Annotated in this window: 51 protein-coding genes and 1 pseudogene (1 of these 52 running past the window's edge); 21 read left to right on the top strand and 31 right to left on the bottom strand. The window is 58.2% G+C overall.

Annotation, left to right across the window (positions count from 1 at the left end):
- Nucleotides 1–256 (bottom strand): annotated as a pseudogene (metR, locus tag GBC55_RS11890) (transcriptional regulator MetR); the annotation flags it as partial.
- 120 nt (nt 257–376) lie between these two features.
- On the opposite strand from metR, the gene metE reads away from it, so the two are divergent.
- From metE to GBC55_RS11875, 3 genes are all read left to right on the top strand, one after another.
- Nucleotides 377–2,689 carry a 5-methyltetrahydropteroyltriglutamate--homocysteine S-methyltransferase gene (metE, locus tag GBC55_RS11885; RefSeq protein ID WP_162439392.1) on the top strand — a complete coding sequence of 771 codons (2,313 nt, stop codon included), beginning with the start codon at nt 377–379 and terminating at the stop codon, nt 2,687–2,689.
- A 392-nt stretch (nt 2,690–3,081) separates the two neighbouring features.
- Nucleotides 3,082–4,101, top strand: a complete 1,020-nt coding sequence (locus GBC55_RS11880) for an alpha/beta hydrolase (RefSeq protein ID WP_162439393.1) — start codon at nt 3,082–3,084, stop codon at nt 4,099–4,101.
- 83 nt (nt 4,102–4,184) lie between these two features.
- Nucleotides 4,185–4,850 carry a DsbA family oxidoreductase gene (locus tag GBC55_RS11875; RefSeq protein WP_162439394.1) on the top strand — a complete coding sequence of 222 codons (666 nt, stop codon included), beginning with the start codon at nt 4,185–4,187 and terminating at the stop codon, nt 4,848–4,850.
- Nucleotides 4,851–5,059: 209 nt separating this feature from the next.
- Here the strand turns inward: GBC55_RS11875 and GBC55_RS11870 are convergent, their stop codons facing one another.
- The 11 genes from GBC55_RS11870 to GBC55_RS11820 all read right to left on the bottom strand — a co-directional run bounded on the left by GBC55_RS11870 (nt 5,060) and on the right by GBC55_RS11820 (nt 17,597).
- Nucleotides 5,060–5,389 carry a GlpM family protein gene (locus tag GBC55_RS11870; protein WP_178114321.1) on the bottom strand — a complete coding sequence of 110 codons (330 nt, stop codon included), beginning with the start codon at nt 5,387–5,389 and terminating at the stop codon, nt 5,060–5,062.
- A gap of 8 nt (nt 5,390–5,397) precedes the next feature.
- Entirely contained in the window at nt 5,398–6,726 is a 1,329-nt protein-coding gene (locus GBC55_RS11865) for a sigma-54 dependent transcriptional regulator (protein ID WP_162439396.1), read from the bottom strand.
- Nucleotides 6,723–8,624, bottom strand: a complete 1,902-nt coding sequence (locus GBC55_RS11860; RefSeq protein ID WP_162439397.1) for a sensor histidine kinase — start codon at nt 8,622–8,624, stop codon at nt 6,723–6,725. The genes GBC55_RS11865 and GBC55_RS11860 overlap by 4 nt, the downstream gene beginning before the upstream one ends.
- Before the next feature lie 152 nt (nt 8,625–8,776).
- Nucleotides 8,777–9,511, bottom strand: coding sequence for an amino acid ABC transporter ATP-binding protein (locus GBC55_RS11855; RefSeq protein ID WP_162439398.1), 735 nt, complete (start codon nt 9,509–9,511; stop codon nt 8,777–8,779).
- Entirely contained in the window at nt 9,508–10,179 is a 672-nt protein-coding gene (locus GBC55_RS11850) for an ABC transporter permease subunit (RefSeq protein ID WP_162439399.1), read from the bottom strand. The genes GBC55_RS11855 and GBC55_RS11850 overlap by 4 nt, the downstream gene beginning before the upstream one ends.
- Complete coding sequence (locus GBC55_RS11845) at nt 10,179–10,925, bottom strand: amino acid ABC transporter permease (RefSeq protein ID WP_162439400.1); 747 nt, start codon at nt 10,923–10,925, stop codon at nt 10,179–10,181. Before GBC55_RS11845 ends, GBC55_RS11850 begins: the two co-directional genes overlap by 1 nt.
- A 191-nt stretch (nt 10,926–11,116) precedes the next feature.
- A complete protein-coding gene (locus GBC55_RS11840) occupies nt 11,117–12,031 on the bottom strand; it encodes a glutamate/aspartate ABC transporter substrate-binding protein (protein WP_162439401.1) in 915 nt (304 codons plus the stop codon).
- A gap of 451 nt (nt 12,032–12,482) precedes the next feature.
- Nucleotides 12,483–14,021 carry a glycerol-3-phosphate dehydrogenase gene (gene glpD, locus GBC55_RS11835; RefSeq protein ID WP_162439402.1) on the bottom strand — a complete coding sequence of 513 codons (1,539 nt, stop codon included), beginning with the start codon at nt 14,019–14,021 and terminating at the stop codon, nt 12,483–12,485.
- 292 nt (nt 14,022–14,313) lie between these two features.
- Complete coding sequence (locus GBC55_RS11830) at nt 14,314–15,069, bottom strand: DeoR/GlpR family transcriptional regulator (RefSeq protein ID WP_162439403.1); 756 nt, start codon at nt 15,067–15,069, stop codon at nt 14,314–14,316.
- 95 nt (nt 15,070–15,164) lie between these two features.
- A complete protein-coding gene (glpK, locus tag GBC55_RS11825; protein WP_162439404.1) occupies nt 15,165–16,670 on the bottom strand; it encodes a glycerol kinase GlpK in 1,506 nt (501 codons plus the stop codon).
- A gap of 75 nt (nt 16,671–16,745) precedes the next feature.
- Entirely contained in the window at nt 16,746–17,597 is an 852-nt protein-coding gene (locus tag GBC55_RS11820) for an MIP/aquaporin family protein (protein ID WP_162439405.1), read from the bottom strand.
- 296 nt (nt 17,598–17,893) lie between these two features.
- On the opposite strand from GBC55_RS11820, the gene ybaK reads away from it, so the two are divergent.
- Nucleotides 17,894–18,364 carry a Cys-tRNA(Pro) deacylase gene (ybaK, locus tag GBC55_RS11815; protein ID WP_162439406.1) on the top strand — a complete coding sequence of 157 codons (471 nt, stop codon included), beginning with the start codon at nt 17,894–17,896 and terminating at the stop codon, nt 18,362–18,364.
- Nucleotides 18,365–18,498: 134 nt separating this feature from the next.
- Here ybaK and GBC55_RS11810 read toward each other — a convergent pair whose 3' ends face one another.
- A complete protein-coding gene (locus GBC55_RS11810; protein ID WP_162439407.1) occupies nt 18,499–19,608 on the bottom strand; it encodes an ABC transporter ATP-binding protein in 1,110 nt (369 codons plus the stop codon).
- Complete coding sequence (argF, locus tag GBC55_RS11805) at nt 19,605–20,525, bottom strand: ornithine carbamoyltransferase (protein ID WP_162439408.1); 921 nt, start codon at nt 20,523–20,525, stop codon at nt 19,605–19,607. The genes GBC55_RS11810 and argF overlap by 4 nt, the downstream gene beginning before the upstream one ends.
- 409 nt (nt 20,526–20,934) lie before the next feature.
- Between argF and GBC55_RS11800 the strand changes: the two genes are divergently transcribed.
- The 3 genes from GBC55_RS11800 to grxD all read left to right on the top strand — a co-directional run bounded on the left by GBC55_RS11800 (nt 20,935) and on the right by grxD (nt 23,933).
- Nucleotides 20,935–21,225 carry a hypothetical protein gene (locus tag GBC55_RS11800; protein ID WP_162439409.1) on the top strand — a complete coding sequence of 97 codons (291 nt, stop codon included), beginning with the start codon at nt 20,935–20,937 and terminating at the stop codon, nt 21,223–21,225.
- 160 nt (nt 21,226–21,385) lie between these two features.
- Nucleotides 21,386–23,494 carry a molybdopterin oxidoreductase family protein gene (locus tag GBC55_RS11795; RefSeq protein WP_162439410.1) on the top strand — a complete coding sequence of 703 codons (2,109 nt, stop codon included), beginning with the start codon at nt 21,386–21,388 and terminating at the stop codon, nt 23,492–23,494.
- 97 nt (nt 23,495–23,591) lie between these two features.
- Nucleotides 23,592–23,933 carry a Grx4 family monothiol glutaredoxin gene (grxD, locus tag GBC55_RS11790; RefSeq protein WP_162439411.1) on the top strand — a complete coding sequence of 114 codons (342 nt, stop codon included), beginning with the start codon at nt 23,592–23,594 and terminating at the stop codon, nt 23,931–23,933.
- Nucleotides 23,934–24,220: 287 nt separating this feature from the next.
- Here the strand turns inward: grxD and bfr are convergent, their stop codons facing one another.
- Together bfr and GBC55_RS11780 are read right to left on the bottom strand one after the other, a co-directional pair.
- Nucleotides 24,221–24,694, bottom strand: a complete 474-nt coding sequence (gene bfr, locus GBC55_RS11785; protein ID WP_017340571.1) for a bacterioferritin — start codon at nt 24,692–24,694, stop codon at nt 24,221–24,223.
- A gap of 199 nt (nt 24,695–24,893) precedes the next feature.
- Nucleotides 24,894–25,112: a bacterioferritin-associated ferredoxin gene (locus GBC55_RS11780; RefSeq protein WP_008057530.1), complete on the bottom strand. Its 219-nt coding sequence runs from the start codon at nt 25,110–25,112 to the stop codon at nt 24,894–24,896.
- A gap of 302 nt (nt 25,113–25,414) precedes the next feature.
- Here GBC55_RS11780 and GBC55_RS11775 point away from each other — a divergent pair, with 302 nt between their 5' ends.
- Complete coding sequence (locus GBC55_RS11775; protein ID WP_064679479.1) at nt 25,415–26,017, top strand: peroxiredoxin; 603 nt, start codon at nt 25,415–25,417, stop codon at nt 26,015–26,017.
- Between the two features lie 73 nt (nt 26,018–26,090).
- Here the strand turns inward: GBC55_RS11775 and rnt are convergent, their stop codons facing one another.
- Nucleotides 26,091–26,768 (bottom strand): ribonuclease T, encoded by a 678-nt coding sequence (gene rnt / locus GBC55_RS11770; protein ID WP_162439412.1) that lies wholly within the window; start codon nt 26,766–26,768, stop codon nt 26,091–26,093.
- Nucleotides 26,765–27,811 (bottom strand): dihydroorotase, encoded by a 1,047-nt coding sequence (pyrC, locus tag GBC55_RS11765; RefSeq protein ID WP_162439413.1) that lies wholly within the window; start codon nt 27,809–27,811, stop codon nt 26,765–26,767. Before pyrC ends, rnt begins: the two co-directional genes overlap by 4 nt.
- Before the next feature lie 159 nt (nt 27,812–27,970).
- On the opposite strand from pyrC, the gene GBC55_RS11760 reads away from it, so the two are divergent.
- Both GBC55_RS11760 and GBC55_RS11755 read left to right on the top strand, forming a co-directional pair.
- On the top strand, nt 27,971–28,891 hold the full coding sequence (locus tag GBC55_RS11760; protein WP_162439414.1) for an OmpA family protein: 921 nt from the start codon (nt 27,971–27,973) through the stop codon (nt 28,889–28,891).
- 129 nt (nt 28,892–29,020) lie between these two features.
- Complete coding sequence (locus tag GBC55_RS11755) at nt 29,021–30,238, top strand: argininosuccinate synthase (protein WP_008155574.1); 1,218 nt, start codon at nt 29,021–29,023, stop codon at nt 30,236–30,238.
- 153 nt (nt 30,239–30,391) lie between these two features.
- On the opposite strand, the gene GBC55_RS11750 is transcribed toward GBC55_RS11755, so the two are convergent.
- The gene (locus GBC55_RS11750) at nt 30,392–31,012 is read right to left on the bottom strand and encodes a hypothetical protein (RefSeq protein WP_162439415.1); all 621 of its coding nucleotides are present in this window, start codon (nt 31,010–31,012) and stop codon (nt 30,392–30,394) included.
- 478 nt (nt 31,013–31,490) lie between these two features.
- Here GBC55_RS11750 and GBC55_RS11745 point away from each other — a divergent pair, with 478 nt between their 5' ends.
- On the top strand, nt 31,491–32,117 hold the full coding sequence (locus GBC55_RS11745; RefSeq protein ID WP_162439416.1) for a response regulator transcription factor: 627 nt from the start codon (nt 31,491–31,493) through the stop codon (nt 32,115–32,117).
- Nucleotides 32,118–32,183: 66 nt separating this feature from the next.
- Here GBC55_RS11745 and GBC55_RS11740 read toward each other — a convergent pair whose 3' ends face one another.
- From GBC55_RS11740 to metG, 8 genes are all read right to left on the bottom strand, one after another.
- Nucleotides 32,184–32,363 carry a hypothetical protein gene (locus GBC55_RS11740; RefSeq protein ID WP_162439417.1) on the bottom strand — a complete coding sequence of 60 codons (180 nt, stop codon included), beginning with the start codon at nt 32,361–32,363 and terminating at the stop codon, nt 32,184–32,186.
- Nucleotides 32,364–32,469: 106 nt separating this feature from the next.
- On the bottom strand, nt 32,470–33,108 hold the full coding sequence (gene nth, locus GBC55_RS11735) for an endonuclease III (RefSeq protein WP_162439418.1): 639 nt from the start codon (nt 33,106–33,108) through the stop codon (nt 32,470–32,472).
- Nucleotides 33,109–33,133: 25 nt separating this feature from the next.
- Nucleotides 33,134–33,643 carry an Rnf-Nqr domain containing protein gene (locus GBC55_RS11730; RefSeq protein WP_162439419.1) on the bottom strand — a complete coding sequence of 170 codons (510 nt, stop codon included), beginning with the start codon at nt 33,641–33,643 and terminating at the stop codon, nt 33,134–33,136.
- The gene (locus GBC55_RS11725; protein ID WP_162439420.1) at nt 33,636–34,247 is read right to left on the bottom strand and encodes an RnfABCDGE type electron transport complex subunit G; all 612 of its coding nucleotides are present in this window, start codon (nt 34,245–34,247) and stop codon (nt 33,636–33,638) included. The genes GBC55_RS11730 and GBC55_RS11725 overlap by 8 nt, the downstream gene beginning before the upstream one ends.
- Entirely contained in the window at nt 34,244–35,236 is a 993-nt protein-coding gene (locus tag GBC55_RS11720) for an RnfABCDGE type electron transport complex subunit D (protein WP_162439421.1), read from the bottom strand. Before GBC55_RS11720 ends, GBC55_RS11725 begins: the two co-directional genes overlap by 4 nt.
- Complete coding sequence (gene rsxB / locus GBC55_RS11715) at nt 35,223–36,233, bottom strand: electron transport complex subunit RsxB (protein ID WP_162439422.1); 1,011 nt, start codon at nt 36,231–36,233, stop codon at nt 35,223–35,225. Before rsxB ends, GBC55_RS11720 begins: the two co-directional genes overlap by 14 nt.
- On the bottom strand, nt 36,230–36,799 hold the full coding sequence (locus GBC55_RS11710; RefSeq protein WP_162439423.1) for an Rnf-Nqr domain containing protein: 570 nt from the start codon (nt 36,797–36,799) through the stop codon (nt 36,230–36,232). Before GBC55_RS11710 ends, rsxB begins: the two co-directional genes overlap by 4 nt.
- 119 nt (nt 36,800–36,918) lie before the next feature.
- The gene (gene metG / locus GBC55_RS11705; protein WP_162439424.1) at nt 36,919–38,970 is read right to left on the bottom strand and encodes a methionine--tRNA ligase; all 2,052 of its coding nucleotides are present in this window, start codon (nt 38,968–38,970) and stop codon (nt 36,919–36,921) included.
- Nucleotides 38,971–39,300: 330 nt separating this feature from the next.
- Between metG and apbC the strand changes: the two genes are divergently transcribed.
- Nucleotides 39,301–40,395 carry an iron-sulfur cluster carrier protein ApbC gene (apbC, locus tag GBC55_RS11700; RefSeq protein ID WP_162439425.1) on the top strand — a complete coding sequence of 365 codons (1,095 nt, stop codon included), beginning with the start codon at nt 39,301–39,303 and terminating at the stop codon, nt 40,393–40,395.
- Nucleotides 40,396–40,552: 157 nt separating this feature from the next.
- On the opposite strand, the gene GBC55_RS11695 is transcribed toward apbC, so the two are convergent.
- Nucleotides 40,553–41,311: an SDR family oxidoreductase gene (locus GBC55_RS11695; protein ID WP_162439426.1), complete on the bottom strand. Its 759-nt coding sequence runs from the start codon at nt 41,309–41,311 to the stop codon at nt 40,553–40,555.
- Nucleotides 41,312–41,475: 164 nt separating this feature from the next.
- Here GBC55_RS11695 and GBC55_RS11690 point away from each other — a divergent pair, with 164 nt between their 5' ends.
- The 4 genes from GBC55_RS11690 to groL all read left to right on the top strand — a co-directional run bounded on the left by GBC55_RS11690 (nt 41,476) and on the right by groL (nt 44,983).
- Nucleotides 41,476–42,207: a HugZ family protein gene (locus GBC55_RS11690; RefSeq protein WP_162439427.1), complete on the top strand. Its 732-nt coding sequence runs from the start codon at nt 41,476–41,478 to the stop codon at nt 42,205–42,207.
- 66 nt (nt 42,208–42,273) lie between these two features.
- The gene (locus GBC55_RS11685) at nt 42,274–42,750 is read left to right on the top strand and encodes an FxsA family protein (RefSeq protein ID WP_162439428.1); all 477 of its coding nucleotides are present in this window, start codon (nt 42,274–42,276) and stop codon (nt 42,748–42,750) included.
- A 246-nt stretch (nt 42,751–42,996) separates the two neighbouring features.
- Complete coding sequence (locus GBC55_RS11680; protein ID WP_054045166.1) at nt 42,997–43,290, top strand: co-chaperone GroES; 294 nt, start codon at nt 42,997–42,999, stop codon at nt 43,288–43,290.
- 49 nt (nt 43,291–43,339) lie between these two features.
- A complete protein-coding gene (gene groL / locus GBC55_RS11675; protein ID WP_162439429.1) occupies nt 43,340–44,983 on the top strand; it encodes a chaperonin GroEL in 1,644 nt (547 codons plus the stop codon).
- Nucleotides 44,984–45,168: 185 nt separating this feature from the next.
- Here groL and GBC55_RS11670 read toward each other — a convergent pair whose 3' ends face one another.
- The gene (locus GBC55_RS11670; RefSeq protein WP_162439430.1) at nt 45,169–45,912 is read right to left on the bottom strand and encodes a phosphatase PAP2 family protein; all 744 of its coding nucleotides are present in this window, start codon (nt 45,910–45,912) and stop codon (nt 45,169–45,171) included.
- A gap of 230 nt (nt 45,913–46,142) precedes the next feature.
- On the opposite strand from GBC55_RS11670, the gene colR reads away from it, so the two are divergent.
- From colR to GBC55_RS11645, 5 genes are all read left to right on the top strand, one after another.
- A complete protein-coding gene (gene colR, locus GBC55_RS11665; RefSeq protein ID WP_162439431.1) occupies nt 46,143–46,826 on the top strand; it encodes a two-component system response regulator ColR in 684 nt (227 codons plus the stop codon).
- Entirely contained in the window at nt 46,816–48,099 is a 1,284-nt protein-coding gene (locus GBC55_RS11660; RefSeq protein ID WP_162439432.1) for a HAMP domain-containing sensor histidine kinase, read from the top strand. The genes colR and GBC55_RS11660 overlap by 11 nt, the downstream gene beginning before the upstream one ends.
- A 158-nt stretch (nt 48,100–48,257) precedes the next feature.
- Nucleotides 48,258–48,926 (top strand): class I SAM-dependent methyltransferase, encoded by a 669-nt coding sequence (locus GBC55_RS11655; RefSeq protein WP_162439433.1) that lies wholly within the window; start codon nt 48,258–48,260, stop codon nt 48,924–48,926.
- Nucleotides 48,927–48,930: 4 nt separating this feature from the next.
- Complete coding sequence (locus tag GBC55_RS11650) at nt 48,931–49,644, top strand: lipopolysaccharide kinase InaA family protein (protein WP_162439434.1); 714 nt, start codon at nt 48,931–48,933, stop codon at nt 49,642–49,644.
- A 2-nt stretch (nt 49,645–49,646) separates the two neighbouring features.
- Nucleotides 49,647–49,874, top strand: coding sequence for a hypothetical protein (locus GBC55_RS11645; RefSeq protein ID WP_162439435.1), 228 nt, complete (start codon nt 49,647–49,649; stop codon nt 49,872–49,874).
- 218 nt (nt 49,875–50,092) lie between these two features.
- Here GBC55_RS11645 and GBC55_RS11640 read toward each other — a convergent pair whose 3' ends face one another.
- On the bottom strand, nt 50,093–53,131 hold the full coding sequence (locus GBC55_RS11640) for a multidrug efflux RND transporter permease subunit (RefSeq protein ID WP_162439436.1): 3,039 nt from the start codon (nt 53,129–53,131) through the stop codon (nt 50,093–50,095).
- A 13-nt stretch (nt 53,132–53,144) separates the two neighbouring features.
- A protein-coding gene (locus tag GBC55_RS11635) for an efflux RND transporter periplasmic adaptor subunit (protein ID WP_162439437.1) crosses the window boundary here: on the bottom strand, nt 53,145–54,134 show its 3' portion. 159 nt of this gene lie beyond the right edge of the window; the window shows 990 of its 1,149 coding nt (coding positions 160–1,149); the start codon falls outside the window, past its right edge; its stop codon occupies nt 53,145–53,147.

The raw sequence follows: 54,134 nt of genomic DNA, 5'->3' as shown, positions 1-54,134 counted from the left end.
GCCGCGCGATGTCGCGCTCGGCGCCACGCAACAGCGGCAGGGTGGCGTCGGCCAGTTGCAGCAGGCGTAAACCGGCGCTGGTAAAGCGCACCGGTTTGGTCTTGCGCACGAACAACGGCATGCCCATGCGCTCTTCCAGTTCCTTGAACTGGTGGGAGAGGGCGGACTGCGTCAGGTGCAGGCGATCGGCTGCGTCTACCAGGCTATCGGCTTCGCGCAAGGCATGCAGGGTCTTCAGGTGACGGATTTCAAGCACCGGGGGCTCCATGAGGAAAACTTGTGATCAACACGAAAAGGTTGAGTTTGTCTCATGTTGGGTTGGGTGTCGACAATAGCGCCATGTTTTACAGCATCTTTTAAAGAGAGAATTTTCATCATGGCCCTGGCACACACACTTGGTTTCCCTCGCATCGGCGCTGATCGCGAACTGAAAAAAGCCCTGGAGTCTTACTGGAAGGGCGACCTCGATCAGGACGCGTTGAAGCGCGTTGGTCAACAACTGCGCGCCAGCCATTGGCAATTGCAGAAAGACGCCGGCATCGACCTGCTGCCGGTCGGCGACTTCGCCTGGTACGACCAGGTGTTGACCCATTCCCTGACCTTCGGGGTGATCCCGGAGCGTTTCGACAGCGCCAGGGATGCCAACGGCCTGCCGACTCTCGACACCTTGTTCGCCATGGCCCGTGGCGCCACGGCGAGCGGCTGCGGCGGTGAACACACCAAGGCGCAATACGCCCAGGAACTGACCAAGTGGTTCGACACCAACTACCACTACCTGGTCCCGGAGTTCAGCGCGGACCAGGCATTCAAGCTGAGCTGGGAGCAGCTGTTCGATGAAGTCGACGAAGCCCGCGCCCTCGGCCACAACGTCAAACCGGTGATCATCGGCCCACTGACCTACCTGTGGCTGGGTAAAGCCAAAGGCAACGACTTCGACAAACTCGACCTGCTGGAACGCCTGCTGCCGGTCTACAACGAAATCCTTGTTCGCCTCGCCGAACAAGGGGTGGAGTGGGTGCAGATCGACGAACCGATCCTGACCCTCGATCTGCCCCAGGACTGGAAAAACGCGTTCGAACGCGCTTATCACATCCTTCAGTATTCGCCGCTGAAAAAACTCGTGGCCACCTACTTCAGCGGCCTGCAAGACAACCTCGGTCTGGCGGTCGGCCTGCCAGTACAAGGCTTGCACATCGATGCCGTGCGTGCCCCCGATCAACTGCTGCACGTGCTCGACCGCTTGCCGACCTACAAGATTCTTTCGGTGGGTCTGGTCAATGGGCGCAACGTCTGGCGCTGTGAGCTGGAACCGGTGCTGGCACAACTGCAGTTTGCCCAGGAACGTTTCGGCGACAACCTGTGGGTCAGCAGTTCCTGCTCGTTGCTGCACAGCCCGGTGGACCTGGACCGCGAAGACAAACTCGATCCGGAACTGAAAAGCTGGCTGGCCTTTGCGGTGCAGAAGTGTGGCGAAATCGCTGTGCTGCGCGATGCGCTCAACGATCCGCAATCGCCGAAAGTGCGGGCTGCATTGGCCGAGAGTCGCGCTATTCAAACGAGCCGCGCCGAGTCGCCGCGCATCCATAAATCCGATGTTCAGGCGCGTATCGACGCGATCGGTGCAGCGGATAGCCAACGTCATTCGCCGTTCGCAAAGCGCATCGAACAGCAGCGTGCGCGTCTGAAATTGCCGGCGTTTCCGACCACCACCATCGGCTCGTTCCCGCAGACCGGCTCGATCCGCCTGGCGCGTCAGGCGTTCAAGCAGGGCAAGCTGTCGGCCAACGATTACACTGACGCCATGCACAGCGAGATTCGCCACGCTGTGCAGGTTCAGGAACAGCTTGGCCTGGATGTGCTGGTGCACGGTGAAGCCGAGCGCAATGACATGGTCGAGTACTTCGCAGAGCAGCTCGATGGTTATCTGTTCACACGCTTCGGCTGGGTGCAGAGCTACGGTTCGCGCTGCGTGAAACCGGCGATCATCTACGGTGACCTGAGCCGTCCGAACGCCATAACGGTGGACTGGATCACTTATGCCCAGAGCCTGACCGACAAGGTCATGAAAGGCATGCTCACCGGTCCCGTGACCATGCTGATGTGGTCGTTCCCCCGCGAGGATGTTTCGCGCAAAGTCCAGGCGCAACAGCTGGCCCTGGCCCTGCGCGACGAAGTGGTAGATCTGGAAGCTGCCGGCATCAAGATCGTGCAAATCGACGAAGCCGCATTCCGTGAAGGCCTGCCTCTGCGCCGCGCACAGTGGCAGGAATACCTGGACTGGGCGGTGGAAGCATTCCGCCTGACCGCCTCGGGTGTCCGTGACGAAACCCAGATCCACACCCACATGTGCTACAGCGAATTCAACGACGTGATCGAGTCCATTGCGGCCATGGACGCCGATGTGATCACCGTCGAAACGTCGCGCTCGGACATGGAATTGCTGGAGGCGTTCGAGGCGTTCGACTACCCGAACGACATCGGTCCGGGCGTCTACGACATTCACTCGCCACGGGTGCCGGACACGGCCGAGATGGTCAAGTTGATGAGTAAAGCGGTGAAGCGCATTCCAGCCGAGCGGTTGTGGGTGAATCCGGATTGCGGGCTGAAAACACGGGCGTGGCCGGAGACCGAGGCCGCGCTGGTGAACATGGTGGCGGCGGCTCGGCAGTTGCGCAGTCAGCTGGCTTAACATTTAGCGGCGCCTGCTCTGACCCCATCGCGGGCAAGCCCGCTCCCACAATGTGTTATGTCGTTCGCGAAGGCTGTGTACGACAGGGATCCTGTGGGAGCGGCGGTTCGACGATTCGACTTGCCCGCGATAGCGGATGCACATTCAACATTGATGTCGCCTGACACGCCGCCATCGCGAGCAGGCTCGCTCCCACGTTGGAAATGCGTTTATGCCTGAACATTGCGTAGGAGCTGGCTTGCTCCGGGCGGCGATCTGACGAAAGGGGTCGCACGTCTTTAACATGACCGCTCGGCACTCTTCATCAAACTGTCACGCAACTGTGGCAGCGCGCTTGAACAAACTTCATCAGACTCGCGCTCTACTGGGGTTCTGCGTTTCGGTGTTTTTTCATGCGTTTATTTCTTCTACTGGCCGCGTTGTTGTTCGGCCTGCCGTCGATGGCGGCTTCACGTTGCGATGTCAATGTTCCGACTGAACGGGCCGATCTGGCGCAGGTGAGCCTGGCGTACCAGAGCATTGGTCGTGCATCGGACCCCGCGCTGTTGCTGGTGATGGGGCTCGGCGGACAGCTCATTCACTGGCCAGACGAGGTGGTCGTCGCGCTGTGTCAGCAGGGTTTTCGGGTGATTCGTTATGACAATCGCGATGTCGGTCTCTCGACCTGGCGGCAACCCCCTGTCGACGCCAACCTGACCTTCGAAGTGCTGCGCTACAAACTGGGGTTGCCAGTGTCGGCGCCCTACACCCTGACCGACATGGCCGACGATGCGTTCGGGTTGATGGACGCCTTGCACGTCGAGCAGTTCCACGTGCTCGGCGCGAGCATGGGCGGCATGATTGCCCAGCACATGGCGGCGATGGCGCCGCAGCGAGTCGAGAGCCTGACTTTGATCATGACCAGTTCCGGTGCCGAAGGGCTGCCGGCGCCGAGTGCAGCATTGGTGCAATTGCTTGCGCGTCGTGGTGCGCCGAATCGCGAAGCCGCTCTGGAACAACAGGCAGATCTGCTCGCGGCGCTGGGCAGTCCGACGGTGAGTGATGATCGGCAGGCATTGTTGCATCAGGCGGCACAGTCCTATGACCGGGCATTCAACCCAGAAGGCGTGAAGCGCCAGATCATGGCCATCCTTGCGGAACCGAGCCGGGTAGCGCTGCTCAATCAGCTTCGTGTGCCGACCCTGGTGGTGCATGGGACGGCTGATCCCTTGCTGCCGGTGATGCACGGCGTGCACCTGGCGGCGCATATTCGCGGCAGTCAGCTGAAGCTGATTCCGGGGCTGGCTCATCGATTCCAGGAGGCGTTCAAAGCGCCGCTACTGGCGGCGGTGCTGCCGTATTTGCAGGCTCATCGCGAAGACACTTCGCATTGGGCGCAGATTGATCCGTTGCCGGCTCCCAATCTCCTGTAATTCACAGTAGATCTGCTGCGCGTCAGGGTTCGTCGGGTGTATCGTTTGACCTTTGCGGCGCATTCCAGTTTGCGAGGTGAGTGATGAGTACCCCACTGAAAATCGATTTCGTCAGCGACGTGTCCTGCCCCTGGTGCGTGGTGGGCTTGTACGGCTTGACTCGCGCTCTGGATTTGCTGGGCGATGAGGTGCAGGCCGAGATTCGTTTCCAGCCGTTCGAGCTTAACCCGAAGATGGGGCCTGAAGGGCAGAACATTACCGAGCACATCACCGAGAAATACGGATCGACGCCTGAGCAATCCCAGAAGAATCGCGAAATGATCCGGGCTCGTGGTGCCGAGCTCGGGTTTGCCTTCCGCACGGACGGTAATAGCCGCATCTACAACACCTTCGATGCTCATCGTTTGCTGTATTGGGCGGGGCTCGAGGGCGCGCAGTTCAATTTGAAGGAGGCGCTGTTCAGGGCGTATTTCACCGAAGGCGGCAATCCGTCTGATCCTCAGCAGTTGGTCCGGATCGCCGAAAGTGTCGGACTGGATCGCAAGCGCGCCGAGGCCATATTGGCGTCGGATGAGTTCGCCAAAGAGGTTCGCGAAGAGGAGCAGCTGTGGCTGTCACGGGGCGTCAGTTCGGTGCCGACCGTGGTGTTCAACGGGCAGTACGCGGTCAGCGGCGGGCAGCCGGTTGAGACGTTTGTCGGGGCGATCCGGCAGATCATGAGCGAGTCGAAGGGTGGGACGGTGAGCTGATTCGCTGACTACTTCTGTGGCGAGGGAGTTTACTCCCGCTGGGCTGCGCAGCAGCCCCCCATCACAGTCACCCCGCTACTTCTGATGCACCGGGCATGCAGGTTTTGCGGCTGCTTCGCAGCCGAGCGGGAGTAAACTCCCTCGCCACAGGAGAGTAAGGCAGTTCAACCAGAGGGGAATTCCCTCACCACCAATCCAAAGAGATGTGATCAGCCGTGGACGCGCACCCACACGCTGACCAGCACCGTAGCCGCCATCAACCACGCCACTGCCGCAACGGCCAGCGAAGCTTCCAGCCGCATCTTGTCGACCATCACATACAACGTTGCCAGGTAGATGAAGTACGGAATGATCGACCACATGCCAAACACGATGGTGGTCTTCAGGTCATCCAGCGAACGGCCCTTGCCGACGATGTAGTGCGCGATCAGTGCAAAGGTCGGAAACAGCGGCACCAATCCTGCGATGTAATAGTTTTTGGTTTTAGCCAGCGCAGCAAGAATGATCACCACCGCTGCACCCAGAGTTGCTTTGAGTATCAGGTCCATCAGTGGCTCAGCCCGTATTTTTTCACTTTATCGAACAGGGTGGTCTTGGCCATGCCCAGCTCCAGGCTGGCCTGGGTCAGATTGCCGCCGCTGCGTTGCAAGGCGTCGCTGAGCAGGTTGCGTTCGAAGGCTTCCACCGCTTCGGCGAAGGCCAGGCCGTGATTGCTGCCACTGGTGCCGGATTTCTTGAAGGCCGGCAAGCCCAGGGCAAAGCGTTCAGCGACGTTGCGCAGTTCGCGCACGTTGCCCGGCCAGTCATGACTCATCAGGTGCGACAGGGTCTGGTTGTCCAGCTCCGGCACTGCGCGGTCAAAGCGCAGGGACGATTGCTGCAGGAAGTGCTCGAACAGCTGCAGGATGTCTTCACGGCGCTCGCGCAGCGGCGGCAGTTCCAGGGTCACCACGTTCAGACGGTAATACAGGTCGCTGCGGAATTCGCCGGCCTTGCTCGACGCGTCCAGATCGGATTTGGTCGCCGCGATCACCCGGCAATCCACCGCCACGCTCTGGTTTGAACCGAGGCGTTCGAGGGTGCGCTCCTGCAAGACCCGCAGCAGTTTGATCTGCAGCGGCAGTGGCATGCTTTCCACCTCGTCGAGGAACAACGTGCCGCCGTCAGCATGTTCGATCTTGCCGATCCGCCGTTTGCCAGCGCCGGTAAACGCGTTGGCTTCGTGGCCGAAGATCTCGCTTTCGAACAGGTTCTCCGGCAGGCCTCCGCAGTTCAGCGCAACAAACTGCCGGGTGTGGCGACGACTGAAGTCGTGCAGGCAGCGGGCGACCAATTCTTTACCGGTGCCGGTTTCGCCCTCGATCAACACGTTGGCCGAGGTGTCGGCGACGTTGGCGATCAGCTCCCGCAGATTCTGCATGGCCGCAGAACGGCCGATGATCCGGCCTTCCAACGAGTCGCGCTCTGCCAGTTGCCGCCGCAACGACGAGACTTCTCGAGCCAGGCTGCGTTGCTCCAGAGCGCGACGGGCAACGTCCACCAGGCGCTCCGGGGAAAACGGTTTCTCCATGAAGTCATAGGCGCCTTTTTGCATCGCGCCGACCGCCATCGAGATGTCGCCGTGGCCGGTGATCAACACCACGGGCAGGCTGCGATCACGGGCCTTGAGTCGGGTCAGCAATTCCAGGCCATCAATGCCCGGCAGGCGAATGTCGCTGATGACGATCCCGGCAAAGTTGTCGCCGACCCGCTCCAGCGCTTCTTCGGCGCTGCCCACGCCCACGCAGGGAATGTCTTCCAGGGTCAGCGCCTGCTGGCAGCCGAGCAGTACATGAGGATCGTCTTCGACGATCAGCACACTAAGGTCGTTGTTCATATTGGCTCGGCGAAAGAGGGGCTTACCAACGGTAAACTGAGGACAAAAGTGGTTCCACCGCCCACCGGGTGTTCGACACCCAGGTGTCCGCCCGTAGCAGCGGCCAGGCTCGCGGACAAGGTCAGGCCGAGGCCCAGACCCTGCTCGCCGGGTTTGGTGGTGAAGAATGGTTCGAACAGATGCTTGCGCGTTTCGGCGTCGATGCCGTGGCCGTTGTCGCGGACACGAAGACGGTATTTGCCATCGAACACTTCGCCTTCGAGCCACAGCTCCGGTAACGGTTGAGCCTGCATGGCATCCAGGGCGTTGCCCATCAGGTTGACCAGAATCTGCTCCAGGCGCGTCTGATCGATTTGCACCTGCACATCGCTGAAGTCGCGATGCACTTGCAGGTGCGCGCTTTCAACCCGGCCACCGAGCAACTGCAAGGCCGCATCCACGGCTTTACCGAGGCTGGCCTGACCCTTGTCGTCGCCGCGACGGGCAAATGACCGCAGACTGGCGGTGATCCGGCCCATGCGGTCGATCAGTTCGTTAATGGTCTTGAGGTTGGTGCTGGCGACATCCAGCTGACCGCGTTCCAGGAAACGCACCGTGTTGCCGGACAAGGTGCGCAGCGCGGCGAGCGGCTGGTTGAGTTCATGGGCGATGCTGGTCGACATCTGGCCGATGGCCGCGAGTTTACCCGCCTGCACCAGTTCATCCTGGGCCCGGCGCAAGGTCTCTTCGGCCTGGCGCCGTTCACGGATCTGGCCCTTGAGCCGTTCGTTACTGGCGCGCAGGTCGGTGGTGCGTTCGGTAATCCGACGCTCCAGTTGATTGTTGGCTTCCTGCAAGGCTTCCCGGGCGGCGAGGCGGGTGGAGATGACCTTTCTGCGCTCATTCCAGGCAATCAGCAAAAACGTCACCAGGGCCAATGCCACGGCCACCAGAATCCCCTGATTGATCGCTTCGCGGCGCAAATCCTGAAGCGGGGTGAGGAGGGTGAAATTCCAAGGTGTGTCGCTTAACGGGCGAGTTTGCGACAGGTAGCTGATGTCTTCCTGATCGGACTCCACTTCGCTGTTGGCGGGGAAGGTCAGTTTCTCTTCACCCTCTGCCAGTTTTTCCCGGGCCAGCGGTTGCAGTTCGTTGAGCGGGAACCAGTAGTACTGGAGGCTGCGGGCGAGTTTTTCCTTGGTCTCGTCGCTCAGCGGTATCACTGATTTGAGACGACGTGCCGGATCGCTGGACAGAATGATGATGCCGTTCTCGTCACTGACGAAGGCTTCCAGACGGGCGCGCTGCCAGCGTTCTTCCATCGCTTCGAGGCGGACTTTGACCACCGCGACACCGATGATCTTGCCGTGTTCTTCCAGGCCGTGGGCCAGGTAGTAACCGGGTTCGCCGTTGGTGCTGCCGATGCCATAGAAACGTCCGGGCTGGCCGCGAATAGCGTTTTGGAAATAGGCGCGAAAGGAGAGGTCTTCACCCAGGTAACTGTCGACATCGCGCCAGTTACTGGTGGCCATGACGCGGCCGGTGGTGTCCATCACGTAGATGGCGCGACTGCGGCTGCGGCGGTTCAGGCCTTCCAGGTAGTCATTGACCGTTTGCCGATGTTCCGGCGACGGGTCGGCCAGCAGTTGGGAAACACTGGTTTCGAGTTCCAGCAGGCTGGGCAGGTAGGTGTACTTGCTGATCTCGCTCTCGACGGCGCGTGCATGCAACTCCAGCTGGCGCTGGCCGTTTTCGCTGAGGCTGCGTATGCCGTAGTACTCGCTGACCCAGAAACCGACGTAACCCAATCCGATCATCAGCGCGATGATCAGCGGGGGCAGGAACAGATGGCGAATCAGACGGGGTTTCACGGCGAGTGATGGCGGCGCTGCGCGATAGAGAGTGGGGTCGCATTTCATCACAGATGCCTTGGGTCAACCACAACACATATCCGAACGCTCACACCGGCACTGTAGGAGCTGCCGAAGGCTGCGATCTTTTGATCTTTCTAAAATCAAAAGATCGCAGCCTCGTTTCACTCGACAGCTCCTACAGGGGAGCGGTGTTTCACTTAGTGCTGCAGAATCTTGTTGAGGAAGTGCTGTGTACGCTCGGCCCGGTGGCTGATGTCGCCGAAGAACTCTTCTTTCTTGCAGTCTTCGATAATCTTGCCCTGGTCCATGAAAATTACCCGGTCCGCCACTTTGCGGGCGAAGCCCATTTCGTGGGTGACGCACATCATGGTCATGCCTTCGTGGGCCAGCTGCACCATCACGTCCAGCACTTCGTTGACCATCTCCGGATCGAGCGCCGAGGTCGGTTCGTCGAACAGCATGACGATCGGGTCCATCGCCAGCGCACGGGCAATCGCCACACGCTGTTGCTGACCACCGGAAAGCTGGCCAGGGTGCTTGTGGGCATGCGCCGACAGACCGACGCGCTCAAGCAGTTGCAGGCCTTTCTTGGTGGCTTCTTCCTTGCTGCGGCCCAGCACCTTGATCTGCGCGATGGTCAGGTTTTCGGTGATGGTCAGGTGCGGAAACAGTTCGAAATGCTGGAACACCATGCCGACGCGCGAGCGCAGTTTCGGCAGGTTGGTCTTCGGGTCGGCGATGGACGTGCCATCGACGACCACGTCGCCTTTCTGGAACGGTTCCAGGGCATTGACGCATTTGATCAGGGTCGACTTGCCGGAACCGGAAGGCCCGCACACCACGATCACTTCACCCTTTTTGACCTCAGTGCTGCAATCAGTCAGCACCTGGAAGTCGCCATACCACTTGTTGATATTTTTGATAGAGATCATACGGCGAACCTTTTTTGCAGACGCTTGACCAGCAGCGAGGCGGAAAAGCTGATGATGAAGTACACGAGCCCTGCGAAGATCAGGAACTCATTGGAGCGACCGATGATGTCGCCACTGGCACGCGAGGCGTTGAGGAAGTCCACCAGGCCGACGGCGTAAACCAGCGAGGTGTCCTGGAACAGGATGATGCTCTGTTGCAGCAACAGCGGGGTCATCTTGCGGAACGCCTGCGGCAGGATGATCAACCGCATCATCTGGCCATACGTCATGCCCAGCGCCTGGGCAGCGCCCATCTGGCCCTTGGGAATCGACTGCACACCGGCCCGGACGATCTCGCAGAAGTACGCGGCTTCGAACATCATGAAGGCCACGATGCACGAGGTGAACGCGCCGATCGGCGTGTCTTCGCCGGTGATCCAGCGCAGCACGAACGGCACCGCCAAATAGAACCAGGTGATGACCAGCAGCAGCGGGATCGAGCGGAAGTAGTTGACGTAGGCGCCGGCGATGTTCGACAGCAGTTTGCTGTGGGACAGGCGCATCAGCGCGAGGATGGTGCCGAGGATGATCCCGCCGACGACGCCCATCGCCATCAATTGCAGGGTCATGACCATGCCGTTCCACAAGCCCGGCAGGGACGGGATGATGCCCGAGAAGTCGAATTCCATCATTTACCCCCTACGGAGATCAGGCCCGGCACAGCGACTTTCTTCTCGACCAGGCGCATCAGCAACATCAGGCTCATGTTCAGGGTGAAGTAGATCAGGGTCGCCAGGGTAAAGGCTTCGAACAGGTTGGCGGAGAACTCGGCGGTTTGCTTGGTTTGTGCAAGCAGTTCCATCAGACCGATCAGCGAGGCCACGGAGGTGTTCTTGAACACGTTCAGGAATTCCGAGGTAAGCGGCGGGATGATGATGCGGTAGGCCTGGGGCAGCAGCACGTTCCAGTAGATCTGCGGCAGCTTGAAGCCCATGGCGCGCGCGGCGGATTCCTGGCCGCGCGGCAACGCCTGGATGCCGGTGCGCACCTGTTCGCAGACACGAGCGGTGGTGAACAGACCCAGGCACACGACGACGCTGAGGAATGCCGAGGTGGTCGGGTTCAGGTCCTGCTTGTACCAGTCCTGCATGCCTTGAGGCAGCAGATCGGGTACCAGGAAGTACCAGATGAACAGCTGAACAAGCAGCGGCACATTACGGAAGATTTCAACGTAGCAGGTCGCGATGCCCGATACGATGCGATTCGGTACGGTGCGCATGACACCCAGAATCGAGCCCAGCGTCAGGGCAATGATCCAGGCCATGATGGCGATGGCGATGGTCCAGCCCAGTCCGGTGATGTACCAGTCGAGATACGTCTCGCTGCCCACCCCGGTGGACCTGAAGAACACGCCCCAGTCCCAGTTGTAATTCATTAGGGTCTCCCCTCGGATCGATCAATGTGCAAGTGCCCGCCTGGGGAAGCTCCGTTCCCACCCGACTTGAACGTCGGGCACACGCCACCGGCTCGACAGCCACCGGTTCGAGTGTTTCCAGAAATGCCAGCAGGGAGTGACAACCTCCTGAAAGGGCAACGGCCCTCTCAGGAGGTAAGGTTAGTCAGAAATCAGGATTTCTTTTCGTCAGCCGCTTTATCGGTCGGATTGGCGATCAGGGCCTTGAGTTCATCACTCATCGGGAAGTTCAGGTTCAGGCCTTTTGGCGGGATTGGCGCCATGAACCATTTTTCGTAGATCTTGTTGATCTCGCCCGACTTGTAGGTCGCCACGATCGCGTCATCCACGGCTTTCTTGAACGGCTCGTCGCCCTTGCGGACCATGCAGCCGTAAATTTCGTAGGACTGTGGAGTACCGGTCACGGCCCAGTCGCTGGCCTTCTTGGCTTTGGCTGCTTCACCGGCCAGCAAGGCGTCGTCCATCATGAACGCTACAGCGCGGCCCGATTCCAGCATCTGGAACGACTCGCCGTGGTCTTTGGCGGAAATGACATTCATGCCCATCTGCTTGTCGGCGTTCATCGATTTGATGATGCGCTCGGACGTGGTACCGGCGGTGGTCACGACGTTCTTGCCTTTCAGGTCGGCGAAGTCTTTGTAAGGGGAGTCTTTCTTCGACAGCAGGCGGGTGCCGATTTCGAAGATGCCGACGGAGAAGTCAACTTGCTGCTGACGCTCGACGTTGTTGGTGGTGGAGCCGCACTCGACGTCCACGGTGCCGTTTTGCACCAGCGGGATACGGGTTTGCGAGGTGACCAGGTTGTATTTGACCTGCAGGTTTGGCATGTCCAGGTCTTTCTTGATCGCTTCGACGATTTTCAGCTGGATGTCGTGGGAGTAGCCGATCGGTTTGCCGGAGGCATCAGCGATGTAGGAAAACGGAATGGAAGCGTCACGATGCCCGAGGGTGATGACACCGGACTCTTTGATCTTCTTCAGTGTGCCAGTGAGTTCGGCAGCGAAAACTGGAGTGGTAATCAGAGCGGCAGCAATGGCTGCGCCCAGGATATGGGGAACGATGCGCATCAAATTTTCCTCGACATTGTTTTTTTTATGGAGCCAGTTCATCGGCCCTTTTTGTGCTTCGAAGGTTTGCCGGCGTCTGAATGAACGGCGCAGCAAGCATTCGTCCAAGAGTGTAGAGCATGACTCGTGCCAGGCCAGGTGCTATGAGATAAATCGTTGAAATATAAGGATATTAAATATTTATGGCGAGATTGTTTGCGTTGTTTAATCCGGTATCCCGAATCGACTGCCGGGTCGCGTTCGGAAAACCGAATGCAATATAGGAGTCATCCGCATTTTCCATGTAGGAGTGAGCCTGCTCGCGATTACCTTGTGTCAGGCACATAGAGTTTTGCATGTGATGGCCTTATCGCGAGCAGGCTCACTCCTACAGTGGGATGTGGTGGGATTAAAAATGCGAAAAGCCCCTGGATCATGCGATCCAAGGGCTTTCGGTTGAGCGGATACCCGATCAGGCCGCTTCGATCTTGCTGCGATTCTGTTCGACCTTGCTCAGGTAATCCACCAGCTTCTGCTGTTCTGCCGGGGTGGTGAACAGCCCGAGCTTGCTGCGACGCCACAGGATGTCGTGCGCGGTGGTTGCCCACTCTTCGCTGCACAGGTAATCAACTTCGCGGGTGTAGAGCCCGCCGCCGATGTGATCACCCAGGTCATTGAGGCTCTGCACACCTTCCAGCATCCGCCAGGTGCGGCTGCCGTAGGTGGTGGACCAGCGGCGCGCGATTTCGGTCGGCACCCAGTCGAACTTGTCGCGGATCAAGGCGCACAAGGCTTGAGGGGTGGTCATGTCTTCGCCCCCTGGCAGCGTAGCGGTGGCCGTCCAGCTGGGTTTGATCTGGGTGAAGTACGGCGTCAGTTGTGCCAGCGCCGACTCGGCCAATTTGCGATAGGTCGTCAGCTTGCCGCCGAAGACTGACAACAACGGTGCTTCTTCGCCGCTGCCGGACAACGCCAGGGTGTAGTCGCGGGTAACGGCCGAAGGGTTGTCGGATTCGTCGTTGCACAACGGGCGAACGCCGGAGTAGCTGTGCAGGATGTCGTCGCGGCTGACTTGCTTCTTGAAGTGCGCGTTGACCACCTTGAGCAGGTAATCGGTCTCGCCGTCGGTGATCGCGACTTTCGCAGGATCGCCGGTGTATTCACGGTCGGTGGTGCCGATCAGGGTGAAGTGGTTCAGGTACGGAATGGTGAAGACGATTCGCTGATCTTCGTTTTGCAGAATGTGCGCGTGTTCGCCTTCGTACAGTTTCGGCACGATCAGGTGACTGCCCTGGATCAGGCGGATGCCGTATGGCGATTCCATCTTCAGGTCGTCACGGATGAACTTGGCGACCCACGGGCCAGCAGCGTTTACCAGGGCCTTGGCGCGAATCGAAAACAGGCTGCCATCGGCGCGTTCCAGGTGCAGATGCCACAGACCCTTGCTGCGACGGGCGCTGGTGCAACGGGTCTGAGTGTGGACATGGGCGCCTTTTTCGCGGGCGGCCATGGCGTTCAGCACCACCAGGCGAGCATCGTCGACCCAGCAATCAGAATACTCAAAGCCCTTGGTGATTTCGCTTTTCAGCGGGCTGTCCGGACCGAACTTCAGGCTCTTCGAACCTTCCAGTTTTTCCCGTTTTCCAAGGTTGTCATACAGGAACAGGCCGGCACGGATCATCCACGCCGGGCGCAGGTGCGGGCGGTGAGGCAGCACGAAGCGCATCTGCTTGACGATGTGTGGCGCCTTGGCCAACAGCACTTCGCGTTCAGCCAGCGCTTCGCGCACCAGACGGAACTCGTAATGTTCGAGGTAGCGCAGACCCCCGTGGATCAGCTTGCTGCTGGCAGACGAGGTGTGGCTGGCCAGGTCATCCTTTTCGCAAAGGAACACCGAAAGACCGCGACCGGCGGCATCCGCTGCGATCCCCACGCCATTGATGCCGCCACCGATAACGGCAACATCGTAGACCTCGGCGAGAGGGGGCGTAGGCAAGGTAGAAGTGGGCATCGGCTGGCCTCGGGCTTTGATTTTCTGTATTGGAATTCGAACATTAATGTTCATTTGCGAAAATGGTAGCCCATAAAGACGCGCACAGCCAGTCAACTTCGATTGAAAATACTCATCGAAGGGCTGTGAAAGGAAAATTTACGAACATTTAGAGGGTGCGAATAACAAATGTGGCGAGGGGATTTATCCCCGTAGTGCAACTTTCAGGGGCCGCTTCGCGCCCAACGGGGATAAATCCCCTCGCCACAGATAAATCCCTCGCCACAGGGTTTCTTCAACAGGCGCAAAGGGGTTAAACCACTTCCAGCCGAATCTTGTGCTGACTCAACAACTGCGCCAGCGCCGGCACCGGCTGCTGATCAGTGACCAGGCAATCGATCAGGCTGATCGGGCCCAGACGAATCATGGCGTTGCGCCCGAATTTGCTGGAGTCAGCCGCCAGAATCACCTGCCGCGCATTGGCGATGATCGCCTGGGACACGCGCACTTCCTGATAATCGAAGTCCAGCAGGCTGCCGTCCTCATCGATGCCGCTGATGCCGACCAGCGCAAAGTCGACCTTGAACTGGTTGATGAAATCGACGCTGGCCTGGCCGACCACACCACCGTCGCGCCGCACATTGCCACCGGTCAGCAGGACGTCGAAATCGTCCTTGGCGCTGAGCATGGAGGCTACATGCAGGTTGTTGGTGATGATCTTGAGGTGATTATGATTGAGCAACGCCCTGGCGATCGACTCGGTGGTGGTACCGATGTTGATGAACAGCGAGGCGTGGTCGGGGATCTGCGCCGCAATGGCTTCGCCGATACGCTGCTTTTCATCGCGCATCTGATCGGCGCGCATGGCGTAGGCGGTGTTTTCGACACTGGAATCATAGGCTGCGCCGCCGTGGTAGCGACGCAACAGATTGGCTTCCGCGAGCTGATTGATATCGCGGCGAATAGTCTGCGGTGTAACGACGAACAGCGTGGCCAGTTCCTCGATACTCACGTAGCCGCGTTCACGGACCAGTTCGAGGATTTGCTGCTGACGGGGAGGCAGATTCATTGGGCTTCCTTTGGGCTGCCATGCAAAATTTGCCCATGATGCCGCAGGAATCTGCTCCCGACCAGTTACAACCCTAATCCTCTCGCAAGACGGGCTTATTCATCGCCTTCATGGGGTTCCCAGTCACGGGTGCGGCTGACCGCTTTTTTCCAGCCGGCGTAGAGTTTTTCCTTCGCGGTTTCGTCCAGCGCCGGCTCGAATTCACGTTCGATCACCGCCTTGCCGCGCAACTCGTCCAGGCTGCCCCAGAAGCCACACGCCAGGCCCGCCAGATAGGCTGCGCCCAGTGCGGTGGTTTCGCGCATTTGCGGACGCTCGACCTGGGTGCCAAGGATGTCGGCCTGAAACTGCATCAGGAAATTGTTCGCCACCGCACCGCCGTCCACGCGCAGGGCTTTGAGGCGTTCGCCGGAATCCTGTTGCATGGCGTCCAGAACGTCGCGGGTCTGGTAGGCAATCGATTCCAGCGCTGCACGAATGATGTGATCCACGCGTACGCCGCGGGTCAGGCCGAACAGCGCGCCACGGGCATACGGGTCCCAGTACGGAGCGCCCAGGCCGGTAAAGGCCGGGACCAGGTATACGCCATTGCTGTCTTTGACCTTGTTGGCGAAATACTCGGTGTCATGGGCGTCGTTGATGATTTTCAACTCGTCGCGCAACCACTGCACGGTCGAACCGCCGTTGAACACCGCGCCTTCGAGTGCGTAGGCGACTTCACCGCGAGGGCCGCAAGCGATGGTGGTCAGCATGCCGTGCTTGGATTTCACCGCTTTGTCGCCAGTGTTCATCAGCAGGAAGCAGCCGGTGCCGTACGTGTTTTTCGCTTGTCCTGGCTCGACGCACATCTGGCCGAACAGAGCCGCCTGCTGGTCACCGGCGATACCGCCGATGGCGATGCCGCTTTTGGTGTGGCCGTAGATTTCGGACGAAGATTTAACTTCCGGCAGCATCTCGCGGGGGATATCCAGCACGTCGAGCATCTTCGCATCCCACTCCAGCGTGTGGATGTTGAAGAGCATGGTGCGCGAGGCGTTGGTGTAGTCGGTGACGTGCACTTTGCCGCCGGTAAATTTCCAGATCAGCCAGCTGTCGACAGTGCCGAACAACAACTCACCCTTGCGCGCACGTTCGCGGCTGCCTTCGACGTTGTCGAGGATCCACTTCAATTTGGTGCCGGAGAAGTACGGGTCGGTGACCAGTCCGGTGGTCTCGCTGATGTATTGCTCGTGGCCATCGCGTTTGAGCTGCTGGCAGATTTCAGTACTGCGGCGGCACTGCCAGACGATCGCGTTGTAGATCGGGCGGCCGGTGGTCTTGTCCCAGACCACGGTGGTTTCGCGCTGGTTAGTGATACCGATGGCGGCGACCTGGTCGTGATGCAGGCCGGCTTGGGCCAGGGCCTCGACCATCACCGCGCTTTGCGTGGCGAAAATTTCCATCGGGTCATGCTCGACCCAACCGGCTTGCGGGTAATGCTGGACGAATTCGCGCTGGGCGGTGCACACCACGTTTGCATCACGGTCGAAGATGATCGCGCGCGAACTGGTCGTACCCTGATCGAGGGCAATGATGTAGTTCTTATTCTGAATGTCGGTCATGTCGATTGCCTTGGACGAAATAAGGGAGTGAGGTCAGGCGCGGGACCAGATTGGCAGGATCACGCGCCTACGGTATCAAGAAGTTCGTGGTTTGCCGTCAATGGCCGGTGCTGCGTCCTTTGTAGCAGGTTGGGTGCCGGGCAAATGCCGGGCAATCAGCCCGCGATAAGCTGCAGCACCGAGGCAGGCACCGACGATCGGTGCAAAAACCGGAATCAGGAAGTAAGGGATGTCGCGCCCGCCGGTTAAGGAAATCTCACCCCAGCCCGTAAAGAAAGTCATCAGCTTGGGCCCGAAGTCGCGCGCCGGATTCATCGCAAAACCGGTCAAAGGCCCCATCGAACTGCCGATCACTGCAATCAGCAAACCGATCAGCAAGGGTGCCAACGGCCCTTTGGGCAAGCCGTTGTTATCGTCGGTCAGGGACATGATCACGCCCATCAGAATGGCCGTAATGATCATTTCAACCAGAAACGCCTGGGCTGTGGACAGGGCTGGGTGCGGGAACGTGGAAAACACTGAGGCCAATTCAAGACTGGCCTGGGTGCCGCGCACCATATGGTGCGTTTGTTCGTAATCGAAGAATAAATTGCTGTAGAGCGTGTAAACCAACAAGGCCCCACAGAAGGCGCCCGCTACCTGAGCCAGGATATAGAACGGCAGTTTGCGCTTTTCGAAGTCGGTGAACATGCACAGCGCAATACTGACGGCCGGGTTGAGGTGCGCGCCTGAAACCCCGGCGGTCATGTAGATCGCCATGCTCACGCCAACACCCCAGATGATGCTGATTTCCCACAAGCCAAAGCTGGCACCTGCAACCTTGAGTGCAGCCACACAACCGGTGCCGAAAAAGATAAGCAGGGCAGTACCCAGAAACTCGGCCATGCACTGGCTCGAGAGTGGCGGTTGTTGTAAAGCAGTTGTCATTGAAAACCTCGTTGTTGTTTTTGTCTGGGTGCTGCGAAGGAATATTCTTGCCGTATTCGTATTCGAAAAAATATAGACAAGAAACACTGCTGTCAAAGGTCGAAAGTGAACCGTCGGTCACATTTCAACTATTAGTCAGGTGAATGATCCTATTGTTCACGGCGCAGGCTTAATGTGGACGGACGGTAAAATGAGTGGCAAGTCCAATGAAACGGGGCTGAGATAGAGCCTTTTACGGGTCAATGGCCTAGAATCCAGCACGATATTTTTGTATCGCCGACCAGTCTGGAGCTGTCATGACCCCCGCATTGGATTTGTTGAAAAAAGTTCGAGCCGAACATCGCGTGCACAGTTACGAACATGATCCCAAGGCTGCGTCTTATGGATTGGAGGCTGCGGAGAAGCTGGGGCTCGACCCGGCACAGGTGTTCAAGACTTTGCTGGCGGCCAGTGAGAAGGGTGAGTTACTGGTGGCTGTAGTGCCCGTCGTTGGCAGTCTTGATTTGAAAGGGTTGGCACATGCGGCGGGGGTAAAGAAAGTCGAGATGGCGGACCCGGCGGCGGCTCAGCGGTCGACGGGTTATCTGCTGGGTGGCATCAGTCCGTTAGGGCAGAAGAAACGCCTGCGCACGTTTATCGACAATTCGGCCCAGCCGTTTGCGAGTATTTTTGTCAGTGCGGGGCGAAGGGGGCTTGAAGTGGTGCTTGCGCCTGCGGTGCTGGCGGAGCATACCCAAGCGACGTTTGCGGATATCGGCAGGGCATAACTTGGAATGGGCATGCGCCCAAATCCATTGTGGGAGTGAGCCTGTTCGCGATGGCGTACTGTCAGTCGACAAATCATTGACTGAAGCACCGTCATCGCGAGCAGGCTCACTCCCACAGTTTAGATCTACAGATGTCAGCTGGTTGTGCTGTACCGGCGGACGCCTGACTCGACTGCCGGTATCTGCGCCGCGGTGCTACCGGTTGCCTGGAACAACACCAGGTGTTCGGCCGCAACGCGAATGCCCACTTCGGCACCGACCAGATGATCCGCGTGACTTGGGAAGATCGATTCCAGCTGCGTGCCGGTCGGTAGCTGCAACCGATACAAGGTTGATGCGCCGAGGAAGGTCTTGCCAGTGATGCGTGCTTTCAGGGCGCTGTCCGGTGCATAAACGATATCGTCTGGACGCAGCAGCACATCGACCGCGCCACCTACCGGCCAGGTGTAGGCGCGGTTGCCGCGCAGTTCACCCAGTTCGGTCTGCACCGATTCCGGGCTGTTCAGCTGCCCGCGAATGAAGTAACCCTGACCGATGAAACTGGCAACGAAGGGCGTCAGCGGCTCGTGATACAGGTTGTAGGGCGTGTCCCATTGTTCCAGGCGACCCTCTTTGAAAACCCCGACGTGATCGCTCACTGCAAAGGCTTCTTCCTGATCATGGGTGACCAGGATGGCGCTGGTGCCGCGAGCCTTGAGAATGTCGCGCACTTCATGGCTGAGCTTGCGGCGCAACTCGCCATCGAGGTTGGAGAACGGTTCATCGAGCAGCAACAATTGCGGCTCCGGCGCTAGTGCGCGGGCCAGGGCCACGCGTTGTTGCTGACCACCGGACAACTCATGGGGAAAGCGCTTGCCGAGATTCTTCAGGTTCACCAGTTCGAGCAATTCTTCGGTGACGCGTTCTTTCTGCGGGTGCTTGCGGATGCCGAATGCGATGTTTTCGGCCACGCTCAAATGCGGAAACAGTGCGTAGTCCTGGAACACCATGCCGATACGGCGTTTCTCTGGCGCAAGCGTGAAACCGGCGCTGGAGATCGTCTCTCCGGCCAGTTGGATTTCACCTTCATGCACCGGTTCGAACCCGGCAATGGCACGCAAGGTGGTGGTCTTGCCGCAACCCGAAGAGCCGAGCAGGCAGCCGATATCACCCGCGTTCAAATGCAGATTGAGATTCTGTACCACGCGCTGATCTTGATAGCCGCAGGCGAGGTTGCGCAGGTTAAGCAGTAATGGCTGGCTCATGCGTGGTGGTACGAAGGCGGGACGAGAAACTCAAGCAAGGCCTTTTGTGCGTGCAGACGATTTTCGGCCTGATCCCAGGCCACGGAGCGCTTGTCGTCGAGCAGGTCGAGGCTGATTTCTTCGCCACGGTGAGCGGGAAGGCAATGCATGAACAAGACGTCCGGAGCGGCCAGGTCGAGCAAGGCCCGGTTGACCTGGAACGGTGCGAACAGCTTCAGGCGCTTGGCGGTCTCTTCTTCCTGGCCCATGGAGGTCCAGACGTCGGTACTCACCAAATGTGCACCGCGCACGGCGTCTTTCGGATCGCGGACGATGGTCACACGATCGCCGGCCTTGGCCACGAATTCAGCGTTAGGCTCGAAACCTTCCGGGCAGGCAACGCGCAACTGGAAGTCGAACTGGATCGCCGCTTCTATATAGCTGTTGCACATGTTGTTGCCGTCGCCGATCCAGGCCACGGTCTTGCCCTGGATCGAGCCACGGTGTTCGAGGAACGTCTGCATGTCGGCCAGCAACTGGCACGGGTGCAGGTCATCGGACAGGCCGTTGATCAGCGGAACACGGGAGTTGGCAGCGAATTCGGTCAGGGTGCTGTGGGAAAACGTACGGATCATCACGGCATCGAGCATGCTCGACATCACAATGGCGGCATCACCGATCGGCTCGCCACGACCCAGTTGGGTGTCACGGGGCGACAGAAAAATCGCCTGGCCACCGAGCTGGATCATGCCGGCTTCGAAGGAAATACGGGTACGGGTCGAGGACTTCTCGAAAATCATCCCGAGAACGCGGTTTTTCAGAGGCTCGAACAGTACGCCGCGGTTACGCAGGTCCTTGAGCTCAACGCCTCGACGGATCACGCTGATTAGCTCTTCGGGCGTGCAATCCATCAGGGAGAGAAAGTGCCTTGCGCTCATCATTGACTACCTTTTTGCAACAGACCGCAGATACTCAAAGCCTTGTTTAACTGAAAAACGGGCGAGACCTGCGGCGTAAGCCGCACGGGGCGACGAAATAGGGGAAGGCGCGATCTTATAATTAAATGTCGCGTCTTACCAATAGGGCTACGGTTTTTAGGGGATTTCAGAGGGGCTACGGGGAGACCGCAGTAGCGCTTTTGAAGCCTGTTTCCTGACAGCAGCCCGCCATTTGTACACTGTGCTTGCGGGGCTTTGCAATCTTGCAGGGCGGGCAGAGGGGCATCGCCGGTCGGTTTGCGACCTGTCATTCGGCAAGGCGTATGGAGCCTGTGTCTCGTCTGAAACATTTGCTAAAGCAAAGTGCTGGGTTATAACTACCTTTCGAGCGACGCAGGAAGCTTCCGGAATGGAATCGAAAGAACAGCAATTAATGGAATTACTCAGCCTCACGGCCCGCTCACTGACCCATCTCACGGCCTCTATGACCTCGATGTCCTTCGAGTTGATGCGCAGCCATGACGAAGTCACAAAAGCAGCCGGCAGGCGCATGATCGATCGCATGGCCACCATCAGTACCGGACTGGACGAGCATTGGCGCCTGATCGGTGAACTCACGGGGGTGCATGTCGCCCAGGAGCAGATCGAGACCGTCCAGGAGATCCAGCTGCAGGCACCCCCCAGGCTTCCACCGAACTGATCTGCATGAAGGGTCAGTCGCGCTGATCAGTGGCGCTCATCGGCTGGCCTGATGGCCGCCGATTCACAAGACGAACGTCGCTGGCGCACTCGCGGGTCTGGCGCCATAGTTTTGTTCCCGCGGCCGTTATTGCCCGCTCAGAACAAAACAGAGACTGGCCATGACCAAGACTCTCCATCACCGTGCGTGCCACCTGTGTGAGGCCATTTGCGGCCTGACCATCGAAACCACCGACGTTGACGGCGCCGGCGTGCAGATTACCTCGATCAAGGGGGATGCGCAGGACACGTTCAGTCGCGGTCACATCTGTCCCAAGGCCGTTGCGCTGCAGGATATCCAGAACGATCCGGACCGCCTGCATCAGCCGATGCAACGTGTGGGAAGTGAATGGCAGCCCATCGAGTGGGAAGATGCCTTCAACCTGATCGCCGAGCGCCTTGCCGCGATTCAGGCGCGTCACGGGCAGAATGCGGTGGCGGTCTACCAAGGCAACCCCAGCGTCCACAACTACGGGTTGATGACCCATAGCAATTACTTTCTCGGGCTGTTGAAAACCCGAAACCGGTTTTCCGCGACGTCGGTGGACCAGTTACCGCATCACCTCACCAGCCATTTGATGTACGGCCATGGCTTGCTGTTGCCGATCCCGGACATCGATCACACCGATTTCATGTTGATCCTTGGCGGCAATCCGCTGGCGTCCAATGGCAGCATCATGACCGTGCCGGATGTGGAAAAACGCCTGAAGGCTATTCAGGCACGGGGCGGCAAAGTGGTGGTGGTCGATCCGCGTCGCAGCGAAACGGCGGCGATGGCCGATCAGCATCTGTTCGTGCGTCCCGGTGGCGATGCGGCGTTGTTGTTCGGGTTGCTCAACACCTTGTTTGCCGAAGGGCTGGACTGCGAAAGCCATCTGCCGGTGGACGGTCTGGATGAAGTGCGTGAGGCGGTCAGCCGGTTCACCGCCGAGGCCATGAGCCCGCTGTGCGCGGTGCCGGCCGAGCAGATCCGGCAGCTGGCTCGCGATTTTGCTGCGGCACCTACGGCTGTTTGCTATGGACGCATGGGCGTGTCGACCCAGGCGTTCGGCACGTTGTGCCATTGGCTTGTGCAATTGATCAATCTGGTCACCGGTAATCTTGATCGGGTCGGTGGTGCGCTCTGCACCGAACCAGCCGTGGATCTGGTGGCATCTACGTCGGGAGGGCATTTCAATCTGTGGCAAAGCCGTGTCTCCGGGCGTCCGGAGTACGCTGGCGAGCTGCCGGTGTCGGCCTTGGCCGAAGAAATGCTTACCGAAGGGGAAGGGCAAGTACGCGCGCTGATCACGGTGGCGGGCAATCCGGTATTGTCCACGCCCAATGGCCGGCAATTGGAGCAGGCGCTGGACGGGCTGGAGTTCATGGTCAGCATTGACCTGTACATCAATGAAACCACACGCTATGCCGACCTGATCCTGCCCTCCACCTCGGCCCTGGAAAACGATCATTACGACACGACGTTCAACATGTTCGCCGTGCGCAATGTCAGTCGGTTCAATCGCGCCATTCTCGCCAAGCCTGAAGGTGCTTTGCACGATTGGGAAATCTTCGTCGGGTTGGCCAAGGCCTTTGCCAGCAAGACCGGCAAGGAGCTGAAACCGACCATTGCGCCGGCCCAGATGATTGATCGGGGCTTGCGGATGGGGGCGTATGGCGATGCGTCGCCGCATAAGTTGTCGCTGGCGACTTTGTTCGATCACCCTCACGGTATCGATCTGGGTGCCCTGAAATCCAACCTGGCGCCGCGTTTGAAAACTGCCAATCAGCGTGTTCAGGCCGCGCCTCCAGCGATTCTCTCGGACCTGGTACGCTTTGCAGCCTTGCAGGCGCCTGCTCCCGATGAGTTGTTGATGATTGGCCGGCGTCACGTGCGCAGCAACAACTCGTGGATGCACAACTATCACCGACTGGTGAAAGGCAAGCCGCGTCATCAACTGCTCATGCACCCTGAGGATCTCGCCAGCCGCGGCCTTGACGACGGTCAGCGCGTGCGTGTCGGTTCTCGGGTCGGGGTCATCGAAGTGGAAGTGGTTGCCAGCCTGGACATGATGAAAGGCGTGGTCAGCCTGCCCCACGGGTGGGGGCATGCGCGGCCGGGCGTGCAGATGACAATCGCCAGTGGTCAGCCAGGCTCCAGCGCCAATGACCTGACTGATGAATGCCAGCTCGACGAATTGTCGGGTAATGCGGCGCTCAACGGGGTGCCGGTGACCGTGGTGGCGGCGTGATCGTGTCTGTCGGGGAGACCGAGCATAGCGCTCGGGTTTCCGTTACAATGCGCCACCGTGCCGACCTCTGAGTCGGAAAGTTCAGCCGAGGTGCTCCATGGATATCATCGAAACGATTAAAGAGCAGATTGCTAACAACACCATTCTGCTTTACATGAAAGGCTCGCCGAATGCCCCCCAGTGTGGCTTCTCCGCAAAAGCTGCACAGGCTGTGATGGCATGTGGTGAAAAGTTCGCCTACGTGGACATCCTGCAGAACCCGGAAATCCGTACCAACCTGCCAAAATACGCCAACTGGCCAACCTTCCCGCAACTGTGGGTCGGTGGTGAGCTGGTCGGCGGTAGCGATATCATGACCGAGATGGCTGCGGACGGTTCGTTGCAGAGCACTATCAAGGCTGCTGTCGAAGCAGCTGCTGCGAACAAGACTGAAGCCTGATTGGTCTGAATACCGGTGTCGGTTAAATCCGAAACCCCTGTATCGAAAAGCCCTCGTACCTTACGGTTTCGGGGGTTTTTCACATTCAGCAGAGACCACAAGTCACCTGTAGGAGCGAGCTTGCTCGCGATGGTCGTCAACGATAACGCGTCCTGTCTGGATGCACGCGGTGCCTCACGTCCATCGCGAGCAAGCTCGCTCCTACATAGGATCGTGTAATAAAAAAAGCCCCGCCTCTGTAAAAGAGAGCGGGGCTTTTTTGTTGTCTTGAGATTAGCGGGCGCTAATTACTCTTCGCCCATCTGCGATTGCAGATAGTTCTCAAGACCCACTTTATCGATCAGGCCCAGTTGGGTTTCCAGCCAGTCGATATGTTCTTCTTCAGACTCAAGGATATCTTCGAGCAGTTCACGGCTACCGAAGTCACCTACGGTTTCGCAGTGAGCAATCGCTACTTTCAGATCAGCGTGACCGGTACGTTCGATACGCAGGTCGCACTCAAGCATTTCCTGGGTGTGCTCGCCGATCTGCAGCTTACCCAGGTCCTGGACGTTCGGCAGGCCTTCAAGGAACAGGATGCGCTTGATCAGCTTGTCCGCGTGCTTCATCTCGTCGATGGATTCGTGGTACTCGTGCTTGCCGAGCTTGTTCAGGCCCCAATCTTCGTACATGCGCGCATGCAGGAAATATTGATTGATCGCGACCAGCTCATTGGCAAGGATCTTGTTGAGATGCTGGATGACTGTAATGTCGCCTTTCATGATGGGGTCCTGCCCTTTATTAACTGTCTATACGGCAGAGTTTGAGCCGCGTTATTAAGAGTGTCAAACCTAAGTTATTGAAAGTTAAGTGAAAATTAATCGGAATAAGAATGTTTGTGTTCCGCGTCTGGCGCCTAAGCGATTGATTTGCAGGCATAAAAAAACCGGACATCAAGTCCGGTTCTTTAAATAGGGTGTTTTAAGCGGCAGTAAATTCTACAGGGAAAGGTATCGCGGCCTGTGCCGTTTGCAATTTGGTCAGGGTTTCACGCACCACCTCCTTGGCAAGGCAGGCGCATTTACCGCATTGACTGGCTACGCCGGTAGCCTGGCGGACTTCCTTGTAGCTGCAGCAACCTTCATAGATTGCATCGCGAATTTGTCCGTCGGTGACGCCAGTGCAGAGGCAGACATACATAAGTGATAACCGTCGCTGGTTGTGACTCAATTGCGATGGATCTTAATGTTAACGAGAATGATTGTCAAAGTGGTTTCTGAAAGCTTCGCGTTATAAGCGCCCATCCCTGACGAACGGTTGGCTATAGCATTTTTCACGCAGAAGCAATTTGGCAGCGTTGAAAAATCCGTTGAGGACAGGTCAAAAACGCAGTGTATGATGGCCGGTCCTTATGAAGCGGGTTCGTGTCACAGGGCTGTCGCCTGAAGGTGGCAGGCTGGCGCAAACCCGGAACTTCACGTTTTTACACCAGGAGATATTCAATGAGCGTACTCGTAGGCAAACAAGCCCCTGACTTCACCGTACCGGCTGTACTCGGCAATGGCGAAATCGTCGACAGCTTTACCCTGTCGTCGGCCATCAAAGGCAAATACGGCCTGGTGTTCTTCTACCCGCTGGACTTCACCTTCGTTTGCCCGTCCGAGCTGATCGCTCTGGACAACCGCATGTCTGACTTCAAGGCACGCAACGTTGAAGTGATCGCCGTGTCGATCGACTCGCACTTCACCCACAACGCCTGGCGCAACACCCCGGTGAACAACGGTGGTATCGGCGAAGTTCGTTACACCATGGCTGCCGACCTGAAGCACGAAATCGCCAAGGCTTACGACGTTGAATCCGAAGGCGGCGTGGCTTTCCGTGGCGCGTTCCTGATCGACGACAAAGGCGTTGTCCGCTCGCAGATCATCAACGACCTGCCGCTGGGCCGTAACATTGAAGAGCTGATCCGTCTGGTCGACGCTCTGCAATTCCACGAAGAGCACGGCGAAGTTTGCCCTGCCAACTGGAAAAAAGGCGACAAAGGCATGACCGCTTCGACCGAAGGCGTCGCGGCTTACCTGACCGAAAACGCGGCTGCCCTGTAAGGCGCGTTTCTGGCATAAAAAAACCGGCCTCTGAGGCCGGTTTTTTTGTGGGCGGATAAATCAGCAACAGCAATCAGTCGTTGAAATCTTCCCAGCCACCCATTTGCTTCCAGCGATTGACGATGCCGCAGAACAGCTCGGCTGTCTTTTCGGTGTCGTAGCGGGCCGAGTGGGCCTCGCGACCGTCGAAATCGATGTCAGCGGCCTGGCAGGCCTTGGCGAGCACGGTTTGACCGTAGGCCAGGCCTGCAAGCGTTGCAGTATCGAAGCTGGAGAACGGATGAAACGGGTTACGTTTCATGTCCAGGCGCGCTACCGCAGCGTTGAGAAAGCCCAGGTCGAAAGAGCTGTTGTGACCGACCAGGATCGCCCGTTTGCAACCGTTGGCTTTCAACGCCTTGCGGATGCCGCGGAAAATATCGGTCAGTGCAGCTTCTTCGCTGACAGCCATGCGCAGCGGATGATCGAGTTTGATCCCGGTAAATTCCAGCGCCGCCGCTTCAATGTTCGCGCCTTCAAAAGGCTCTACACGGAAGAAGTAGGTGTGGTCGGGATAAACAAAGCCCTTTTCGTCCATGCCGATGGTTGTTGCAGCGATTTCCAGCAAGGCGTCAGTGGCAGAGTTGAAACCACCGGTTTCAACGTCGACAACAACTGGCAGGTATCCACGGAAGCGAGCAGCCATTGGGTGGCGCGAACCACCTCCGCCACCTTGACCGTCCTGTTCGTCGTCGAAATGGTCTTCACTCACGCGTGTTCCTCCAGCAGGCGCCAGCGCAGTTTTTCACCGGCGCGCAGCGGGATAACGGTCAGCTCGCCAAATGGCAGGCTGGTAGGGGCGGTCCATTCATCACGGACCAGGGTAATGCGATCGGTATTGACCGGCAGGCCGTAGAAGCGCGGGCCGTTCAGACTGGCAAAGGCTTCGAGCTTGTCCAGCGCGTTGCGTTGCTCGAACGCTTCGGCGTACATCTCGATCGCTGCATAAGCGGTGTAGCAACCTGCACAGCCGCAAGCGGCTTCTTTCGCGTGCTGGGCATGCGGCGCCGAATCAGTGCCGAGGAAGAACTTTTCGCTGCCGCTGGTGGCGGCGTCGAGCAGGGCTTCCTGGTGGGTATTGCGCTTGAGAATCGGCAGGCAGTAGAAGTGCGGGCGAATCCCGCCAACCAGCATGTGGTTGCGGTTGTACAGCAGGTGATGAGCAGTGATGGTCGCGCCGACGTTGGCCGAGGCCTCGTTGACGAACTGCACGGCGTCCGCGGTAGTGATGTGTTCAAACACTACCTTGAGCGTCGGGAAGCGCTCGACCACACGACGCATGTGCTCGTCGATGAAGATCTTCTCGCGGTCAAAGACGTCGACGTCACCGCGGGTGACTTCACCGTGAATCAGCAAGGGCATCCCGACTTCGGCCATGGCCTCTATCGCAGGGAAAATCTTGTCGATGCTGGTGACGCCAGAATCCGAGTTGGTGGTCGCGCCGGCCGGGTACAGCTTGGCGGCGTGAACAAATCCGCTGGCCTTGGCCTCGCGAATTTCTTCGGGCTGGGTGCGGTCGGTCAGGTAGAGAACCATCAGCGGTTCGAAACGGCTACCGGCCGGACGTGCGGCCAGAATTCGCTGGCGATAGCCATCGGCTTCAGCAGCGTTGCGTACCGGAGGAACCAGGTTGGGCATGATGATGGCGCGACCAAAGGTGCGCGCGACATCCGCGACGGTATTGGTCAACACGGCACCATCGCGAAGATGAATATGCCAGTCGTCGGGACGCAGCAGGGTCAGGCGGTCGGACATGAGGGGATTCCAGGCGGGTCAAACTGAGGGGAATGCTACCGGAAAAGACTCTTCCAGGCACTCGCTATCAAGTTTTGCCGCAAGCTTCCGATATCCAACAGGTATGCCGTAAACAAGTCTGTGTCGGTCTTTTTGTTGTAGAAGCCAGTGGAGCCTCCCGTGCGCCAGCGTTATTTAGCCTTGCTCAGTGTGTTTGCCAGCGTTCCTGCCATGGCGCTCACTTTCCAGACGCGCCTGGAGAGCATCGAGTGGACGGTCGAAGGGGACAAGTTCGAATGTCGTCTGACTCAACCGATTACCGACTTCGGCGCTGGTGGATTCGTCCGCCGTGCTGGAGAACAGGCGACTTTTCGTCTGACGGCCTTCAACGCCATGATTGGCGGCGGTTCGGCGACCTTGCTGGCTGCCGCCGCGCCCTGGCAGCCGGGCCGTGGCGATATCAACCTGGGGTCTGTGCGCATCGGGAGTGGCAACGTTTTGTTTGACACTTCGCAGGTACAGGCCGGGCGTTTGATCAGCGGCTTGCTGGACGGCCGAAGCCCGGTGATCCGGCATTCATCAGGCGATGGCCGGGTATCGGAAGTGCGACTGCTGCCGGTCAGGTTCAGCCAGGCGTTCAATGAATACCAGAGCTGTGTGGCCAAGCTGCTGCCGAAGAATTTTGAACAGATCCGGCAGTCCCAGGTAGGTTTTTCCGGCGAAGGCCTGGACCTGGACGCGCGAGCCAAGGCCCAGTTGCAGGTGATGCTGGAGTTCATGAAGGCTGATCCGACGGTCAATCACATCGAACTGGACGGTCACTCCGACAACAGTGGCAATCGCCTGACCAACCGTGACCTCTCGCGACGTCGTGCCCTGGCGGTCATGGAGTTCTTCAAGGCCAATGGCGTTCAGGAATCGCAGATCACCATGCGCTTTCATGGCGAACGTTATCCTGTGGCCCCTAACAACAGTGCCGCTAACCGCGCGAAGAATCGCCGGGTTGCCGTGCGCCTCGAAAGGGTGGCGCCCACGGAGAAGGCCACGCCGCAAGTCGCTCCCCAAATCACTGCGCCCGGCAGTACGTCTGCAACATCCTGACTTGCCGGTCATCGTCGCGCTCTCGACAGAATCTGTCGCTTCGTCGTCATAAGCTGTCGCGCCTCTGTAAATTATTGCGCATGACCGGTAGACTCGACGGCTTTCCGTAGAACCCCGTGGAGTGATGGCATGGCGGACGTAAACAAGGTCGTTCTGGCGTATTCCGGCGGCCTGGACACTTCGGTGATCCTCAAGTGGCTGCAGGATACTTATAACTGTGAAGTGGTGACGTTCACCGCTGACCTGGGTCAGGGCGAAGAGGTCGAACCTGCACGCGCCAAGGCTCAGGCCATGGGCGTCAAAGAGATCTACATCGACGATTTGCGCGAAGAGTTCGTGCGTGATTTCGTTTTCCCGATGTTCCGCGCCAACACCGTTTACGAAGGCGAGTACCTGTTGGGTACTTCCATCGCTCGTCCGTTGATTGCCAAACGCCTGATCGAAATCGCCAACGAAACCGGCGCTGACGCTATCTCCCATGGTGCTACCGGCAAGGGTAACGACCAGGTTCGTTTCGAACTGGGCGCTTACGCCTTGAAACCAGGTGTGAAAGTGATTGCCCCTTGGCGTGAGTGGGACCTGCTGTCCCGCGAGAAGCTGATGGATTATGCCGAGAAGCACAATATTCCGATCGAGCGTCACGGCAAGAAGAAATCCCCGTACTCGATGGACGCCAACCTGCTGCACATCTCCTATGAAGGCGGCGTGCTGGAAGACACCTGGACCGAGCACGAAGAAGACATGTGGAAGTGGACCGTCTCCCCGGAGAAGGCTCCTGACAAGGCTCAGTACCTGGAACTGACCTACCGCAATGGCGACATCGTTGCACTGGACGGCGTCGAGATGACCCCGGCCACCGTTCTGGCGACCCTCAACAAAATCGGTGGCGAGCACGGTATCGGCCGTCTGGATATCGTGGAAAACCGTTACGTGGGCATGAAGTCCCGTGGCTGCTACGAAACCCCGGGCGGCACCATCATGCTGCGCGCTCACCGTGCGATCGAATCGATCACGCTGGACCGTGAAGTGGCTCACCTCAAAGACGAGCTGATGCCAAAGTACGCGAGCCTGATCTACACCGGTTACTGGTGGAGCCCTGAGCGCCTGATGCTGCAACAGATGATCGATGCCTCCCAGGCACACGTGAACGGTGTTGTACGTCTGAAGCTGTACAAAGGTAATGTGATCGTTACAGGTCGCAAGTCCGACGAATCGTTGTTCGATGCCAACATTGCGACCTTCGAAGAAGACGGCGGTGCCTACAACCAGGCGGACGCGGCGGGCTTTATCAAGCTCAATGCGTTGCGCATGCGCATTGCCGCGAACAAGGGCCGGAAGCTTTTCTGAGCCCTTTGAGCGTTCACCCCGCGCAGTGATGTGTGGCCTTGTCATCGACAAGGCCACACAGTCGAAAAAAGAAATGTTCCATTTGAATGCGCTGCGTTTTCTCGTGCGCTTTCCAATTCCTTCCCGTTTTATCTCTCTGGTTGTGTCTCAAGGCTATTGGTTGCCATGAGCCAAGGGACAGTTTTGTTCCATGATCGTCAGGTCATTTGAGCTCAAATTGAAAGAAGCGCAGAACGTGCTGCTTTTTTTTACGTGCTTGAAATTATCGAGCGCACTCGCTTTCAGCAAAACCTCCGAATCCGCACACGTGATGAATACGATTGCACGGGCTGGTTTTCCCGGTTCGTCCTGAATGTTCTCCACTGAAGCGTTGATGACAGCTTTTTTACTGACCCCCCGCACGTCGACGATATAGAGATCCTTGAGACGCTTGGGAAAACGAATGTAATGCTCCATCGGTTGGGGTATGTGCAAACCTGCCTCGCTTGGCGCTTTGGCTTCGCGCGTCTGCGAGCGCTCGTTGCCCATGACTTTCAGGAAATGTTTGCTCTTTTCAAAGTCGGCAGGCGCATAGAGTGAGCGGTAGTTGAAATTTAGCGTGGCGAAGAACAGCAGCAGTAAATAAAAAGGGAAACTGATTAGAAACCAGACATAAATCTCTCGTTCCGAATCGTCGAGAAAGGGCAGAGAGATAGCCGCTGATGTTTCAGACAGTGTTGCGAATATGGCGATAACTGTCATGGGGTTGGTTATTCGCTGTTTGAGTTTGTCCATAATTTTTTCTCATTTGTTTTATCTTTTTCTCGATGGGTTAATGGTTTTTTAGAACGGTGCAGTGAATCAACTGGCGCTTTGATTTTAGAATGGATTATTTTTTTTATAGTAGTCGTTGGGTGGTGTCGAATGGGGTGATTTGCGGGGTGCGGTAATTTTAGTATGAGATATGATTATCCAGGAACTCCGGCTTCTTTATCGTAATCTATTGTGAGGTCAATATTGCATTGGCAACTCGCGTTTTTGTTAGTATGTTTGTTGTTGTGAATAGATACAAAAACTATAAAAAAAAGAAATATTAGGAGACTATTTATACTTCAGAGGGGCTGTTCAGAAGGTTTTTTTGTAGGATAAATCTTTAAAATTTGTAGGAAGCGTCTCTCGGTGCAGGCGAGCGGGGGGCATGCCATGCCATGGGCGAAACGACTAGGCTATTGTGCTGGTTCTAAAAATTCGAACAGCGAAATTGGACTTGCCCATGAATAAAGTGCTGATCGTGGATGATCACCCCGTCATTCGTCTTGCGGTACGTATGCTGATGGAGCGTCATGGCTACGAGGTCGTTGCCGAAACCGATAATGGCGTGGATGCATTGCAGCTGGCTCGTGACCATATGCCGGATATTGTCATTCTGGATATCCATATACCAAAGTTGGACGGACTTGAAGTTATCGCGCGCCTGGTATCGACAGCAATGCCGATTAAAGTCCTGATTTTAACGTCGCAGGCTCCGGGGCATTTTTCAATGCGTTGCATGCAGTCTGGCGCCGCAGGATATGTTTGCAAGCAGCAGGATCTTACTGAGCTGCTTAGTGCAATAAAGGCCGTGTTGTCAGGTTACAGCTACTTTCCGAACCAGGCCTTGCACACCGTGCGTTCCAGTTTGGGAAATGCCAGTGAAGCGGACATGGTGGATCGCTTGTCCGGACGAGAAATGATGGTGTTGCAACAGTTGGCTCGAGGTAAAACCAACAAGGAGATTGCCGATGGAATGTTTCTCAGCAATAAAACGGTCAGCACGTACAAGACCCGGCTGCTATTGAAGCTTAATGCTCGCTCACTGGTTGACCTGATCGAGCTGGCACAACGCAATGGTCTGGTGTGATTGATCTCGCGTTCATCAAGGTTTCGCACCTGTTAAAAAGCCTCCGTTTCGGGAGGCTTTTAGGTGTCATAGGTCAAAATCGTAATCGGCCAATTGCTTCTGCAGTCGGCGCTCCTCCAGCATATTGTCGATGGTACGGCGCTTGCTGAGGTTGGTCTTTGCCACTTCCACTACCGGTTCAGCGTCTTCGGCTTCAACGGCTGTGAAGTCTTCTTCTACGTCCAATTGCTCTTTGCCAGTGCTCATAGGTTAACTCCAGGCTAAGACTGCCGTTGGCGCCTCTTATAGCGATAATCTCCCTGCGGGTAAAAAAGATTTTTTCAATCGATGTATCAATAAAACCAATAGCGGCTCAATCGTCCGAAGTCTTGTGCTTGTATTCGCACAAATCTTCGATGCGACAGCTCCCGCAGCGAGGCTTGCGGGCCAGGCAGACATAGCGGCCATGGAGGATCAGCCAATGGTGAGAATCGAGCAAATATTGCTTCGGCACGAACTTCATCAGTTTGTTTTCCACCTCGACCACATTCTTGCCAGGCGCAATGCCGGTGCGGTTGCTGACCCGGAAAATATGAGTGTCTACGGCCATGGTCAGCTGACGGAACGCGGTATTGAGCACGACATTCGCCGTCTTGCGACCCACCCCTGGTAGCGCTTCCAACTCCTCGCGAGTCTGCGGCACTTCGCCGCCGTGACGTTCCACGAGCAAGCGACAGGTCTCGATCACATTTTTCGCTTTGCTGTTGAACAGGCCGATGGTCTTGATGTACTCCGACAGCCCCTCGACACCCAACGCATGAATGGCTGCTGGGGTATTCGCCACCGGGTAGAGTTTGGCGGTGGCCTTGTTGACGCCCACGTCGGTTGACTGCGCCGAGAGAATCACTGCGATCAGCAGTTCGAACGGCGAGGAGTAGGCCAGTTCAGTTTTCGGTTCCGGGTTGTCTTCGTGAAGCCTGCGAAAAATTTCCAGCCGTTTTGCTGCATTCATGGACAGTACGTTTCCCCGAAGGAGGTCAGTGTGATGAGGTCGGTCGGGCCCAAGCCTGCCAGGCGGCGATCAGCAATCCGAGCAGGATAAAGCCGCCGGGTGCCAGGGTGGCTAGCCGCAACCCGCTCGTGCCGAGTAGTTCACGCAGCAGTCCGAGGCCGACCATCAATGCGCCGAACAGGACGCACAATCGAAGGCGATCACGCCAGGCACTCTGGAAAAAACCGGAGTGGTCCAGAATGACGCACTGCAGAGCTATCAATCCGGAGTAGATTCCGAGGTGTTGGTGCCATTGCAGTGACCAGGCCCGTGCGGCAAATTCCGCGCAACCGGTCAGCGTCGCCGCCAGTAATACCCCCGTCATCAAATGGGTCGCAGGCATCAAACGGGATCTCACGGCATTCATGCTCAGGCCGAAGGCCAGGGTCACCACCATAAACATCAGCCACACGCCCAGAGCAGTCATCCACGAGCCCGTAGCACCGATCAATGGCGCGAGCATCAGCGAGTTCCGCAGTGACGATGTCTTACTCATGGCTGTTAACCCCGATCAACGCTTGTCGATGTTCATCGAAATAACGCAACGCATCATGGATCGCATTGATCGCAGCGCGGGAGGTGATGGTCGCCCCCGTTATCTGATCGAATTGCCCCTGATCCTTTTTCAGCGCCCAGCCATTGTTGCCGGTGTCAGCCAGAGACAGGCCGGAGAACACCTGAAGCCAACCATTCGGCCATTCGGCGATTCGCGCACCCAGCCCGGAGGTTTCGGATTGCTTGAGCGTTTTGACGCCCAGCAACATGCCATTGACGTCGATGGCGATCAGCAGCTCGAGAGTACCTGCGTAACCGGTAGTCTGGCTGCGCAGCAATACGGCGCTCGGTTGACCGGCTTTGGTCGCGCGATAGCCAGCCAGCAGCGTGCTGTTGGCCAATGTGTGGTCGGTGAGTGTGAGCGGTAGTTCCAGCGGTTGATTGTCGTAGCTGTCAGGCGAAAGCATGTCCAGCAGGTTACGACTGTCGATCAGGCGTTGTTGCGCGGCGATCCCCGGGGCGCTGACATGCTGCGCGAAGTACGTCGCAGCCATGCCCAGACCTGCAATCAACACCAGGATCACACCACTCGTTGCACGGTTCACGGCGTAATCCTTTCCTGTCTCGATGTGACCAGTCGCTCCAGCGCCGGTACGCAGAGGTTCATCAATAGGACGGCAAACGCCACACCATCGGGATAACCGCCCCATGTGCGGATCAGGTACGTGAACAGTCCCACACCCGCACCGAACATCAAGCGGGCGCCGGGGCTTTTGGGGCCGGACACCGGCTCGGTGGCAATGAAGAAAGCGCCCAGCATGGTCGCGCCGGTGAGCAGGTGAAACAGCGGAGACCCATTGGAGTCAGAGCCCGAGCCGTTCCAGCACACCAGGCTGATGACGAACAGGCTTGCCAGCATGCCGACAGGCGCATGCCAGCTGAACACCCGCCGTTGCAGCAGAAAAACGCCACCCGCGAGGAACGCCAGGTTGACCCATTCCACGCCACGTCCGCCAAAGTGACCGAACGCAGGGTTGCCCGCGAACAGTTCGTCCACGGTCAGGCTTTTGTTGATGCGCAGGTTGTCCAGTGCGGTGGCTTGAACCCAGGCATCCGGTGACGGGCCGGAGCTGAAGCCGAAGACCTGCTGCAAACCGCCCATCAGGTCCATACCGTGGGACGATGGCCAATGGGTCATCGGTTGAGGAAAGCTCACCATCACCAAGGCGAAACCGAGCATGGCCGGGTTAAACGGATTGCTACCGACTCCGCCGTACAGGTGCTTGCCGAGCACCATCGAAAAGCTCGCGGCGCTGACGGTCAGCCACCAAGGGCAATAAGGCGGCAACGCCAACGCCAGTAAGGTCGCGGTGACCAGCGCGCTACCGTCCCACACGTTCACCGAAATCGGGCGCTTGCGCAGTTGCAGCCACACCGCTTCAACGGCCAGCGCGGTGACAGCGGCGAGAATCAGATTGATCAGTACGCCCCAGCCATACAGCAAAAACATCGTCAGCATGCCTGGCAAGGTCGCCAGCAACACCAGCTTCATGGCCTGCTGCAGACGCTCGTCGACCGATTCAAGGGGTGGCATAGCTGTCCACCAGGCGCTCGGCTTCGTTCAGCGCACGTTCCAATGCCTCGATCTGCTCCGGCGGCAACTCGCTGGATTGCGCCTTCTTTAGTTCGGCGCGACGCATGGCCAACTGGATTTTTGCCCGATTCAGCTCAGCATTTTTCGCCGGGGGAGCCGGCGTCGGCAGGGCCGCTGCACCGTCTTCCAGTGTTGCCAATGCCTGTTCGGCCGCCTCGAATTGCTGCTGCAGGATGATCAACTGCGACTGCTGATCGAAGGTGGGAGGGTGCCCAAACGCCTTGAGTGATTTATTCAACTGCGCGCGGCTCATGGCCAGATCGATCTTGGCTTTTTTCAGAGCCGCGTCGGCGTTGGCAGCCTTTTGTGCCCGAACGCGTTCCAGTGCGGCCTGCACCGGATCGAGCGTCGAGGCGCTGGGCTGTGGCGCGGTTCGATGCGCACGGGCCTGACGCTCGGCCAGTTTCTGTTCTTCTTCACGATGCAAACGGGCATTGCGCTGCTCGAAGCGACGCCGTGCGTGATTGCGCTTAACGGCTCGCGAGCGTTGTTCTTCAAGGCTGACAGCCAGCCCGCCGACAATCGGTACAACCGTCGCCAGCGGCAGCGGACGCATTTCGATGCAATCCACCGGGCAAGGTGCTACGCACAGATCGCAACCGGTGCATTCGTCGATGATGACCGTGTGCATCAGTTTCGCCGCGCCGACGATCGCATCCACCGGGCAGGCCTGAATGCACTTGGTGCAACCGATGCACTCGGCTTCCCGAATATAAGCAATTTGCGCCGGCGCTGAACCGCGGCTGGTATCCAGTTCCAGCACCGGTACTTTCAACAGGTCGGCCAGGGCCGCGATGGTTTCACTGCCGCCGGGAGGGCATTTGTTGATCGACTCTCCGCCGGCAATGCCTTCGGCGTAGGGTTTGCATCCGGGATGACCGCATTTACCGCATTGGGTCTGCGGCAAGAGGGCGTCGATGCGTTGAATCAGACTCATGTTTTGATCAGTCCGGTAAATCCGAGAAAAGCCACTGCAATCAGGCCGGCGCTGATCAGATCGATCGGCAGGCCACGAAAGGGCAGGGGGACATCGTTATCGAGCGTGCGTTGGCGCAAATCGCTGAACAGGCTCAGCACCAGCCAGAACCCCAACCCGGCACCCAGGCTCAGCGCCGTAGCGTGGATAAAGCCCTTGTCGTCCTGAACGTTGATCAGCATTAACCCCAAGAGTCCGGCGTTGCCTAGCACCAGTGGCCAAAGTCCCTGGAAGGAAAGCTGTGGCAGCAGTCGCGTCAACAACGTCAGCAGCGGAGTTATCAACAGGACGTTTAGCGACAGGAACACGAACAGACTCAACGATGTCAGCTCCAACGGCACCAACACCCCCTGATAGAGCGTATAACCGAGCACGCCGACCACCAGCATCAGGCTGGTCGTTGCGATGCCCAGTGCATGGACCTGTTGGCGCTGGGCGCCGAACAGTGGATCGACGCCCAACGGCCAGTGCAACACGAAGTTGTTGATCAGGGCAGCGCTGATGAGTGTCAGAAGCGTCTCGGTCATGATCGTTTGCCTGAAGCGTTTTTATGCGCTGCGCAATAGCTCCAACAATAGTATGGGCCAGACATGAAAATCCCACAGGCGCGCCGGGCACGACTGTGGGATAGGGTTGTAGCGCAAACTTACTTGATGCGCTGACCTGGCTTGGCGCCGCTGTCCGGGCTGAGCAGGTAAATTTCTTCACCGCCAGGACCGGCGGCCATCACCATGCCCTCAGAGATGCCGAACTTCATTTTGCGCGGCTTGAGGTTGGCGATCATCATGGTCAGGCGACCGTCGAGCTTGGACGGGTCCGGGTAAGCACTCTTGATCCCGGAGAACACGTTACGTTGCTCCCCACCGATGTCCAGGGTCAGGCGCAGCAGCTTGTCGGCACCTTCCACGTGTTCGGCTTTTACGATCAGGGCAACACGCAGGTCGACTGCGGCAAAGGCATCGAAATCGATTTCCGGCGACAGCGGATCCTTGGCCAGTTCGCCATCGGCAACGGGCACAGCGTTGCCGGTGTCGGTCTGGCTGGCCGTCAGGTCTTCTTTCGAAGCGTCGGTCATGACTTGCACCTTGACCGGATCGATTCGGGTCATCAGCGGCTTGAACTCGTTCAGCTGATGGTTGCCGAGCAAGGTCGCGTGGTCGTTCCAGGTCAGCGGCGCGACGTTCAGGAACGCCTCGGCGTCAGCGGCCAGCAGTGGCAGCACAGGCTTGAGGAAAATCACCAACTGGCGGAACAGGTTGATGCCGGTGGCGCAGATGGCCTGGACTTCTTCCTGCTTGCCTTCCTGTTTGTTCAACGACCACGGAGCCTTGTCGGCGATCCAGGCGTTGGCGCGGTCGGCCAGTCCCATGATTTCGCGCATGGCCCGGGCAAAGTCGCGGGCTTCATAGGCGTCGGCAATGCTTGGCGCTGCGGCCAGGAACGCATCGGTCAGCTCGGGCGCGGCGTTGGTGTCGACCAGCACACCGGCATTGCCTTTATTGATGAAACCGGCACAACGGCTGGCGATGTTGACGACTTTACCGACCAGGTCGGAGTTGACCTTCTGCACGAAGTCTTCGAGGTTCAGGTCCAGGTCGTCGACGCCACGGCCCAGCTTGGCCGCGTAGTAGTAGCGCAGGTATTCCGGCGACAGGTGATCCAGGTAGGTCCGGGCCTTGATGAAGGTGCCGCGGGACTTGGACATTTTCTGACCATTGACGGTCAGGTAGCCGTGCACGTTGATGCCGGTCGGCTTGCGCAAACCCGCGCCTTCGAGCATGGCTGGCCAGAACAGGGCGTGGAAATTGACGATGTCCTTGCCGATGAAGTGATACAGCTCGGCGGTCGAGTCCTTGGCCCAGAACGCGTCGAAATCCAGGTCCGGACGACGGGCGCAAAGGTTCTTGAAGCTCGCCATGTAGCCAATCGGCGCGTCCAGCCAGACGTAGAAATATTTGCCGGGCTCGTCCGGAATCTCGAAGCCAAAGTACGGCGCATCGCGGGAGATGTCCCACTGTTGCAGGCCGGCATCCAGCCATTCGGCGATCTTGTTGGCAACGGCGTCTTGCAGGGTGCCACTGCGGGTCCAGGCTTGCAGCATTTCCTGGAAGTCCGGCAGCTTGAAGAAGAAGTGCTGGGAATCCTTCAGCACCGGAGTGGCGCCGGAGATCGCCGACTTCGGATCTTTCAGGTCGGTGGGGGCGTAGGTCGCACCACATTTTTCGCAGTTGTCGCCGTACTGGTCTTCCGTGCCGCATTTAGGGCAGGTGCCCTTGATGAAGCGGTCGGCCAGGAACATTTTCTTTTCCGGGTCGAAGTACTGGGTGATCGAGCGCTGGGCGATGTGACCGGCGTCACGCAGCTTCAGGTAGATCTGACTCGACAGCTCACGGTTTTCTTCGGCGTGAGTGGAGTGGAAATTATCGAAGTCCACCAGGAACTCGGCAAAGTCGGCGCTGTGTTCAGCCTGGACGTTGGCGATCAGTTGTTCCGGGGTGATGCCTTCCTTTTCCGCGCGCAGCATGATGGCCGAACCGTGGGCGTCGTCGGCGCAGACATAGATGCATTGGTTGCCGCGGTGCTTCTGGAAGCGCACCCACATATCGGTCTGGATATATTCCAGCATGTGGCCAAGATGGATCGAACCATTGGCATAGGGCAGGGCGCTGGTGACGAGGATCTTGCGTGGCTCGGACATGGGGCTCGGCTACTTGATGAAACGGAGGTCGGCCACTATAAAGCGCCGGCGCATATTTTTCACCCCGTGTGCCTGTATCCAAATGCCCTGACCGAAAAAATTGTTGTTTCGGATGAGTGCGGTGCAGGGGTGTTTTTTGTGGCGAGGGAGCTTGCTCCCGTTCGGCTGCGCAGCAGTCGTATATCGATGGGGCGGCTTCGCCACCCAGCGGGAGCAAGCTCCCTCGCCACAGAAGTGTGTTCACCTGCAAATGTTGTCTGGCATGCCGTCCAGTGCTCAGAACAGGTACGATACCCGCCTGATTTTCCAGTCTTGCTATCGGAGTTGCCCATGAGCGCCGTCAATCGCGCAGCGGTGGAAGCCGTCCTTCGCCAATACACCGACCCTTATTTGAACCAGGACCCGGTCAGCGCCGGGTGCGTGCGCAGCATCGACGTCCAGGGTGATCGTGTCAGCGTCCAGCTGGAACTGGGCTACGCCGCCGGTCTGTTCAAAAGTGGCTGGGCACAGATGCTGCAAATGGCCATCGAAGGCCTGGAGGGCGTGACAAGCGCCCGTGTCGACATCACCAGTGTCATCGCTGCGCACAAGGCTCAGGCACAGATCCCGGGCCTGGCCAACGTCAAGAACGTAGTGGCCGTGGCTTCCGGCAAGGGCGGCGTGGGGAAATCCACCACCGCTGCAAACCTGGCCCTGGCCCTGGCCCGCGAAGGCGCCAAGGTCGGGATTCTCGACGCGGACATCTATGGTCCGAGCCAAGGCATCATGTTTGGCATCCCTGAAGGCACCCGACCAAAGGTCAAGGACCAGAAGTGGTTTGTGCCGATCGAATCCCATGGTGTCGAAGTGATGTCCATGGCGTTCCTGACTGACGACAACACGCCGATGGTCTGGCGCGGCCCGATGGTCTCCGGTGCGCTGTTGCAACTGGTCACCCAGACCGCATGGGGCGACCTGGATTATCTGGTCATCGACATGCCGCCAGGCACCGGTGATATCCAGCTGACCCTCGCGCAGAAGGTCCCGGTGGCCGGTGCCGTCATCGTCACTACACCGCAAGACCTGGCGCTGCTCGACGCACGCAAAGGCGTCGAGATGTTCCGCAAGGTCAACATTCCGGTGCTGGGTGTCGTGGAAAACATGGCCGTGCACATCTGCTCCAATTGCGGACATGCCGAGCATCTGTTCGGCGAGGGCGGCGGTGTGAAACTGGCCAGCCAGTACGGCGTCGAGTTGCTGGCGTCGTTGCCACTGGCGATGGCGATCCGCGAACAGGCCGATGGCGGCAAACCGACGGTAATCGCCGAGCCGGACAGCCCTATCGCAATGGTTTACCAGGAGCTCGCTCGCCATGTCGGCGCGCGGATCGTGTTGCAGGAAGCGGTATCGCCGGCGATGCCGAACATCACCATCAGCGACGATTGATGACCTGAAACACAATCAACTGTGGGAGCTGCCTGTGGCGAGGGGATTCATCCCCGTTGGGCGGCGCAGCCGCCCCAAAAAACTGGGGCCTGCTTCGCAGTCCAACGGGGATGAATCCCCTCGCCACAGGTAGCTCCCACATTGATCTGAGAGGGCTTTAGATACGCAGCCCGCCATCCATCTCCAGAATCCGACCGGTGTAGTAGTCGTTCTCGAAGATGTAAGCAGCCGAATGGGCGATCTCTTCCGGCTTGCCCATGCGCTTCAACGGAATCCCCGCCGTCATCTTCTCCAAGGCCTCAGGCTTCATGCCCAAGGTCATTTCGGTTTCGATAAAGCCCGGCGCAATCCCCGCCACACGAATGCCGTAGCGTGCCAGTTCCTTGGCCCAGGTCACGGTCGCCGCCGCGACACCGGCCTTGGCGGCGGAATAGTTGGTCTGACCGACATTGCCTGCGCGGGAGATCGACGAAATATTGATGATCGCACCGCTGTTGTTGAGCTCGACCATTTTGGCCGCCACTTCGCGGGTGCACAGGAACACGCCGGTCAGGTTGACGTCGATCACGGCCTGCCATTGGGCCAGGGTCATCTTGGTCATTTCGCCGTCTTTCACCTTGATCAGCAAACCATCACGCAGGATCCCGGCGTTGTTGATCAGGCCATGGATCGCGCCGAAGTCTTCAGCCACCTGAGCGACCATGTGCGTAACCTGCTCTTCGTTGGCCACATTGCACAGGTAGGCGCGGGCTTCAACGCCCTTGGCCTTGCACGCGGCGACGGCGTCATCGAGCTTTTCCTGGTTCAGGTCCACCAGCGCGAGTTTCGCGCCTTTGCCGGCGAAATACTCGGCCATGGAACGGCCTAAACCCTGGCAACCGCCCGTGATAATGATTACTTTGTCAGTGAGTTGCATTCGCATGCCCCGGTAGTAGGTCGCAGTGGTCTTATTTCTAGAAGGCCTCTCGATCTGCACCTGATAACACCCGGCTGCACATGAGAACTGCCCCGATGGCGTGCTGGAACTATCACCAGGCGCCTGTCCGTTTTTTCGACGGATTCTATATAAGGAGTCATAAATTGAGCGTTGAAGCGGCCAAGAATGCCCGAGAATTGCTTCTCAAGGAATACCGTGGAGTCTTGTCGACCCACTCCAAGGCCATGCCGGGTTTTCCTTTCGGATCTGTCGTTCCGTACTGTTTGGATGAGCAAGGCCGGCCGCTGATCCTGATCAGTCGAATTGCCCAGCACACGCATAACCTGCAGAAAGACCCGAAATGCTCCTTGTTTGTAGGCGAGCGCGGAGCCGAAGACGTGCAAGCCGTGGGTCGACTGACCTACCTGGCCGAAGCCGAGAAGCTTGAGGACGCTACCGCGATAGACGCGGCAGCCGAGCGCTACTATCGCTATTTCCCGGATTCCCGGAACTATCACCAGGCTCACGATTTTGATTTCTGGGTGCTCAAACCCGTACGCCATCGCTACATCGGCGGTTTCGGTGCGATCCACTGGGTTGATCATTTGACCCTGGCCAACCCGTTCGCGGGCAAGGCTGAAGTAAGCATGGTCGAGCACATGAATGCCGATCACACCAAGGCCATCGCGCACTACGTTGAACTGGCAGGCCTGCCGAACACAGAACCGGCGCTGCTGGCAGGTATCGATACGGAAGGCATGCACCTGCGCATTGGTCAAAGTCTCTACTGGCTGCCGTTCCAAGCCCCGTGTAATACGCCGACACAAGTGCGCGAAGCCTTGGTTTTTCTGGCTCACGCCGAGCATTGGCCAAAAAATGAAGTGGCCGACGCTTGAATTAACGAAACGGCGACGTCATCTAGGGAACACTGGCAAGGCATTCTTGCGTTGAGGAACCATTTGATGCGCCCTTTTTTATTGCTCTTTGTACTGTTTCCGGTGTTGGAGCTGTTCGTATTCGTCAAGGTCAGCGGAGCGATCGGGTTTTTCCCGGCCCTCCTGCTGGTCATTCTCGGCTCGATGCTCGGTGTATTCGTGCTGCGTATCGCCGGTCTGGCCACTGCGCTGCGCGCTCGTGAAAGCCTGAACCGCGGCGAGTTGCCGGCCCAGACCATGCTCGAAGGGCTGATGCTGGCATTGGCTGGTGGCCTGTTGATCCTGCCGGGTTTCGTCACCGATGTGCTGGGCTTGATCATGCTGTTGCCGATCTCCCGTCGGCTGCTGGCCAATAAAATGCGCCGGCGTGCCGAAGAGCAGGCCATCCGGCAGCGTGCGTTCGCCGATGACCTGCAATCCCGTGGCGGTCCGGCCCCCCGCGAGCCTCTGGGCCGCGAGCCGAACGTGATTGAAGGCGAGTTCGAACACCGCGATCCCAAGTAACCGCTTCACTGCACGGCACCTTCGGGTGCCGTGTTCGTTTTCGGGGTATCAAGGTAAAAAAATTTCGATCCCCGCTCTTGTAATAAGCTTATGCGCCCTTATGTAACGGTCACCGCAAGGTTTCTGGCATTCACGCCAGACAGACTTCCGCGTCTCGCTTGTCGAGCCGCACCCGGCACCGCCGGATTTGTTAAACCCGCCGGGACTACACCGGCCGATGAAAACCACAATTAGGAGAGATCGACAATGAAGCTTCGTCCTCTGCATGACCGCGTCGTCATCCGTCGCAGCGAAGAAGAAAAGAAAACCGCTGGCGGTATCGTCCTGCCAGGTTCGGCTGCTGAAAAAGCCAACAGCGGCGAGATCCTCGCTGTCGGTACCGGCCGCGTGCTGGAAAACGGTGAAGTGCGCGCACTGGCCGTTAAAGTGGGTGACAAGGTTGTGTTCGGTCCGTACTCCGGCAGCAACACTGTGAAAGTCGACGGCGAAGACCTGCTGGTAATGGCTGAGAACGAGATTCTCGCTGTTATCGAAGGCTGATTCCCCGCTCATTTTCCCGCTACTACAAAGTATTTAAGGAATATCGATCATGGCTGCTAAAGAAGTTAAATTCGGCGATTCCGCCCGCAAGAAAATGCTCGCCGGTGTCAACGTCCTGGCTGACGCAGTAAAAGCGACCCTGGGCCCTAAAGGCCGTAACGTGATCATCGAGAAGAGCTTCGGCGCTCCGACCATCACCAAGGACGGCGTTTCTGTTGCCAAAGAAATCGAGCTGAAAGATCGCTTCGAAAACATGGGCGCGCAGCTGGTCAAAGACGTTGCCTCCCGTGCCAACGATGACGCAGGCGACGGCACCACCACCGCTACCGTTCTGGCTCAATCGATCGTCAACGAAGGCCTGAAAGCCGTCGCTGCCGGCATGAACCCGATGGACCTGAAACGCGGCATCGACAAAGCGACCATCGCTATCGTCAAAGAGCTCAAAGCCCTGTCCAAGCCTTGCGCTGACACCAAGGCAATCGCTCAGGTCGGCACCATCTCGGCCAACTCCGACAGCTCCATCGGCGACATCATTGCCGAAGCCATGGAAAAAGTCGGTAAAGAAGGCGTGATCACCGTTGAAGAAGGCTCGGGCCTGGAAAACGAACTGTCGGTTGTTGAAGGCATGCAGTTCGACCGTGGCTACCTGTCCCCGTACTTCGTCAACAAGCCAGAGACCATGACTGCCGAGCTCGACGGTCCACTGATCCTGCTGGTCGACAAAAAGATCTCGAACATCCGCGAAATGTTGCCAGTACTGGAAGCCGTTGCAAAAGCCGGCCGTCCACTGCTGATCGTGGCTGAAGACGTTGAAGGCGAAGCCCTGGCGACTCTGGTTGTGAACAACATGCGTGGCATCGTTAAAGTCGCAGCCGTCAAGGCTCCAGGCTTCGGCGACCGTCGCAAGGCAATGCTGCAGGACATCGCTGTCCTGACTGGCGGTACCGTTATCTCCGAAGAGATCGGTCTGAGCCTGGAAAGCACTACCCTGGAACACCTGGGTAATGCCAAGCGCGTCATCCTGTCGAAAGAAAACACCACCGTGATCGACGGTGCCGGCGTTGAGGCTGACATCCAGGCTCGCGTTCTGCAGATCCGTCAGCAAGTGGCTGATACTTCTTCCGACTACGACCGTGAAAAACTGCAAGAGCGTCTGGCCAAGCTGTCCGGCGGCGTTGCAGTAATCAAGGTTGGCGCTGGTTCCGAAGTTGAAATGAAAGAGAAGAAAGCCCGCGTTGAAGACGCCCTGCACGCTACCCGTGCAGCCGTTGAAGAAGGCGTGGTACCTGGCGGCGGCGTGGCACTGGTTCGCGCTCTGCAGGCAATCTCCGAACTGAAAGGCGACAACGCTGATCAGGACGTTGGTATTCAGTTGCTGCGTCGCGCTGTTGAAGCGCCACTGCGCCAGATCGTTGCCAACTCCGGCGACGAGCCAAGCGTAGTTGTCGACAAGGTCAAGCAGGGTTCGGGTAACTACGGTTACAACGCTGCTACCGGCGAATACGGCGACATGATCGAAATGGGTATCCTGGACCCGGCTAAAGTGACTCGTTCGGCTCTTCAGGCAGCGGCTTCCATCGCCAGCCTGATGATCACCACCGAAGCCATGATCGCCGAGATCAAGGAAGACGGCCCAGCTGGCGGCGGTATGCCAGACATGGGCGGTATGGGTGGCATGGGCGGCATGATGTAAGCCAGCCTTACCCCTGTACTAGCTTAACCCTATAAAAATGCCCCGCCTGCGAAAGCAGGCGGGGTTTTTTAATGCCCTCAATCTGGTCTGCCGAGGAGACCGAGTCGCGGCCATCGCGGGCAAGCCACGCTCCCACAGGATCAGCATCACCCTGTGGGAGCGGGCTTGCCCGCGATGACGCAGGATCAGGCACTGATGGGTTGTACTTTGGTCGCGCGTTCAGCCTTGCAAGCCGGCCGATACAGAACGTAGTAATACGCCCCCAGACAAATCAGCCAGCAAAAAATCGCCGTCCACACATTGTGCGAAAAGAAGTGCGCGCCCTGCATCATCCGGCTCACCGAGAACACCGACCCCAGCGCAAACGCAAAGACAAACGCCTTGCGTGCCAGCTTGGGTCGACGATCACGCAGCACAAAGAACAGCGCAAACAACGTGAAACCCGTCGCCGCATGACCACCCGGCCAGCAACGTCCAGGTTTATCGGTGGCCGGGCGCGGGCTCAACAATTCGCTGTAGGTCTCATGACCACCGAATTGCTCCAGGCTCCATGGGCACTGAACCGCGGTCACCGCCTTGACCGGCGTGACAAAAGACGTCGCCAGCGCCAGCGACAGCACCAGGCACCCCAGCTCCCGCTTGAACGGTTTGAGCTTCTCCATGAAAAAAGAACCGATGAAGCCGAAGATGGCCAGCACCGAGAAAGCAATGACCACCTGTTTCGCGCGGTCGTGCAGGATGTTTTCCAGGAAGTAACTGTGTCGTCCGACGAAAGCACCGGCGGCCGGGTCATAGAACAGGTTGGCCAGGGCCATGTCCAGGTCAGTCAGTTCGAGCAGCAGCAGAACAATTGCCGCGACAGCAGGAACCCCAAGGCACACCCAGAAATTGAGAGGGCGCGAGGCGGGGCGGGCAGAGGTGGGCACCATGGCAATTCCTTGTTCTGTGAAGTGTTCTGTGAAGTGTTCAGAAAGCGCAGCCGCGCGGAGTTTGAACCGGACTCTGTCGTCTACGTGTGAATCGATAGTGAAAAAGTCGTCAAGGCTCGAACAGGCTTGCATGGCCAATTTACATCTGCACACAGTCCTAGCCCTGAGCCTGACTTGGCCTTAAGCTGCGCGGGCCAAGACGGCCGTCATTGTGTACGGAGGAGTTACCCATGCGAATTCTATTGGTTGAAGACAACCGCGATATCCTGGCCAATCTGGCGGATTACCTGGGGCTCAAAGGCTACACCGTGGATTGCGCGCAAGACGGTTTGTCAGGCCTGCACCTGGCGGCCACCGAGCACTATGACCTGATCGTGCTCGACATCATGTTGCCCGGTATCGACGGCTACACCCTGTGTAAACGCTTGCGCGAAGATGCCCGCCGCGACACCCCGGTGATCATGCTCACCGCTCGCGATCAACTGGACGACCGCCTGCAGGGCTTCAAGTCCGGTGCCGATGACTACCTGATCAAGCCCTTCGCCCTGTCTGAATTGGCCGCAAGAATCGAAGCGGTGATGCGCCGTGCTCAAGGTGGCGGTCGGCGTACGTTGCAGGTCGGGGACCTGGCCTATGATCTCGATACTCTGGAAGTCACCCGCGAAGGTCGCTTGCTGAAACTCAACCCGGTCGGCCTGAAGTTGTTGGCCGTGTTGATGCAGAAAAGCCCGCACGTCCTGCGCCGGGAAATTCTCGAAGAAGCGCTGTGGGGCGATGACTGCCCGGACAGTGACAGCCTGCGAAGCCATGTCCACCAGTTGCGCCAGGTGATCGACAAACCGTTCGCCAAACCGTTGCTGCAGACCGTTCACGGTGTCGGTTATCGCTTGGCCGAGGGTCGAGATGGAGTTTAAACAGAGCCTTGCTCAACGGATCATCATTGCTTTTGCGCTGATGAGCGCGTTGGTTGCGGGCGCTTTCGCCATGGGCATTGTGGCGACGGTGCACCTGGTGGAAGAAAAACTGATCTCGGCAGGATTGGGCGGCGATCTACAGCGCCTGCTGCTGATGGACAGTGTCTCGGACTGGAGCCATCGACCGGAGCCGGACCAGCTGTTTTATTTCAGCGGTGGGCCTGGCGACTTCGACTTGCCCAAGGATTTGCGGCATCTGGAGCCTGGTTTTCACGAAGTTTTTCGCGAACAGCTGTCGTATCACGCAATGGTTGAAGTCGTCGATGGCCGACGTTACGTGCTGATGCAGGATCAAAGTGATTTCGAAGAGCGTGAACGGGTGCTGTTTGCCGTCGTGCTGGTGGGTTTTGTACTGAGTCTTGCGTTGGCAGTATTTCTGGGCTGGGTGTTGGCGCGCAGAGTCATGGCTCCTGTCGTGCGACTGGCTCGCCAGGTACGTCATCGCGATCAACTGCTGGGCCTGGCTCCGCCACTGGCACCTGACTACGCCGCCGATGAAGTGGGCGAATTGGCCGTGGCCTTCGACGCTACGCTGGGACGACTGCGCCAGGCATTGACCCGGGAGCGCCTGTTCACCAGTGACGTCAGCCATGAACTGCGCACGCCGTTGATGGTACTGGCCAGTTCCTGCGAGTTGTTGCTGGAAAACCCTGGCCTCGATCAGCGCGGTCACGCCCAGGTCGAGCGAATCGCTCGCGCCTGCGAGGAAATGCGAGAGCTGGTGCAAACCTTCCTGATGCTGGCGCGTGCGCAACGCGAAGACGCCAGCCAGACGCTTCAGCAAAACCTTGGCGAAGTGGCCGACGGGTTGCTCAATCTATGGCGCGAGCCCATAGAGGCGAAAGGTTTGAAGCTGATCTTTGAACCGGGTAATCCCGCAGACACCTGCTACAACGCCACGCTGTTGCACGCAGTCATGGGTAACCTTCTGCGTAACGCACTGCACTACACCGAGTACGGATTTATCCGCTTGACCCTGACACCCACCGGTTTCCTGGTCGAAGACAGTGGTGTCGGGATTCCCGAGGAAAAGCGCGAAGCGATGTTCGAGCCTTTCGTGCGCGGGACCGAGAAACGAGGGGAAGGTTTGGGGTTGGGGCTTTCGTTGGTGCAACGTATCTGTGAAAACCAGGGATGGGTCGTCAGCTTGACGACCATGGAACCCAATGGCTGTCGTTTCGAGGTCCAACTTCGTCCCTCGGGCCTGCGCTGAAAAGTGTTCAATGGGTAGCGGCCCATGGCTACTACTCGATTCTGTAAAATTTAGAAATACTTCCCCGACTTACATGACAAATGTTTCACAAAGTAATGACCTGACACTGACAAGACCCTACCTAAGGTAGTCGTCATCAGCAGTTAGGAGATTTGATGATGGATGAGCCAATCAAACTTGATTTTTCCGAGAAGTATGACGATCAACATGCGCAACGGTATCTGCGCAAACACAAGGATGGCCTGGGCCGTCGTCTTTCTCACTGGCGTGACGAGCAAATGGCACGAAAGGCGCTTTCCCTGGTCGGAGAACCGGGGCTAGTCCTGGATTTACCCTGTGGCGCAGGACGTTTCTGGCCGTTGCTGGCGGAAAAATCCAATCGGGCAATCATCGGTGCCGACAACTCCGAGTCAATGCTCAAGATCGCTATGAGCGCGCAACCGGCCGATGTGGTGAAAAGGGTACAACCCTTGCACACATCTGCTTTCGACATCGCCTTACCTGATAACGCCGTCGACAGCATTTTCTGTATGCGCTTGCTGCACCACATTGGTGAAGCCGAGCATCGATTGGCCATTTTGCGTGAATTCGAGCGCGTCACGCGTGACAGCGTGATCATTTCACTGTGGGTGGATGGCAACTTTAAAGCCTGGAAACGCAAGCGTTCTGAGAGAACGCGTGGGCAAGAAGGTTACCAAAATAGGTTTGTGTTACCAGCTGTTACGGTCGAGAAAGAATTTGAGCAAGCGGGTTTCCGCATCCAGGAACAACTGGATTTTTTACCGCTCTATGCCATGTGGCGAGTTTACGTATTACGCAAGAGGTAACAGGATGGCAGTGCAATGTGCACCAGAAACGGAGGTCGCGTCCGGCGATCGGTTCGACTATTTCTGGAATCAGCGCGGTGAATGGGTAGAAGAACCTAACGTGCGTCGCGGTGGTGAAAGCGGCGTTCAGCGCGTCCGGGGCAGCGATGGTCAACTGCTGTACGCCAAGCGTCAGACCGGGCATATCTACCGCAGCTGGCTGCACCCGTTCGGACGGCCGACCGTCTTGCGCGAACTGGATGCGCTGACCGGTTTGCGCAAGATCGGCGTACGCGTTCCTGAAGTCGTTTTCTGCGGTGCTCAACGCGATCCTGTGCACAAGTGGCGCGCCTTGCTGGTGACGAAGTCGCTGGACGGCTTTGAGGAAATCGAACATTGGTACGCCGGCGGTGGTCGCGAGCGTTCAGGTGAGGCGGTACACGACCGGGTGCTGAAAGATCTGGCAGACAATCTGGCGCGGATGCACAAGGGTCGCTGGCAGCACAGTTGTATTTACATCAAGCATGTTTTTGTCCGTGTCACGGGTGAAGGCGAGGCGGCCAAAGTAGAGGTCGCATTGATCGATCTGGAGAAGTGCCGACAGCGTCTGACGGCTCGCCAGGCCGCGGCCCATGACATGAAGCAATTGCGCCGCCACTCGTCGTTCAGCACGACGGATTGGAAAAAACTGGTCTACCTTTATGAGACGGCGTTTGGCAGCGCTATCAAGGGTTTATAGCAATGAAACTCGAAATTGCACGAGGTGTGTTTCTGATAGGAGCCTTGGCAGTTGCTTCAATTGCGGTGGCGGCTTGGGAGCAGCCCCGCACGCAGGTCCTCAGTTCGGTGAGCGGCGACGCTCACTGTCCGCTGCCACGGGTCGCGAAAGCATCCGAAGCGTCCCAACCCGATCATGACCTGTTGCTGTTCATGTTCGGACTTTCCCAGGGAATGAGGCCGCAGAGTTGAACAAATTGAAGCCCAAATAAAAGGCCTCGCAAATGCGAGGCCTTTTATTTGGGCTTGAATCAGCCGCCGGACTGCTGTGGAAGCGGTGAACCCTGTAGCAGCTGCCGAGCCTGCGAGGCTGCGTCGGGCTGCGAAGCGGCCCCCGAGGACGGTCCTGCGGACCGTAACGCAGCTTTGTGCCTCGGCAGCGGCTACAGGAATCAGCCCTTTCCAAAGAGTTATGCGTGTTCCTTTGGCTTGTCAGGTTTCGCCAGCAACGTATACACGCACGGCAATACAAACAGAGTAAACAGCGTCCCGATCGACATCCCCGTGGCGATGACCGTGCCAATGTCGAACCGACTGACAGCCCCCGCGCCGGTCGCGAGGATCAATGGCACCATACCAAACACCATCGCCGCCGTCGTCATCAAGACAGGCCGCAAACGGATGGCCGCCGCTTCTTCCACGGCCTCGCGCGCCGTCAACCCTTTGTCCTTGCGCAGCTGGTTGGCGAACTCGACGATCAGAATCCCGTGTTTACTGATCAACCCGATCAGTGTCACCAGCCCGACCTGGGTATAGATGTTCATGCTCGACCACCCCAGGAACAGCGGAATCAACGCCCCGCAAATCGACAGCGGCACCGTCACCAGGATCACCAGCGGATCGCGGAAGCTTTCAAACTGCGCCGCCAGCACCAGGAAAATAATCGCCAAAGCCAAGGCAAACGTCACCCACAGCGCACTGCCTTCCTGGACAAACTGTCGCGAGGCGCCGGCATAGTCGATTCCAAACCCGACCGGCGCTTCTTCCCGAGCGATCTGGCGGACGGTGTCGAGCGCTTCGCCCATGCTCACTAAAGGCACGCCGGACAGGCGGGCCGTGTTGAGTTGCTGGAACTGGTTGAGCTGCCGCGGTCGCGCCCGGTCGGTCACGGTGATCAAGGTCGACAAGGCCAGTAATTCGCCCTTGGTGTTTTTCACGTAATAGTTGTTCAGCCAGTCGGGGTTGTCCCGGAAGGGCCGTTCAACCTGGGCAATGACTTTGTAGCTGCGACCTTCAATAGTGAAACGGTTGATCTCGGCCTCACCCAGCAACGTCGCCAGGGTTCCGCCCAAGTCCTGCATGGACACGCCCATCTGCGCCGCTTTGGCGCGATCGATATCCACCACCACTTCGGGTTTGTCGAAGGCCAGGTCGACGTCGACGAAGGCGAACTTGCCTGATTCTACGGCGCGTTTTTTTACCCGCTCCATCACCTGTGCCAACAACTCATAGTCGTTGGCGGTGTTGATGGCGAATTGAAACGGCAGTCCTTCGCTCGTGCCTGGCAACGAGGGCAGGTTGAAACCGAACACCTGCAGGCCGGAAATTTTCTCCAGCTTGCCCTGAACCTCCGGCAGGATCTCCATCTGGGTACGGCTACGATCACCCCATGGCTTGAGCAGGAAGCCGCCAATTCCCGATTGCACGCCATCGAATCCATTGATCTGAAAGGAAGAGTAGTACTCGGGAAACTCCTTGAAAATGGTAATGAATTCGTCGGTGTAGGCGTTCAGATAGTCAAGGTTGGTCGTTTTCGGTGCGTTGGCCAACATGAAAATGATGCCCTGATCCTCGTCGGGGGCCAGTTCCGACTTGGTGAATTTGAGCAACACCGGAATCAGGCATAACACGATGACGGCGAACACCAGCACCACCGGCCGGGTATTGAGCGTGCCGTGCAGCATGCGTTGGTAGCGGCGTTTGAGCCCTTCGAAAATCCGGTCCAGTCGATGGGCAAGCCCGCTGGGATTCTCGTCATGGCGCAGCAGATAGGCGCACATCATCGGCGACAAGGTCAGGGCCACAATGCCCGAGATCACCACCGCGCCGGCCAGGGTCAGGGCGAACTCCTTGAACAATGCTCCGGTCAGCCCCGTCAGGAAGCCGATGGGGGCGTAGACCGCCGCCAGGGTGATGGTCATCGAGATCACCGGCATGGCGATCTCCCGGGCACCTTCGATGGCGGCATCCATCGGCGTCTTGCCTTCTTCGATGTGCCGGTGAATGTTCTCGACCACCACAATGGCGTCATCCACCACCAGGCCGATGGCCAACACCATCGCCAGCAGGGTCAGCAGGTTGATCGAGTAACCCATCATTTGCATGAAGAACATCACGCCGATCATGGACAGCGGGATGGTCACCACCGGAATCACCACCGACCGCAGGGCGCCGAGGAACAGGAACACCACCACAATGACGATCAGTACGGCTTCGAACAGGGTTTTCACCACTTCATCGATCGACGCCTGAATGAACAGCGTCGCGTCGTAGGCGATTTCACCTTTGAGGTTCGGCGGCAGCTGGGCTTCCAGTTCCGGCATGATCTTGCGCACTTCCTTGATCACGTCCAGCGGGTTGGCGCCCGGTGTCGCCTTGATTCCGATGTACACCGAAGGTGTGCCGCCGAAGGAACTGATGGTGTCGTAGTTTTCCGCGCCCATTTCCACCCGCGCCACATCGCTGAGCAGTACCCGGCTGTCGCCATCGATCTTCAATGGAATGGCAGCGAAGGCTTCAGCCGATTTGAGCTCGGTGTTGGCGTTGACACTGGTGACCACGTACTCGCCTTTCACTTCGCCGGCGGCGGAGAGAAAGTTGTACTGGCGCACCGCGTTGGTCACATCGCTTGCGGTCAGGCCGAAACCGGCCAGCTTGACCGGGTCCAGCCACAGGCGCATGGCGAAGACCTGGTTGCCGAGAATCTCGGCTTCGGCCATGCCGGGCAATGTGGCCAGTTTTGGCTGGATCACCCGCGACAGGTAGTCGGTGATCTGTGGGTTATTCAGTTCCTTGCTGAAGAAGCTGATGTACATCAGCGCCGAAGCGTCCGCGGCTTCCTTGCTCAGCACCGGGTCTTCAGCATCCTGTGGCAGCTGGTTCTTGACCTCGTTGGCTTTGGCCAGCAATTCGGTAAACAGACGGTCGGTGTTGGCGTCGATACGTGCGTGGATCGAGATCACCGAGAAATTCTGGCGACTGACCGACGTCATGTAGTCGATACCCTCGGCGCTCGCCAGGCTTTGTTGCATCGGTTGGGTAATGTAGCCCTGGATGGTTTCGGCGTTGGCCCCGGGGTAGGCGGTGGTCACCGTAATCAGGGCGTTTTCCATCTGTGGGTATTGGCGCAGCGGCAGCTTGCTCCAGGCCTGGAACCCCAGCAGGACAATCAACAGGCTGACCACGGTGGCGAGCACCGGGCGACGGATGAACGGGTCGGTAAAAGCCATGGGGATTCCTTGATCAGTCCGCGCGTGGCGGGCTGTTCTGCTCGGCTAAAGTCTTGTCGTCGCTGATGGCAATGGGCGCGCCGTTGTCCAGTTTGATCTGGCCGGCCGTCACCACTATTTCGCCTTTGCGCACACCTTTGGTGATCATCACCTGTCCATCGCGGCGCTCACCGGTTTCGATGAAACGTCGTTCGGCGATGAGGACCGGTTGGCCCTTGTCGTCTTTTTCCGGCGTGCCGTCTTCGCTTTTCTTCTGTGCGACCACATAGAGCGAATTGCCGTAGAGCGTGTAGGTGATCGCGCTTTCAGGGATGACGATTCGCAGCTGCGGGTCAGGCAGCAGCACTTGCAGGCTGGCGAACATGCCCGGCAGCAACTTGCCGTCGGGGTTGGCCAGGGTGGCGCGAACCTGAACGTTGCGGGTGGTGTTCTCGACTTTCGGGTTGATCGCACTGATCAGGCCGGGGAAAGTTTGCGTCGGGTAGGCAGCGACGATGATCTGTACCTGTTGGCCGACGGCGATCTTCGGTACCGACTGCTCGGGCACGAAGAAGTCGACATAGAGGCTGCTGAGGTCTTGCAGGGTGGCGATCATGGTGCCAGTGGCGAGATAGTCACCGATGTCCACCTGACGAATACCGATGGTCCCGCTGAAGGGGGCGACGATGCTTTTTTTGCCGAGTGCAGCCTTGAGTTGATTGACCGTGGCCTTGCTCTTTTTCTGCACTGCCGACAGTCGGTCGAACTCACCCTTGGAAATGGCCTGGCTGCCGACCAGCTGGCTGCCGCGTCCGTAATCGAGCTGGGCCAGCCCCAGGTCGGCCTGCGCCGTTTCCAGCAACGCACTTTCCACGGCGCTGTCGAGTCGCAGGAGTGGTTGGCCGGCCTTGACCTTTTGCCCTGACTCGAACTGCAGCTCGATAACAGTACCGTCGGTCTCCAGGCTCAGGTCCACGCCTTGCAGCGCCTTGAGCGTGCCGACAGTGGGTAGACGGGCTTGCCA

It is taken from the genome of Pseudomonas sp. TNT3 (assembly GCF_010095445.2).
Taxonomy (GTDB): domain Bacteria; phylum Pseudomonadota; class Gammaproteobacteria; order Pseudomonadales; family Pseudomonadaceae; genus Aquipseudomonas.
This window is presented reverse-complemented; position numbering and strand designations above follow the sequence as displayed.

Coding starts and splice junctions, on each gene's coding strand:
- bfr (WP_017340571.1), bottom strand. CDS start 24,694: ATGAAAGGCGACATTACAGTCATCCAGCATCTCAACAAGATCCTTGCC.
- rsxB (WP_162439422.1), bottom strand. CDS start 36,233: ATGAGTCTGATTCAACGCATCGACGCCCTCTTGCCGCAGACCCAATGC.
- GBC55_RS11645 (WP_162439435.1), top strand. CDS start 49,647: ATGAAACTCGAAATTGCACGAGGTGTGTTTCTGATAGGAGCCTTGGCA.
- GBC55_RS11730 (WP_162439419.1), bottom strand. CDS start 33,643: ATGAGTAAGACATCGTCACTGCGGAACTCGCTGATGCTCGCGCCATTG.
- GBC55_RS11670 (WP_162439430.1), bottom strand. CDS start 45,912: ATGGTGCCCACCTCTGCCCGCCCCGCCTCGCGCCCTCTCAATTTCTGG.
- GBC55_RS11850 (WP_162439399.1), bottom strand. CDS start 10,179: ATGGAATTCGACTTCTCGGGCATCATCCCGTCCCTGCCGGGCTTGTGG.
- GBC55_RS11755 (WP_008155574.1), top strand. CDS start 29,021: ATGGCGGACGTAAACAAGGTCGTTCTGGCGTATTCCGGCGGCCTGGAC.
- GBC55_RS11880 (WP_162439393.1), top strand. CDS start 3,082: ATGCGTTTATTTCTTCTACTGGCCGCGTTGTTGTTCGGCCTGCCGTCG.
- GBC55_RS11845 (WP_162439400.1), bottom strand. CDS start 10,925: ATGAATTACAACTGGGACTGGGGCGTGTTCTTCAGGTCCACCGGGGTG.
- GBC55_RS11775 (WP_064679479.1), top strand. CDS start 25,415: ATGAGCGTACTCGTAGGCAAACAAGCCCCTGACTTCACCGTACCGGCT.
- GBC55_RS11795 (WP_162439410.1), top strand. CDS start 21,386: ATGACCAAGACTCTCCATCACCGTGCGTGCCACCTGTGTGAGGCCATT.
- groL (WP_162439429.1), top strand. CDS start 43,340: ATGGCTGCTAAAGAAGTTAAATTCGGCGATTCCGCCCGCAAGAAAATG.
- GBC55_RS11740 (WP_162439417.1), bottom strand. CDS start 32,363: ATGAGCACTGGCAAAGAGCAATTGGACGTAGAAGAAGACTTCACAGCC.
- GBC55_RS11800 (WP_162439409.1), top strand. CDS start 20,935: ATGGAATCGAAAGAACAGCAATTAATGGAATTACTCAGCCTCACGGCC.
- colR (WP_162439431.1), top strand. CDS start 46,143: ATGCGAATTCTATTGGTTGAAGACAACCGCGATATCCTGGCCAATCTG.
- metG (WP_162439424.1), bottom strand. CDS start 38,970: ATGTCCGAGCCACGCAAGATCCTCGTCACCAGCGCCCTGCCCTATGCC.
- GBC55_RS11820 (WP_162439405.1), bottom strand. CDS start 17,597: ATGACAACTGCTTTACAACAACCGCCACTCTCGAGCCAGTGCATGGCC.
- GBC55_RS11640 (WP_162439436.1), bottom strand. CDS start 53,131: ATGGCTTTTACCGACCCGTTCATCCGTCGCCCGGTGCTCGCCACCGTG.
- GBC55_RS11650 (WP_162439434.1), top strand. CDS start 48,931: ATGGCAGTGCAATGTGCACCAGAAACGGAGGTCGCGTCCGGCGATCGG.
- pyrC (WP_162439413.1), bottom strand. CDS start 27,811: ATGTCCGACCGCCTGACCCTGCTGCGTCCCGACGACTGGCATATTCAT.
- GBC55_RS11875 (WP_162439394.1), top strand. CDS start 4,185: ATGAGTACCCCACTGAAAATCGATTTCGTCAGCGACGTGTCCTGCCCC.
- GBC55_RS11710 (WP_162439423.1), bottom strand. CDS start 36,799: ATGACCGAGACGCTTCTGACACTCATCAGCGCTGCCCTGATCAACAAC.
- GBC55_RS11860 (WP_162439397.1), bottom strand. CDS start 8,624: ATGAAATGCGACCCCACTCTCTATCGCGCAGCGCCGCCATCACTCGCC.
- GBC55_RS11750 (WP_162439415.1), bottom strand. CDS start 31,012: ATGGACAAACTCAAACAGCGAATAACCAACCCCATGACAGTTATCGCC.
- GBC55_RS11830 (WP_162439403.1), bottom strand. CDS start 15,069: ATGAATCTGCCTCCCCGTCAGCAGCAAATCCTCGAACTGGTCCGTGAA.
- GBC55_RS11660 (WP_162439432.1), top strand. CDS start 46,816: ATGGAGTTTAAACAGAGCCTTGCTCAACGGATCATCATTGCTTTTGCG.
- GBC55_RS11695 (WP_162439426.1), bottom strand. CDS start 41,311: ATGCAACTCACTGACAAAGTAATCATTATCACGGGCGGTTGCCAGGGT.
- nth (WP_162439418.1), bottom strand. CDS start 33,108: ATGAATGCAGCAAAACGGCTGGAAATTTTTCGCAGGCTTCACGAAGAC.
- GBC55_RS11780 (WP_008057530.1), bottom strand. CDS start 25,112: ATGTATGTCTGCCTCTGCACTGGCGTCACCGACGGACAAATTCGCGAT.
- argF (WP_162439408.1), bottom strand. CDS start 20,525: ATGAGCGCAAGGCACTTTCTCTCCCTGATGGATTGCACGCCCGAAGAG.
- GBC55_RS11810 (WP_162439407.1), bottom strand. CDS start 19,608: ATGAGCCAGCCATTACTGCTTAACCTGCGCAACCTCGCCTGCGGCTAT.
- GBC55_RS11865 (WP_162439396.1), bottom strand. CDS start 6,726: ATGAACAACGACCTTAGTGTGCTGATCGTCGAAGACGATCCTCATGTA.
- GBC55_RS11745 (WP_162439416.1), top strand. CDS start 31,491: ATGAATAAAGTGCTGATCGTGGATGATCACCCCGTCATTCGTCTTGCG.
- glpD (WP_162439402.1), bottom strand. CDS start 14,021: ATGCCCACTTCTACCTTGCCTACGCCCCCTCTCGCCGAGGTCTACGAT.
- apbC (WP_162439425.1), top strand. CDS start 39,301: ATGAGCGCCGTCAATCGCGCAGCGGTGGAAGCCGTCCTTCGCCAATAC.
- ybaK (WP_162439406.1), top strand. CDS start 17,894: ATGACCCCCGCATTGGATTTGTTGAAAAAAGTTCGAGCCGAACATCGC.
- glpK (WP_162439404.1), bottom strand. CDS start 16,670: ATGACCGACATTCAGAATAAGAACTACATCATTGCCCTCGATCAGGGT.
- GBC55_RS11720 (WP_162439421.1), bottom strand. CDS start 35,236: ATGCCACCCCTTGAATCGGTCGACGAGCGTCTGCAGCAGGCCATGAAG.
- GBC55_RS11655 (WP_162439433.1), top strand. CDS start 48,258: ATGGATGAGCCAATCAAACTTGATTTTTCCGAGAAGTATGACGATCAA.
- metE (WP_162439392.1), top strand. CDS start 377: ATGGCCCTGGCACACACACTTGGTTTCCCTCGCATCGGCGCTGATCGC.
- GBC55_RS11685 (WP_162439428.1), top strand. CDS start 42,274: ATGCGCCCTTTTTTATTGCTCTTTGTACTGTTTCCGGTGTTGGAGCTG.
- GBC55_RS11680 (WP_054045166.1), top strand. CDS start 42,997: ATGAAGCTTCGTCCTCTGCATGACCGCGTCGTCATCCGTCGCAGCGAA.
- grxD (WP_162439411.1), top strand. CDS start 23,592: ATGGATATCATCGAAACGATTAAAGAGCAGATTGCTAACAACACCATT.
- GBC55_RS11855 (WP_162439398.1), bottom strand. CDS start 9,511: ATGATCTCTATCAAAAATATCAACAAGTGGTATGGCGACTTCCAGGTG.
- GBC55_RS11840 (WP_162439401.1), bottom strand. CDS start 12,031: ATGCGCATCGTTCCCCATATCCTGGGCGCAGCCATTGCTGCCGCTCTG.